The organism is Nocardiopsis sp. TSRI0078 (assembly GCF_001905145.1).
Taxonomy (GTDB): Bacteria; Actinomycetota; Actinomycetes; order Streptosporangiales; family Streptosporangiaceae; genus Nocardiopsis.
In genome coordinates, this window is the sequence record NZ_LWLB01000001.1 from 170,812 (window position 1) to 226,693 (window position 55,882).

The following is a 55,882-nucleotide window of genomic DNA, read 5'->3' on the forward strand; positions in this document are numbered from 1 at the left end:
TCAAGGTGAGCGCGGTACCCCTGACGTCCATGACGGTGGAGGCGCTGGCCGGCGCGGACATCTCCAAGAAGGACGCGCAGCGGGCGAAGAACATGTTCGCCCTGGGCCTGCTGTCGTGGATGTACAACCGGCCGACCGAGGGGACGACCTCGTTCCTGAAGTCGAAGTTCTCCGGAAAGCCCGACATCCTCGCCGCGAACCTGACCGCGTTCCAGGCCGGGTGGAACTTCGGTGAGACCACCGAGGACTTCGCGGTCTCCTACGAGATCAAGCCCGCCAGGCTCCCGGCGGGCACCTACCGCAACATCACCGGCAACCTGGCCACCGCCTACGGCCTGATCGCCGGGTCCAGGCGGTCGGGGCTGCCCCTCTTCCTGGGCTCGTACCCGATCACCCCGGCCTCGGACATCCTGCACGAGCTGTCCAGGCACAAGCAGTTCGGTGTGCGCACGTTCCAGGCCGAGGACGAGATCTCCGGTGTGGGCGCAGCCCTGGGCGCGTCCTTCGGCGGGTCCCTGGGGGTGACCACCACGTCCGGCCCGGGCATGGTGCTCAAGCAGGAGACCGTGGGGCTGGCGGTGATGACCGAGCTGCCGCTGGTGGTCATCGACGTGCAGCGCGCCGGGCCGAGCACCGGCATGCCGACCAAGACCGAGCAGACCGACCTGCTCATGGCCCTCTACGGACGCAACGGTGAGTCCCCGGTGCCGGTGGTGGCGCCCTCCTCGCCCGCCGACTGCTTCGACGCCGCGCTGGAGGCCGTCCGGATCGCGGTGCGCTACCGCACGCCGGTGGTCGTGCTCTCCGACGGGTACCTGGCCAACGGGTCGGAGCCGTGGCGGCTGCCGGAGGTGTCCGAGCTGCCGGAGATCGACCCCGGGTTCGCGACCGAACCGAACGGGGAGGAGGGGGACTTCCTTCCCTACCTGCGCGACGAGGAGACGCTCGCACGCCCGTGGGCGGTGCCGGGCACGGCCGGTCTGGAGCACCGGATCGGCGGTATCGAGAAGCACGCGCGCAGCGGTGACATCTCCTACACGCCGTCCAACCACGACCTGATGGTGCGCACGCGCCAGGCCAAGGTGGACGCCATCGCCCGGGACATCCCCGAACTGGAGGTCGACGACCCCGGCGGGGAGGCCGGCGTCCTGGTGCTGGGATGGGGCGGCACGTACGGCTCGATCACCGCGGCGGTGCGCCGCGTGCGCCGTGCGGGCGGCCGGGTGGCGCAGGCGCACCTGCGGCACCTGAACCCGTTCCCGGCCAACCTCGGCGAGGTGCTGCGCCGCTACGAGCGGGTGGTCGTCCCCGAGATCAACCTGGGCCAGCTCTCACTGCTGCTGCGCGGCAGGTTCCTGGTCGACGTCATCGGTTACAACAAGGTCCGCGGCCTGCCCTTCAAGGCCGAGGAGCTCGCGGACGTGCTGCAGGAGGTCATCGACCGTGACTGAGAACATGGCGGGGCACGGCCCCGGCGGACCGGAGGACGCCGCGGGCACCCTGGGCGGCCTCCGGCTGGTGCCCAGGAGCGACACCGCGTACAAGATGAAGGACTTCAAGTCCGACCAGGAGGTGCGCTGGTGCCCGGGCTGCGGCGACTACGCGATCCTGGCCGCCTTCCAGTCCTTCCTGCCCGAGCTGGGCGTGCCGCGCGAGAACATCGTGATGGTGTCGGGGATCGGCTGCTCCTCCCGCTTCCCCTACTACCTGAGCACGTACGGCATGCACTCGATCCACGGGCGCGCCCCGGCGATCGCGACCGGGCTGGCCACCAGCCGCCCGGACCTGTCGGTGTGGGTGGTGACCGGTGACGGCGACGGGCTGTCCATCGGCGGCAACCACCTCGTCCACGCGCTGCGGCGCAACGTCAACATCAACATCCTGCTGTTCAACAACAGGATCTACGGGCTGACCAAGGGCCAGTACTCCCCCACCTCCGAGGCGGGCAAGATCACCAAGTCCTCGCCCGTGGGCTCGCTGGACCACCCGTTCAACCCCGTGTCGCTGGCGCTGGGCGCGGAGGCCACGTTCGTGGCCCGCACGGTCGACTCCGACCGCAAGCACCTCACCTCGGTGCTGCGTGCGGCGGCCGACCACCCGGGCGCCTCGTTCGTGGAGATCTACCAGAACTGCCCGATCTTCAACGACGACGCGTTCGAACCGCTGAAGGACCCGGCGGCGCGCGACACCCGCCTGCTGCGTATGGAGCACGGTGAACCGCTGCGGCTGGGCGCCGACCAGGGCGTGGTCGCCGGGGAGTTCGGCGGCCTGGAGGTCGTGGACGTGGACTCGGTGGGCGAGGACCGGCTGATCCGGCACGACGCGCACAGGGAGGACCCGGGGTACGCGTTCGCGCTGTCGCGCCTGGACCTCCCAGCGTTCGAGCACGTGCCGATCGGGGTCTTCCGGGACGTGCGCCGCCCCACCTACGACGACCTGGTGAACGAGCAGGTCGCCGACGCCCGCGCCGAGCGCGGCGACGGCGAGCTGGCCGCCCTGCTGGGCAGCGGGGACACCTGGACCGTGGAGTAGCGACGGAGCCGGGCTCCGCGCGGGCCGAGGGGCCGCGCGCGGGGTCCGGCGGCGCTCCGCCCGCCGCCGGGGTCGTGCCCCGGTTCCCGGCCCCCGAGGGCATACGCTTCTCCCATGCGTATCGTCATCGCCGGGGGACACGGGAAGATCGCGCTGCGTCTGGCCAGGCAGCTGGCCGACCGCGGTGACGAGCCCGTCGCCCTCATCCGCAACCCCGACCACTCCCAGGACGTGGTCGCCGCCGGTGCCGAGCCGGCCGTGATCGACCTGGAGAAGGCCACCGTCACCGAACTGGCCGAGAAGGTCATGAACGCCGACGGCGTCGTGTTCGCCGCGGGCGCGGGCCCGGGCAGCGGCACGGCCCGCAAGGAGACCGTGGACCACAAGGCGGCCGTGCTGACCGCCGACGCCGCCTCCCTGGCGGGCGTGCGCCGCCTCGTCCAGGTGTCGGCCATCGGCGTGGACCAGCCGGTGCCGGAGGACACCGATCCCCGCGGAGCATGGGCGGCCTACGTGGAGGCCAAGCGCGCCGCCGACGCCGACCTGCGCGAACGCGGGCTGGAACTGGACTGGACGATCCTGCGTCCGGGGCGGCTGACCGACGAGCCGGGCACCGGGAGGGTGGCACTGGGCTCCGACGTCGAGCGCGACTCCGTGACCCGTGAGGACGTGGCCTCGGTGATCGTCGCGCTTCTGGACGAACCGGGGACGGTCGGGAAGGTTCTCAACCTGGTGAACGGAGAGACACCCGTCGTCGAGGCCGTCCGCGCCGCCGCCTCCTGACCGTCCGCCGGCCCTCGCCGCGGGCGGGCGTCCGGTGCCTGTGGCCAGATGTGTTCCCAGGGGGCATCATGGTTGCGGAGCCCGGCGGAGTCCCGCCACGGTGGACGCGGATGACCGGGTAGCAGCCCGACGGGTACGGCAAGCTCCACGCAGAGCAGATGGGTACGGTTATTCATGAGCGTCACGCAGGTCGTGAGGGACAGCACGGTCGTCGAGCATGCCAAGGTCGCCGCGCAGCAGAAGCGCCGGATGTTCATCATCCAGCTGGAGGTGAACGCCTATGACGAGCCCTCCAGCAAGCTGCGCCCCGGGCTGACCCGCATCCTGGAGGGGATCGAGGAGGCCGGCTGGCGCCTGGACCTGATCACCCCGGGCGAGGAGGGCGACAAGCCCGCCCGCCTGTTCATCTTCCGTCCGGACCCCGACGGCAGGAAGGACGGTTCGGCCGAGAGGGCCGATGCCTACCAGCAGGAGGCCTCGGGCCAGCAGCAGCCCTACCAGCACCACCCGACGGGGGCTCAGCAGCAGGACCCGTACGCGGGCTACGGGCAGCAGCCCGGCTACGGCCAGCAGTACCCGGGATACGACCAGCAGCAGTACCCCGGCTACGGCCAGCAGCCCGGCTACGGGCAGCAGCCGGGGTACGGGCAGCAGCCCGGCTACGGCCAGCAGTACCCGGGGTACGGGCAGCAGCAGGGCTGGTAGGTCCGAAGGGCGGCCCCGCCCCGGGCGGGCGGACGTCCGCCCGCCGCGGGAGCGTCGTCCGGACACGGCCCCTCCCCACCGGAGTACCGCCAGAGCACGGGCCCGCATGGTGCACCACCATGCGGGCCCTTTTCGTATGCCCGATGTCGGACACACACCGGTTCCGATGCATTCGCCAGGTACGGGTTACTACCGTTCTTTCGTTTCGACGGCGCGATGACATTGCGAAGCGACGACATGTCCGTCATGTCCCTTACGAAGCCGAGGAAAGCCCAAGGAAACTCGGGATTCTTCCCGGAAAGTACTCCAAGCACGTCGCTGATTACGCTAAGTTATTTACGGCGGCTACAGCCAGCCTGTTTTGAACTTCCGAAAGGCAAGAAGAATGTCCCGTATCGCCAAGGTTTCCGGATTCGTCCTCGCCACCGGCCTCGCCTTCGGTGCCATGACCGGCACCGCCGCCGCGGACAACAACGCCGAGATCCAGAACATCACGATCCCGATCTGCCTGGACGTCCTCAAGGCCTCCGGCGTCAGCGGCGGTGACTGCAACGTCGTGAGCTGGGACTCCACGAGCGGCATCGTCGTCGACGACTAGGGCCGGCCCCGCTCACGTATCAGCCTGTCACCACGGGACCGCAGGTCCCTCCAGCATCAACGATCACACCACGAACCGAAAAGGACCAACACCATGAAGCGCTTCGCCTCCGTCTCCGGCCTCGTCCTCGCCACCGGCCTCGCCTTCGCCGCCATGACCGGCACCGCCGCCGCGGACAACAACTCCGAGATCCAGAACGTCACCGTGCCGATCTGCGCCGAGGTGATCGCCTTCACCGGCCTGGACGGCGGCGACTGCAACGTGGTCTCCAAGGACGTCACCTCCGGCATCGTCGCCATGGACTAGTCGTCCCCCGGGCACGGACGTCGTGGGGACGCGGGGCACGGCAGCGGCCGCGCCCCGCGTCCTCGTCCGTACCGGGCCCGGCGTTCAGTACGCGCAGGGCCGGAACTCCACGCCCTCCACCGGGTCGGTGGCCAGCCGGGCGTGCGTGCCCGTGTCGAACCGCTCGTCGCCGTAGCGGAGCTTCTGCCGCTCGATCCCCTCCGGACGGAACCCCGACCGGCGCGCCACCAGGCACGAGGCCGGGTTGTTCAGGCGGTGTCCCAGCTCCAGCCGGAACAGGCCCAGGTCGGCGAAGGCGAACCCGCAGACCAGCAGTACCCCGGCCGTGGCCACACCCCTCCCCCGCGCCTCGGCCAGGGTCCAGTACGACACCCAGCCGAGGTCGAAGTGCCTGTTGGTCACGTCCACCTGGACGTGCCCCAGCACCGGCCCGTCCCCCTCCACGACCGCGAATCCGAACCCCGTGCCCTCCCGCGCCAGGAGCCGCTGCCGGACGATCCACTCACGGGCCTGGTCCGGGGTGGTCGGCACCGTCGGCGCCTGCCAGGCCAGCTCCGGTTCGGCGAACGCCTCCAGCAGCCGGTCGGCGTCCCCCGGCTCCCACTCCCGCAGTCGGTACACACCGGCCCCTCTCGCTCGTCAGCGCTCCGACCGCGCCACGGTACCCCCTCCGGGGGCCTCTCCCGAAGGGGTCCTGGCCGGTGCCGGCCCCACGACGGCGGAACACGTCGGCGAGCGTGTCACACACGGGCCGGGGTGATACGTCCTCCTGTCATGACGACCGATGTCTTCGAAGAGCACCGCTCCCTGCTGACCGGTGTCGCCTACCGCATCCTGGGCACCGCCTCCGACGCCGAGGACGTCGTCCAGGAGGCGTGGCTGCGCTGGTCCGCCGTCGATCCGGACGCCGTCGACGAACCCCGCGCCTACCTGGTCACCGTCGTGTCCCGGCTCGCCATCGACCGGCTGCGCAGCGCCCGCGTCAGGCGTGAGACCTACGTGGGCGCATGGCTGCCCGAGCCGGTCAGCGACGTCCCCGACGGCGCGGAGCGCGCCGAACTGGCGGACTCGGTCGAGTTCGCGCTCATGGTGGTCCTGGAGACGCTCAGCCCCCTGGAGCGCGCGGTGTTCGTGCTGCGCGAGGCCTTCCAGATGCCCCACGCCGAGATCGCCGGGATCATCGGCCGGGAGGAGGCCGCCGTCCGGCAGCTGGCACGGCGGGCCCGCGAGCACGTCCGGAGCCGGCGCCCCCGGTTCGAGGCCGACCGGGCCGCCCGGCGGCGGATCACCGAGCGCTTCCTCCGGGCCTGCGTGGAGGGCGACCTGGACGGGTTGACCGGCCTGCTCGCCGACGACGCCACCCTGGTCAGCGACAGCGGCGGCAGGGCCAGGGCGCCCCGGCGGGTCCTGGAGGGCTCCGCGAAGATCGGCCGGTTCCTGTCGTCCCTGGTGCTTCCGCGCAACGCCGAGCGGTTCCTGCGCTCGGTGGGCCTGGAGGGGAGCGGGCCGGAGGACCTCCGCACCACGGTCACCGAGGTCAACGGCGGTCCGGCGGCGGTCATCTCCGCCAGGGGCAGGACGACCGCGCTGGTGTCCCTGGACATCGCCGACGGCCGGGTCCAGCACGTGTACCTCCTGGTCAATCCGGAGAAGATGTCACGTCTGCGGACGCCCGAACCGTCCTAGAGGTATGGACATCACCGTTGTGGGCGGAGGCCTCGCCGGACTGACCGCGGCCATCGCCGGCGCCGGGAGGGGCGCGAACGTCACCCTGCTGGAAGCGCACCGGGCCCTGGGCGGCCGGGCGTGGTAGGCCGGACGGCGAGGTGCGCCGGTCCGGCCTCCCACGCCCGGCGGAGCGGGGCTCAGGCGGGGGCGTGCGAGACGGCCTCGACGTTGTTGCCGTCGGGGTCGCGCACGAACGCGCCGTAGTAGTGCTCGTGGTACTCGGGCCACACCCTCGGTTCGTGGAGCACTTCCGCGCCCGCCTCGGCGGCGGCCGCGAAGAAGGCGTCCACCGCCGCCCGGTCGGGTGCGGTGAAGGCGATGTGGGACTCGCGGGCCCCGCCCGGCGTGGTCGTGGGCCCGATCCAGAAGTCGGGGGCCGACGTGCCGTAGCCGATGTACTCGCCGTGGTCGAGGACGCGTCCGGCCCCCAGCGGCGCGAGGACCTTGTCGTAGAAGGCGGCGCTCGCCGCGGGGTCGCTGACCTGGATACCGAGATGGTCCAACATGCGCCGATCGTGGCACGCGCCACCGACATTTCTCGGACTGCGGAGCAGGCGAGCCCGCGGAATGCCGGACGCCCCCACGTGGCCTCTTCCGCGAAACCGTCCGGTAACCGAGCGTGCATCCGAATACTGGTCTTCATGAAGACGAGGAGGCATGATGTCCGTCATGACTACCAGGCAGCCGGACGTATCCGAACGACGCCTGACCGTGGACGATCTGGAGAACACACCGGACGACGGTCGGCGGTACGAGTGGGTCGACGGGCGGCTTGACGTGTCACCGGCTCCCAAACCTCTGCACAGTGTCGTGGATACCCGCCTGACCATGCACCTGGCTCTCAACGCACCGGACGAACTCCTCGTCCTCGCTGCTCCCGGGATCAACCTCGATGGAGACCACACCCATCACCGTATCCCTGATCTGACGATCTTCGACTGCGAGTTGCCGTCGCAGGGCTACTTCGACGTCCCCCCGCTCCTGGCAGTGGAGATCGTCTCTCCTGAGAGCGTCCTGCGGGACAACCACAGCAAGCGCCTACGAGTACGCCGCCTTCGGCATTGAGTCCTACTGGATCATCAACCCGCTCGCTGACAAGGTCGGACTCGTCGAGCTCCGCCTGGAGAACGGCTGCTACCAGGAGGTGGCCCAGGTCCACGGCGAGGACGTCTTCGAGACCGAGGCCCCCTTCCCGGTCAGGCTCGTGCCGCACTGGCTCACCGCCGACGGTGCCTGGAGAAGGCACATCGGCGGCGAGCCGGAGGACGCTCAGGCCACCCAGCGGTAGAGGTGCTCCGGACGGCCCGCCGAGCCGTAGCGCATGCGCAGCTCGGCCCGGCCGTCCGCGCACAGATGCTCCAGGTAGCGCCGCGCGGTCACCCGGGACACCCCGGCCCGCTCGGCGACCTCCGAGGCCGACACCTCCCCCTCCGCCTCACGCAGCACCCCCGCCACCAGGTCCGCGGTCGCCGAGGTCAGCCCCTTGGGCAGCGACCGGGCCGCGGGCGGGCGCAGCAGTCCGAACAACCGGTCCACCTCCTGCTGGGTGGCCTCCCCGTCGGCGTCCATCCGGCGCCGCGCCACCGCGTACCGCTCCAACTGGTCGCGCAGCGCGCTGAGCGGGAACGGTTTGAGCAGGTAGTGGACGGCGCCGCCGTGCAGGGCCGACCGCACCTGGGCGATGTCGCGCACGGCGGTGATCATCAGGAAGTCCGTCCGCTGCGGCCCGGCACTGGTCGCGGCGGCGCGCAGGGCGCGCATCACCGAGATACCGGACGCGTCGGGCAGCACGAGGTCGAGCAGCACCAGGTCGGGCTGGTGGCCCCGGATCTGGGTGAGCGCCGACGCGGCCGTGTGCGCGGTCCCCGTCACCGTGAATCCGGGCAGCGACTCCACCAGCTCCTGGTGGTTGCGGGCCACCCGCACGTCGTCGTCGACGACCAGTACGCGGATCACCGGGCCGCTCCCCCCGCCGCCGCGGGCACCCGCAGGGGCAGGCAGGCGGTGAACACCGCGCCCTCGTCGGCGTCGGGCGCCTCCATCTCCACGCTTCCCCCTCTGCCCTCGCACACCTGCTTGACCAGCGCCAGGCCCAGCCCGCGCGTCCCTCCGTCGCGGGACGCCTTGGTGGTGAACCCGAGCCGGAAGATCTCCTGCGCCACGTCGTCGGCCACCCCCGGCCCGGAGTCGGTCACCCGGATCTCCAGCAGGTCGTGCGGCGGGCCGCCGGTGTCGGCCGTGTGCAGCCGCACCATCAGCTCCACCCACCCGTGCGGGGCGCCGACCACCGCGTCGAGCGCGTTGTCGACCAGGTTGCCGAGGACGAGCAGTGCGTCGGAGCGTACCTGCCTGTCCAGGACGGGGACGCTGGTCATGGGGGACAGCCGCAGTTCCACGCCCGTCTCGGACGCCTGCGCGGACTTGGCGATGGCCAGGGCGGCCAGCGCGGAGTCCCCGACGCGTTCGGAGATGTCCGTGCTGGTGCGTGTGTGCGTCGCCGACAGGTCGGCCAGGTAGGCGCGGGCCTCGTCGTAGGCGCCGAGTTCGAGCATCCCGGCGAGGGTGTGCACCCGGTTGGCGAACTCGTGGGTCTGTGCGCGCAGTCCGCGGGTGACCGTGCGCGCGCCGTCGAGCTCTCCGGTGAGGCGGTCCAGTTCGGTGCGGTCCCGGAAGGTGACGACCGCGCCGGCGTCCTCGCCGCGCACCCGGACCGGCATCCGGTTGGCGACCAGGATGCGGTGGCCCGCCAGCAGGAGGCGGTCGTCGCCGGGGTCGGCGCCGGAGACGATGTCGCGGACGCGTTCGGACAGGCCGAGTGCGTCCAGGTGGCGGCCCTCGGAGTCCTCGGGCAGGCCGAGCATGTCCCGGGCGGGCTGGTTGGCCAGGACGAGGCGGCCCTGGCCGTCGACGGCCAGGACGCCCTCGCGGACCGCGTACAGCAGGGCTTCGCGGCTCTCCAGCAGCGCGGTGATGTCGGCGGGTTCGAGGCCGTGGGTCTTGGTGCGCACCTGGCGGGAGAGCGCCCAGGCGCCGCCCACGCCCAGGAGCAGGACCACGGCCACCATGCCCAGTATCGCGGGGACGGCGGCGCGGGCCTCGGTGGTGGCGCTGGAGGTGAGGATGCCCAGGGAGACGTAGCCGACCACCTCGCCCCGGGCGTCGCCGCCGTTGACCGATCCCCCGCCGGAGAAGACGGGGACCTTGGCGCGCACGCTGCGTCCCTGCGTCCCCTCCTGCACGCCGGTCCACTCCCGGCCCCGCGCGGCCGGTCCGGGCGGGGTGGACACGGTGCGGCCGATGAGGTCGTCGTCGGGGTGGGAGTAGCGGGTGCCCTCGGGAGAGGCGATGACCACGAACTCGGCACCGGTGGCGGCGGCGACGCGGTCGGCCAGCGGGTCGAGGACGGCCGCGGGGTCGGGTGACCGCAGGCCGCCGACGACCTCGGGCATCACCGCGACGGACCGGGCCGCGCTCAGGACCCGTTCGGCGTAGTGGCGGTCGACGGCCCGGTCCAGGTGGACCACCCACAGGGCGCCCACGGCGGCCAGGGCCAGTGCCAGCAGGAGCACGTAGCCGATGAACAGGGAGCCGGTGAGCGAGAGGCGGCCGCGCACGGGGGGCGTGGTCATGGGGTCCTCCAGTCGCCGGGGCCGGGGAGAGGCGGGACCCGGCCGGGCAAACGCCCAGGTGGGCGCTTCACGAACAATACGACCAATATGACTCCAGTGTTAACAAAACTCTGACACGGGCGTGCCCGGGGTCACACTGTGGCCTGGATCTCCCCGGTGCCGAGGCTCCGGGGGGACGCACACGTTCATGGAGGAGGAGAGGACCGATGCGCGATCGCGGCGTCCTGATCCGCCTGGCGGGAGGGCTGTGTGCCCTGCTGCTGGTGGGGACGGCACTGTTCGACGTGCGGCAGAGCGCGGCGTCCGGGACCGGGCAGCAGGAGAAGCTCCTGCTGATCGCGCCCGCGGCACCCGGCGGGGGCTGGGACGCGCTGGCCCGGGAGATGCAGAACGGGCTGCGCGAGGAGGACCTGAGGTTCAACGTCGAGGTGCGCAACGCCGAGGGCGCGGGCGGCACCATCGGCCTGGCCCAGACCGTGAACCGCGCGGGCCAGGCGAACGTGCTGACGATGACCGGCATGGGCATGGTCGGCGCGGTGGAGACCACCGGTTCCCCGTACGCGATGGCCGACGCCACCCCCGTCGCGCAGATGGCGTCGGAGTACCTGGCCGTGGCCGTGCCGGCGGACTCCCCCTACCAGTCGCTGGACGACCTGGCCGGGGACTGGCGCGAGAAGGTGGGGACGCTCCCCGTCGCGGGCGGTTCGATGGGCGGCGTGGACCAGATCTTCGCCGCGCAGGTGGCGCGGTCCATGGACATCCCTCCCGGCGAGATCAACTACCTGCCCTACTCGGGCGGCGGCGAGGTGCTGACCTCGCTGCTGTCGGGCACCTCCGACGTCGGGTTCGGGTCGCTGAGCGACTTCGGCGACCAGATCGGCGAGGGGGCGCCGCTGCGCGCGCTGGCGGTCTCCTCCCCCGAGCGGCTGGAGGGCGTGGACATCCCCACCATCGTCGAGCAGGGCTACGACGTGGAGATGTCGAACTGGCGCGGGGTGATCGCCCCGCCCGGGCTGACCGAGGAGGAGGTCGACCGGCTGGAGTCGCTCGTGGACGAGCTGGTCGCCACCGACTCCTGGGCCGACACCCTGGAGCGCAACCGGTGGACCGACACCCACCAGGGGCGCGAGGAGTTCGAGGAGTTCCTCGACGCGGAGATCGCCCTGACCCAGGAGACCATCGAGGAGTTGGGACTGTGACCACCAGGAACGAGGAAACCGTCTCCGCCCCCGGGGACGCGGCCGGGGCCGCCGGGACTCCGTGGAGCGCCCGGACGCCGCGGGTTCCCGGGACGACGAGTCCGGAGACGAGCAATCCGGAGGCGACGGATCCGGAGGCCGCGCCCTGGGGCGGACCGGCCCGGTGGGGCGTGCCCGCGCTGCTCGCGGTGGTCGGTGTGATCGCCCTGTGGGGCGCGTTCACCATCGAGGCGCCTCCCAACGCCACCAGGCCCGGGCCCGGCGCCTTCCCCGGCGCGGTGGGCGTCCTGCTGCTGGCGGTCTCCGCGTGCATGGTGGTGGCGGGCCTGCGCGGCCCGCGCGAGGGCGCCGCCGCGAACACCCTGGCCTGGTTCGAGGGCCGGCCGGTCCTGGTCGTCCTGGCTGGCCTGGTGGTGCACGTCGCGCTGCTGGAGGTCCTGGGCTGGCTGCTCGCGGGGGCGCTGCTGTTCTGGGCGGTGACCCACGCGTTCGGTTCCCGCGCCCACCTGCGTGACGCGGTGGTGGCGCTGTCGATGTCGGCGGCCGTGCAGGTCGGGTTCTCGCTCGGCCTCGGGCTGAACCTGCCCGGCGGCCTCCTGGAGTTGATGCTCTGATGGACGCTCTGTTCCTGCTCATGGACGGGTTGGCCGCCGCGCTGACCCCGCAGAACCTCGTGTGGGCCTTCCTCGGCGTGCTGCTCGGCACCGCCGTGGGCGTCCTTCCCGGCATGGGCTCGGCGATGGCGGTGGCCCTGCTGCTACCGGTGACGTTCCGCCTGGACCCGACGGCCGCGCTGATCCTGTTCGCGGGCGTGTACTACGGCGGGATGTTCGGCGGGGCGACCACGTCGATCCTGCTGAACACACCGGGGCAGGCCTCGTCGATCGCCACCACCTACGAGGGCCACAAGATGGCGCTGGCGGGCCGTGCCGCGCAGGCACTGGGCGCCGCGGTCATCGGCTCGTTCCTGGCCAGCCTGATCGGCACGCTGGTCGTGGCGCTGTTCGCACCGGTCATGGTGGAGTTCGCCCTGAACTTCGGTCCGGGCGAGTACTTCGCGCTCACCGTGTTCTCGTTCGTGGCGGTCGCCGCGGTCGTGTCCGGAGCGGTGCTGCGCGGTCTGGCCTCGCTGCTCGTCGGTCTGGCGATCGGCCTGATCGGCATCGACGCGCAGAGCGGTACCGCCCGGTTCGACTTCGGGTCGGCGACCATGCTGGACGGCATCGACATCGTCATCGTGACCGTCGGCCTGCTCGCGCTGGGCGAGGTGCTGTACGTCGCGGCGCGCGGCGCTTCCGCGCCGGACTTCGCGACGATCCAGACCGGGCGCCCGTGGCTGAGCCTGGGGGACTGGGGCCGGTCGTGGAGGCCGTGGCTGCGCGGCACCGCGCTGGGCAGCGCCTTCGGGCCGATCCCGGGCAGTGGCGCGGAGGTCCCGACCTTCCTGTCGCTGGGTCTGGAGCGCAGGCTGTCCGCGCGCCGGGCGAAGCGCCGGGGCGTGCGCGACGAGTTCGGCGAGGGCGCCATCGAGGGCGTGGCCGGCCCGGAGGCGGCGAACAACTCCAGCGCCGCGGGCACGATGGTGCCGCTGCTGGGGCTGGGCCTGCCGACGTCGGCGACGGCCGCGATCATGCTGGCCGCCTTCCAGCAGTACGGGCTCCAGCCGGGTCCGGTGCTGTTCGAGCGCGACGCCGACCTGGTGTGGACGCTGCTGGCGAGCCTGCTGATCGGCAGCGTCATGCTGCTGGTGATCAACCTGCCGTTCGCGCCCCTGTGGGCGAGGCTGCTGAAGCTGCCCAAGCCGTACCTGTACGCGGGCATCACGCTGTTCTCCGTGCTGGCGGTGTACGCGATCAACACCTCGGTGGTGCACCTGGTGATGCTGCTGGCCGTGGCGCTGCTGGGGCTGGCCATGCGCGCGTTCGGCGTCCCGGTGGCGCCGGCGCTGATCGGCGTGGTGCTCGGCCCGATCGCCGAGACCGAGTTCCGCCGTGCGCTGGCGGCGTCCTCGGGCGACCCGTCGATCCTGGTGGGCAGCGGCATCTCGATCGGCCTGTACGCGCTGGTGCTGGTGGCCGCCGCGGTCCCGGTGGTCGCCGCCCTGCGGCGGCGCCGGGCGGCGCGGGCCCCCGCTCCCGCCGAGCGTGAGACCGCCGACCTGGGTTGACCTCGTCGTCCGCCCTCCTCGCGGCCCCCGGCTCCGTCCGCCAGGGGCCGCACCCGTGCCCGGGAAGTACCGCAGGAGCGAACCAGCCGGGCCCCGGGGGGATCTGTCACCCGTACGGGGGCGTTCCGGCGGGACCGTCCCCTCGCGCCCGGGCCGTGGCCCCGCCGCGGGCGGAACGTGACGGGCGGCACCGAACGGCGGTCGTATGGGTTTTCTGCGGAACTGGCCATTCCTCCTACGGGCGCTGGGCCCCGCGGGCCCCGTCCTGATCGTCTCCCTGACCATGGTCCGGCTCCTGGAGCGGATCGTGCCCGCCGTGACCGCGCTGGCCCTGGCCGCGCTGGTCGGGGTGCTCGCCCCGCCCGCGGCCCCGGGCACGTTCGCGTCCGCGCTGCCGCCGATCCTGGTGCTCGGGCTGGTCGTGCTCGGCGGGCACGCCGGCGAGGCGGCGGCCGCACCGCTGGAGTACCTGGCACGGTCGCGGATCGACGGTGCGCACCGGGAGCGGATCGGCCGGGCCGCGTCCGGGAGCCGCGGGATCGCCGCGCTGGAGGACACCGCCGTCCAGGTGCTGCTGCGGCAGGTGCGCGCCGATCCCGAGCACGGCGTGGAGTCCACGCCCGGCGGCGGGGCGGTCGCCGCGCTGCGGTGGACGTGCGGACTGGCCGGAGCGGTGCTCACCTGCGCGGTCCTGGCCCGGTTCGCGTGGTGGCTGGTCCCGGTGGTGCTGGTGCCCGCCGCCGCGAACCGGTACCTGCGCCACCGGTGGTCGCTCACCGGCGCGGACCGGTGGCGGCTGGCGATCCGGGGCGAGCTGCACGCGGACGTGTGGCGTAGGGCGTCGGTCTCGCCGGGCGAGAGCAAGGACGTGCGGGTCTTCGGGCTCGGGGACTGGATGGTGGACCGGATGCAGGGCCACCTGGTGGAGGCCAACAAGCCGCTGTGGTCGCACATCGACCGCACTCTGCGGCTTCAGTGGTTGCCGTTGGCGCTGGTGCTCGCGGGGCTGGTACCCGCCTACCTGCTGGTGACCCACGGAGCGGTGTCGGGGACGACGACGGTGACGGTGCAGACCGCCGTGCTCGCCGCCGGGTGGTCTCTGTACCAGGCGCTGGGAAGCTCGGCCGACCTGTTCCACATGGCGGGGGCGGCGCGGATCCTGTCGTCCACCGCCGAGCTGCGCCGGCGCCTGGCCGCCGGCGGGACGGTGCCCGAATCGGTGCGGCCGGAGCCGTTCGCCGGCCGGGTGTCGATGGTCCGCTTCGAGGGGGTCTCCTTCACCTACCCCGGTACGGACTCCCCCGTGCTGGACGGGATCGACCTGGAGATCCGCACCGACGAGCTCCTGGCGGTGGTGGGGCTCAACGGCGCGGGCAAGTCCACGCTCATCAAGCTGCTGTGCGGGCTCTACCGGCCCACGGCGGGCCGCGTCACCGCGGACGGGGTGGACGTCACCGCCATGCCCGCCGAGCGGTGGCGGTCCCGTCTGGCCGTCATGTTCCAGGACTTCAACCGCTACGAGCTCTCGGCCGCGGAGAACGTCCTCCTCGGGCGGGCCGGTCCGCACGACCCCGAGGCGCTGGAGGCGGCGGCCGAGGAGTCCGGGTTCGCCGAGGTGCTGGAGCGGCTGCCCCGGGGGTGGGACACGCCTCTCTCCCGCGGCCGGACCGGGGGCGTGGACCTGTCCGGCGGACAGTGGCAGCAGCTCGTCCTGGCGAGGGCGCTCTACGCGGTGCGCGGCGGGGGCGTTCCGGCGAGCCTGCTGGTCGCCGACGAGCCCACCGCGCACCTGGACGTGCGTACCGAGTTCGCGCTCTTCGAGCGGTTGGCGCGGCGGCGCCGGGAGACGGGGATCGTGTTGGTCTCGCACCGGTTGTCCACGGTCCGGCGGGCCGACCGGATCGTCCTGCTGGACGGTGGCCGCGTCACCGAGACCGGCACGCACGAGGAGCTGGTCGCGCTGGGCGGGCGGTACGCCGGGATGTTCGCCGTCCAGGCGGAGCGCTTCCGGACCGGACCGGCCGGCGCGCGGGGAGGGGAGGGATCCGCGTGAGTCCTCGTCACGGCTTATACCGCGCGGAGCACGTCCGCCCCGACGGACCCCGCCGTCACACCGCGTCCGAGAACCACGGCCCCGACGAAGGAGGTCCGGCGTGAACCGCCACCTGTCGCTGTGGTGTGAGGTGCTCCGCCTGTCCTGGCGGACCGCCCCGGGCCTGACCGCGGGTGCGTACGCCGCCGTGGCGGTGTCGGTGGCCGCGGTGGCGGCCGTGGGCCTGTCCCTCCGGGCCGCCGTGGACGCGACCGCCCAGGGGGTGGCGGGGACCGCGCTGCTCGGAGCGGCCGGGGTCGCGGGAGCGTACGCGCTGATCCTGGTCCTGCATGACCTGACCGCGGAACTGGTGGGCACGGTCTCGGACCGCACCGGGCGCATGGCGGTCCACCCGAGGGTGCACCGGGACATCAACGCGGTCCGGGGCCTGGAGCACCTGGAGCGCGGCGACTTCCTGGACCGGGTGAGCCTCGTGCGCCGCTCCACCGGGCTGATCGCCCGCAGCGGGTGGAACGCGGTCCTGGCGGTGGCCCACGTTCTGAAACTGCTGGTGACGGTGGCGCTGCTGAGTGGTGTGGACCCGGTGCTGCTGGTGCTGATCCCGCTCGCGGCGGTACCCGTCTGGTGCGACCACCGGGGACAGCGCCTGGTGGAGCGCGCCGAGGTGGAGGGGGCCGAGGCCTACCGGGTGCAGCAGCACCTGTTCGACACCCTGGTGAGCGCCGCCGGGGGCAGGGAGGTACGGGTGACGGGCGCCGCCGACCGGCTCCTCCGGCTCCGGGCCGGGGCGTGGCGGGAGGCCGAGCGGGTCCGCTTCCGGGCCAGGGCGTTCGCCGCGCTGTGGACCCTGGCCGGGTGGACGGTGTTCGTCGCCGGGTTCACCGGCGGCATCGCGCTGGTGGTCCGTCTGGCCACCGAAGACACAGGCGGTGTCGGTGACCTGGTGTTGACGGTGATGCTGGCGATGAGTCTGCGGCAGACGATGCAGAGCACGGTGGCCACGGCCGCCGAGGCGACCGGGATGCGGCGCGTCATCGAGCCCTACCTGTGGCTGCGCGACCACGTGCGCGCGGAACGGGGGCGCGGTGCGGCGGACGGCCCCGCGCCCGACGCCCTGTCCCGGGGGATCGCCCTGGACGGCGTCTCCTTCACCTACCCGGGCACCGGGCGCCCCGCCCTGGACGAGGTGTCCGTGCTGCTGCCCGCCGGATCGGTGGTGGCGGTGGTCGGCGAGTACGGGTCGGGCAAGACGACCCTGGTCAAGCTGCTGTTGTCCTTCTATGAGCCGGACTCCGGGCGTGTCCTGGTGGACGGCCGTGACCTCGGGCGTGTCAGCACCGAGGGGTGGCGGGCCAGGGCCAGCGCGGTCTTCCAGGACTTCGGCCGGTTCCACACGGTCTTCCGGGAGACCGTGGGGATCGGCGACCTGCCCCGGATCAGGGACCGGGAGGCGTTGCGGGGGGCCGTGCGCGCGGCCGACGCCGGCGCCCTGCTCGACCGGCTGCCCGACGGGTGGGAGACCCAGCTGGGCCGGGAGCTGGGCGGCACCGACCTGTCCGAGGGGCAGTGGCAGCGGACCGCTCTGGCCCGTGCGTCGATGCGCGGGGACCCGCTCCTGTTCGTGCTGGACGAGCCGACGGCCTCACTGGACGCGCCCAGCGAGGAGGCGATCTTCCGCAGGTACATGGAACGGGCCAGGGCGCACGCGGCCGGGACCGGGGCCGTGACGGTGATCGTGTCGCACCGGTTCTCCACCGTCGCGGGGGCCGACCTGGTCCTGGTGATGGACCGGGGCCGGATCGTGGAGTCCGGCACCCACGGGGAGCTGCTGGCCCTGGGCGGCCGTTACGCCGAGCTGTACGGAATCCAGGCCCGCGCGTACGCCCCCGCCTCCGCTCCCCGGGAGTGAGGCGCCGCCCCCGGAATACCTGTTCGCGGAACACACCAAAATCTGTAGTGGCCAATGTAGACATGCGCGTGCGGCACTGCTAGATTTCCTGTCGTAGTCACAGAGATCCAGGAGTTGGACCACCGGATACGCCGGTGGGGAGCAGTACCGCGGGAACGGTTCTCCGCCCGTACGGGGAGGGCCGCGCAGCAACAGCAGGTGCAGTGGCAAGCAGGTCGGCTCGACCGGCGCACACGTGCTTCAAGGTGCCGGGGGCCGGTAGGACCGCAGTACGGCGGTACCGGTGTCCCGCCCGCACGGGGGACGCCGCAGCAGTGAGAAGTGCACGGAGATGAGATCGAGAGGAGCAGATGCCATCAGGATCGCCCGGGTGTGGGGATAGACCGCTCGGGTACCGCAGGCCCCGGTTCGGAAGAAGGTGGTCCACGGTCACACAACCGCGATCCCCGCGTTCCCGTCCCAGCTCGACCTCGGGAAGCGGAAGACCGGCAGCGGCCGGTAGATGGTGTTGAAACTCTCGGGCCCCAGCGCCGTTCGGCGCTGGGGCCCTCGGCGTGCGACCAGGAGAGAAAGAGAAACGCTTGTCCCGTCCCGAAGCCGAAGACCGGTTCGACGATGACGACTACCCCGCCTACACCATGGGCCGCGCCGCGGAGATGATCGGCACCACGCCGGCGTTCCTGCGCGCCCTCGGCGACGCCCGGCTGATCGAGCCCCGGCGCTCGGCAGGCGGCCACCGGCGCTACTCCCGCTACCAGCTGAGGATCGCCGCCCGCGCCCGCGAGCTCGTGGACGAGGGCACCCCGATCGAGGCCGCCTGCAGGATCATCATCCTGGAGGACCAGCTGGAGGAGGCGCTGAGGATCAACGAGGAGCTCCGCGCCTCCGACTCCGGCTCCACCTCACGGACCGACGGACGGTCGTCGCCGTGAGGCCTTCCGGTGGCTCGGAGCACAGCGTGCGGGTGCCAGGCGAGCGGAAGTTCGCCCACTGAGCAATCCGAGCAACACGCCCAGTGGGCGATCACCCAGTCGATGGCCCGACCATCACTCAGCCATCATTCGAACGTGCGCGGGCGCACTCGCACGTGTGCTGCCGTACCACTCGACCAGGCGTCCCCGGCCCCGGCCCGCCGCGGTCACTCCGTGGAGGCCACACCGATCGGGCAGCTGGCGCCGGTACCGCCGATCCCGCAGTAGCCACCCGGGTTCTTGGCGTCCGACAGGTACTGCTGATGGTAGTCCTCGGCGAAGTAGAACTCCTTGAGCGGCGCGATCTCGGTGGTGATCGGCCCGTAGCCCGCCCCGGTCAGTACCGGCTGGAAGGCGTCGCGGCTGGCCTCGGCCGCGGCCCGCTGGGCGTCGTCGTGGTACAGGACCGCCGACCTGTACTGGGTGCCGATGTCGTTGCCCTGGCCCATCCCCTGGGTGGGGTCGTGGCCCTCCCAGAAGACCTTGAGGATCTCCGTGTACGAGATGCGCTCGGGGTCGAACACCACGCGCACCGCCTCGGTGTGGCCGGTCAGGCCCGAGCACACCTCCTCGTAGGTGGGGTTGGGCGTGTAGCCGCCCGCGTAGCCCACCGCGGTCGTGATGATGCCCCGTTCCGCCCCCAGGCGCCAGAACATGCGCTCGGCGCCCCAGAAGCAGCCCATCGCCACGTCGGCGATCTGGCTGCCCTCCGGGTAGGGCGGCGTGAGCCTGGTGCCGAGGACGGTGTGCCTGCCCGGCTCCGGCAGCGGGGTGTCGCGGCCGGGAAGGGCGCGGGCTGGGTCGACCATGGTCGTCTTTGTCCCGAACATGTGTCCAGGGTATCCACGGGAGGAACGCTGCGCACGGGTTCCGCCGGACTGTGTGGACGGCCGGACCCGGGCGGAAAGGGGGAGACACGCCGGACAATTCGTCCTACCATTGCGGGCGTGCCCGAATCCAACCGTGGCGTCGCCCTCGGGGCCCTCGCCTTCCTCCTGTGGGGCATCGCGGCCCTGTACTGGCCCCTCCTGTCCGCCGCCGAGCCCAGCGAGATCCTCGCCCACCGCATGGTGTGGTCCCTGCTCGCGATGTGCGTCTTCCTCTTCCTGGCCCGCCGGGGCTGGTCCTGGCTCCCGGCGGTGGTGCGCAGCCCCAGGCGGCTGCTGCCGGTCGCCGCGGCGGCGGTCCTGATCTCCCTCAACTGGTGGGGGTTCATCTTCTCGGTCTCCATCGAGCAGACCCTCCAGGCCTCGCTCGCGTACTTCATCAACCCTCTGATGTCGGTGTGCCTCGGGGTGGTGTTCTTCTCCGAGCGCCTGCGGGCGGCACAGTGGGTGGCGGTCGGACTGGGCACCCTGGCCGTCCTCGTGATGGCCGTCGGCTACGGCGTGACCCCCTGGCTGTCCCTGCTCATGGCCTCCTCCTTCGCCGCCTACGGCGCGGTGAAGAAGTACGTGGACCTGGACGGCATGCAGAGCCTGACCGTCGAGACCCTGGTGATGTTCCTGCCCGCGCTGGGCTTCGTGGTCTATCTGGAGGCCGCGGGGTCGAGCAGCGCGTTCTCGGTCTCGCCCGCCCACACCGCCCTCCTGGTCGGCGGCGGCTTCGTGACCGCCCTTCCGCTGCTGCTGTTCGGCATGGCCACCCGCAAGGTCCCCCTGAGCGTCATCGGCATGCTCCAGTACATCGCCCCGAGCATCATGTTCTTCGTCGGCTGGCTCGTCCAGGACGAGGAGATGCCGCTCGCCCGCTGGCTGGGGTTCTCGCTGGTGTGGCTGGCCCTGTGCGTGTTCGCCTTCGACCAGGTGCGCGGCGCCCGGTCCCGCCGCGCGTCCCGGGCCCGACCCCGGGACGACGGACCGCTCGAGGCGGCCGAGATGACCGGGACGGCCGAGTCGGCCGGGGCGGGCGAGTCGGCCGGGGCGGGCGACGGCGGATCCGAGGCGAGGACGCCTCCCCGGCGGCCCCTCTCCGAGGGTCCGGCACGACCGGACCCCGCGGACTGACCCCGGCTTCCCGGTCGCGATTCCGGCTTCCCGGTTTCGGAAAAACCAAACTACCCTCTGTGACTCTATGCTAACGTCAGGTCGCGGGCCGGGGGTCACTCCCGGCCCCGACCAGGCCGCACGTCCCGGAGGGCCCCTCCATGCCTCGCACCAGCCGAACGGCAGGCGCCACGCGCGCCGCCGCGGCCGTGTGCCCGCAGGCGCCCTCCCTGCTCCTCCTGCCGCTGGTGGTCGGTGCCGTCCTCGTCGGCCTGTGGCTGCTCGGCGCCGCCCCCGCCTCCGCTGAGGAGGATCCGGCCGACGACGGTCCGGGAAGCAGCAGTGTCCTCCCCGGCGACCCGACCGGTACCGGTTCACCGGTCCACGGCTCCCTCGGGGGCGGCCCGCCGGAAGGCGGCGTCCCGGACGGCGCGTCCCCGCAGGACGGCGCCCCGGCCGGCAGGACCCCGGTCGGGGGATCCCTCGGCCTGCGGGGCCCTGACGGCGGCTCCCTCGGCCTGCGGGACTCCGCCGCCCTGGAGGGCGTGCTCCCCGGCGAGGTCGCCGAACCGGTCGCCTCCACCCTGGGGAGCGTCCACCACCGCCTGGAGGCGGGCGCCGAGCGCACCGCCGCCGGGACCGCCGCCGTCCTGCCCGAGACCGCCTGGAGGGTGGGCGAGGTCGGCGAGGGGGCCCGCCGGGTGATCCGTGAGCTCGACCGGACGGGCGGCACCGTCGAGAGCGCCCTCGCCCCGGTGGCACGGACCACCGCCGAGCCCTCCGCCGCCCCGGCCCGGAACGGCGGCTCCGACACCGGTCGGCGCCCGGACGGGCACGAGCGGTCGGGGGACGCCGCCACGGAGCACGGCACCGACCGGGACCACTCCCCCAGTGCCGTCTTCGGCACCTTCCCCGCGGCCGCCCCCTCCACCCCCTCGGACGATTCCGCGGAGGCAGGCTCCGGCGCCCCGGCACCCGCGCCCCCCGCCGGCCAGCTGACCACCGGCTCTAACGCGCCCGGAGCGGGCCCCGCCCCCGCATCCGGCGTCGCGGGCTACCTCACCGCCGCGCCCGTCACCGCGCCCGCCTCCGGGGCGGTGCCGCTCGCCGCCCACGCCCTGCACCCCGTGCCGGGCGGCCCGAGCGACGACCCCACCGTCTCCCCCGACTAGGGCGGGTCCTCACCGCGCGGCCCCTGTCCGCGCACGGACCCGTTCCCAGCCACGGCCTCCTCCGCGCCGCGTCCTTCTGGGAGTTGACGTGAGTCCCGTGCCCTTCGCCGTTCACGGAACTCACGTCAGCCGGTGGTCCGCCCCGGCCCAGGCCGACCGCGCCCCACGCGCACGGCCGCCCCGTATCCGCTGATCCAGATCCGGACCGCACCTTTCGGAAGGAAACCCATGACCCAGTCCACGCGCATCCACGCACGAACCGTCCTCCTCACCGCGGGAACGGCGGGCTTCGTCGCCCTCGGTTCCGGGGTGGCGGGCGCCGAGGCGCTCACCTCCCCCGTCCACGAGATCGCGCCCGTCGTCGAGCGGGCGCTCGTGGAGGGCGTCGCCCCCACCGTGAACAGCCTGGCCCCCGAGGGCGTCGGGCCTGTCGCGGACAGCGCGCTGTCGGAACTGCAGGAGACCGCGCACAACCCCGACAAGCCCGCGCCCGACCTGTCCGCGCCGCTGCCCGAGGGCGAGGCCCTGCGCACCCCGGTCGGCGACCTGCCCAACCCGACCTCCGAGCTCGCCGACACCGTCTCCGGGGCCCAGGACGCCACCGGCCTGGACGGCGACCCCCACGACACCGTCGGCCACGACCTCGGCAGGGCCCTCGAACACCGCGGTCAGCGGGCGGGTGCCGCCGTGGAGGACACGGCCACCCGGGCCGGTTCGCGCGTCGAGGAGACCGCCGTGGAGGTGCTGCCCCACACCGTGGAGTCCGTCTACGGGCTGCGTGAGCAGGTGGACCTGCCCAGGGTCGGCCAGGTCGTCCAGCTGCCGGACACCTCCGGCCTGCCCTCGCTGGCCGGCGTCCTCGGCTCGGCCGACTCCGCCACCGTGCGGCAGAGCGCGGCCGCGCCCGCCGTCCCCAACATGTGGGACCTCGCCTACGCCTTCGGCCTGGAGGCGCCGGGCGGCGTCCAGGACGTCATGGCGGCCGCCCCGGTGACCGACGACGACTACGTGGGCCTCGGTGAGGAGGGGGTGCTCGGCATGGTCGGGCAGCGCAACCTCGACGAGCGGATCACCGCCGTCCCGCAGTCCTCTCCGAGCACGCCCGGCCTCGGGGACCTGACCGGAGCCGCCCTGTCCGGCGACGCCCCGACCGCCGAGCTGGAGCCCCTCAACGTGGAGGGCCCCCTGGCCGACTCCGGGTTGCCCCGCCTCTCCGGCACCGGCCTGCCCGTCGTCGACGACACGGTCGACGCCACCCTGCCGCAGCTCGCCGACACCGGTCTGCCCCAGGTCGCCGAGGGCGTCGACACCCGGACCGCCGAGGACCTGGTCAACGAGCTCGGCCGGGGCACGGACCTGCTGAACGAGCTGGACACCAGCGACCTGGTGTCCATCGAGGGGGGCACCGTCCCGCAGGAGACCCCCGGGGGCATGACCCAGCACCCGACCTTCATGGACCTGCCCGGGTCCGAGGCCCTGCCCGTCGTGAGCTAGCGCACGGCGAGAAGCACCACGGGTGTGACGTGAGGGGGTTCCCTCCCCGTCGATCCCGCTCTCGGCCCCACCGCGGGACACCGGGAGCAGGATCGTCCCAGGCGGGCGTCCACGGAGGGTGAGAACCCGCGACATGGCGACGGCGCCGTCCCGATGGGGCGGCGCCGTTCTCGTGTCCCTGTCGCGGACCGTGCCCGCGAACGGTGGTCCGGTCAGCCGGAGCGCTCGACCACGTAGTCGCACAGCGACTCGAAGGCCTCGCGCGCGGGGCTCTGGGGCAGGGTCGCCAACTCGGCGCGCGCCTTGTCGGCCCAGCCCCGCAGGGTGGCCTCGGCCTCGGCCATCGCCGGGTGCACCCGCAGCAGCGCCAGGGCCTCCTCGGCCTCGCCGTCGTCCAGCGGGCGGCCCAGCAGCGACTTGAGCCGCTCGTCGGCCGCGTCCCTCGAACGCAGCGCGTAGAACATCGGCAGGGTGAGTACACCCTCGCGCAGGTCGGTGCCCGGGGTCTTGCCCGAGTCCATGCTCTCGCTCGCCACGTCCAGGATGTCGTCGGCCAGCTGGAAGGCCATGCCCAGGGCGTCGCACGCCCGCGTGACCGTCCCGACCGTCTCCGGGTCGACCTTGCCGAACATCCCGCCGAACTCCGCCGACGACGCGATCAGCGACGCCGTCTTGTCGCTGATCACCCGCAGGTAGTGGTCCAGCGGGTCGGCGCCCTCCGGCGGACCCGAGGTCTCCAGGATCTGCCCCTGCACCAGGCGTCCGAACGTGACCGCCTGCAGCCGGACCGCCTCGGTGCCCAGGTCGGCGAGCATCTCCGAGGCCCGGGCGAAGACGTAGTCGCCGGTCAGGATGGCGATGCTGTTGCCCCAGCGCTGGTTGGCGCTCGGCTCGCCCCGCCGCAGCTCGGCCTCGTCCATGACGTCGTCGTGGTAGAGCGTGGCCACGTGCGTGAGCTCCACCACGGCCGCGGCCGGGATGAGGTCGGGCACGGTCGGGTCGCCGAAGTGGGCGGCCAGCAGCACCAGGGTCGCCCGGAAGCGCTTGCCCCCGGCCTCCAGCAGGTGGGAGGCGGCCTCGGTCAGCAGGGGGTCGCTCGACGCGACCGACTCCCTCAGCAGGTCCTCGACCTTCTCCAGGTTGTCCTGGACCTCACTGGCGAGGGCCGCATCGACTCTCGGCAGAGCGAGAAACCCGCTCGGGACAGCACCGCTCACCGTAAAGCTCCACCTGTTGAACGGGCACGGCGGTGACCCCCGGTGAGGGGGCCACCGCGTGCTCGGCACATGAACATGATCCGACTTGCCACGGTATCCGACCCGGAATGAACAGCCAAAGCCACACCCGGATACGGGACCGTCCGGTGTCGAAGCGCAGGTCAGGCCGGATAATCGGTCATTCCGTACCCGTCTGCGTGGACGCCTGGTCCACCATCACCGCGACCGGCTCGGGACCGGTCTCCGAGGACGGCAGCAGGTTGTCCAGCACGGGCCCCGGGTACAGGCCGAGCAGCAGCGTCGCCGCCACCCCGACCACGATGACCCCGCCTGTGGCCGCACCCGCGCGCACCACCGTGGGGCCCTCGCCTTCCGAATCCCGGAAGAACATCACCACGATGATCCGCACGTAGAAGAACGCGGTCACCGCGCTGCTCAGGACTCCCACCACCACCAGGGGGGTGGCACCGGCCGCCACGGCCGCCTCGAACACCGCGAACTTGCCGATGAACCCGCTGGTCAGCGGGATACCGGCGAAGGCCAGCAGGAACAGGGCCAGTGCACCGGCCAGCGCCGGGGAGCGGCGGCCCAGCCCCGCCCACCGGTCCAGGTCGCCGAGCTCCTGCCCGCCGTCCCTGGTCCGCACCAGCGTCACCACGGCGAACGCGCCCAGCGTGGTGAACCCGTACGCCGCCAGGTAGAACATGGCGCCCGCGAGCCCGTCGGTGCTGCCCGCCACGACCGCGGTCAGGACGAACCCGGCGTGCACCACCGACGAGTAGGCCAGCAGCCGCTTGACGTCGCGCTGGGTGACCGCGATGACCGCGGCGACGACCATCGTCAGGACGGCCACCACCCACAGCATCGGCTGCCAGCTCTCCGCCGAGCCGCCGAAGGGCACGAAGAACACCCGCAGCAGCGCGCCGAACGCGGCGACCAGCGTGCAGGAGGCCATCAGCGCCGTGATCGGGGTCGGCGCGCCTTGGTACACGTCCGGCTTCCAGTTGTGGAAGGGCACGGCGCCGACCTTGAACAGCAGGCCGATCGCCACCAGCCCGATGCCCATCAGGAGCAGCGGTTCGCCGTTGCCCCCCTCGAAGATCCGCGCGCCGCCCGCATCGACGGCCGCGCGGATCTCGCCGAAGTTCACCGATCCGGCGTAGCCGTAGACCATGGCGGCGCCGAACAGGAAGAACGCCGAGGAGAACGCGCCCAGCAGGAAGTACTTGACCGCGGCCTCCTGCGAGAACAGGCGGCGGCGCCGGGCCAGCCCGCACAGCAGGTACAGCGGGAGGCTCATCACCTCCAGCGCGATGAACATCGTCAGGAAGTCGTTCGAGGCCGGGAACATCAGCATCCCCAGCACCGCGAACAGCACCAGCGGATACACCTCGGTGTGCTGGGAGCCCGCCAGGATGTGCGCGCGCTCCTCCTCGCTCCCGGGCACAGTCGCCGCCTGCGCGGCGAAGGCGTCGCGCCCGTCCCGGCGCTCGGAGATCAGCAGCAGACTCACCAGCGCCAGCACGGTGATGGTGCCCTGGAAGAAGATCACCGTCCGGTCCACCGCCAGCACACCGGCGGCGACCGTCACACCCGCCTCGTCGGCGGGCAGCGAGCCCACCTGGAGCACCAGCAGCACGAACGCCGCCAGCAGCGCGAGCACCGCGAGTCCGATCTGGAGCCCGCGGCGCCGCCCCTTGGGCACGAACGCCTCGAACAGCACACCCAGCACACCGGCGGCGAACACCGTGATCAGCGGCGCGAGCAGCCACCAGTCGAGGTCCGGCGGCGTCTCGGTGATGACGGGAAGGTCCATGTGGGGGATCACTCCGCGTCTCCTTCCTCTTCCTGGGCGCCCGCGGCGCCCTCACTGCCGCCGGCCGCGGCCGTGTCCGCCGCCCCGGAGCCGATACCGACGGTGCGCTCGACCGCGGGGTTGATCACGTCCAGCGCCGGCTGCGGATACACGCCGAGCACGAGGATGAGCGCGAGCAGCGGGGCGACGGCCCACGTCTCCCGCGCGGACAGGTCGCGCAGACCGGTCAGCCCCTCCTTGGTCGGGCCGTTCATGGTGCGCTGGTACATCCACAGGATGTAGAGCGCGGCCAGCACCACGCCCACCGCGGCGATCACCGCCGGGACCGGGTGGAACGCGTACGCCCCGACGAACACCAGGAACTCGCTGACGAACGGCGCCAGGCCCGGCAGCGCCAGGCCGGCCAGGCCCGTCACGAGGAACACCCCGGCGAGCTTGGGCGCGACCTTCTGCACACCGCCGTAGTCGCTGATGAGCGAGGAGCCGCGGCGGGCGACGAGGAAGCCCACGACCAGGAACAGCGCCCCGGTCGCGAACCCGTGGTTGACCATGTACAGGGCGGCTCCGGCCTGTCCCTGCGCGGTCAGGGCGAAGATGCCCAGGGTGATGAAGCCGAAGTGGGACACCGAGGTGTAGGCCACCAGGCGCATCATGTCGTTCTGCCCGATGGCGAGGATCGCACCGTAGATGATGCTCACCAGGCTCAGTGCCACCACCGGCCACACGAACCACGACACCGCCGCCGGGAACAACTCCAGGCAGTAGCGCAGCATGCCGTAGGTGCCGACCTTGTCGAGCACGCCCACGAGCAGCACGGCGGTGCCCGGACGCGAGGCGCCCGCCGCCGAGGGCAGCCAGGTGTGCACGGGCCACATCGGCGCCTTGATCGCGAAGGCGATGAAGAAGCCGAGGAACAGCCAGCGCGCCGTGGCCGGGTCCACCGCGGCGAGGGCGCTGCCCTCTCCGACCAGGTCGGTCCACAGGAAGCTGCCGCCGATGACGTACACGCCGATCACCGAGACCAGCATGACCAGGCCGCCGGCGAGGCTGTACAGCAGGAACTTGACCGCGGCCCGGGTCCGGTCGTCCCCGCGCCCGTAGCGCCCGATCATGAAGTAGACCGGGATGAGCATGGCCTCGAAGAACACGTAGAACAGGAAGACGTCGGTGGCGGCGAAGACGCCGATCATCATCGCTTCCAGCACCAGGATGAGCGCGAAGTACCCGCGCCCGCCGTCGGGGCGGTCCTCGTGCTCGTTCCATGCGGCCAGGACGACCAGCGGCACCAGGACGGCCGACATCAGGATCAGCACCAGGGCGATGCCGTCCACGCCCACGGCGTAGTTGACGCCGAAGCGCTCGATCCAGGGATGGACCTCCTCGAACTGCAGGCCTGCGGCCTGGGAGGTGTCGAACCGCAGCGCCATGGCCGCGACCACGAGCAGGGTGGCGAGCGAGAAGCCCAGTGTGAGCCGTTTGGCGGTCTCGGCCGACCCGCCGGCGCCCGTGGCCGTGGCGGCGGGCCGCACGGCCGTGGCGGTGGCGCCGCCCGTCGAGGCCGACGCCTCGGCGGCTTGGGCGGCCCCGGCCGGGGAGGCCTTCGCCGCCGTGCGCGGCAGTGCCCAGACCAGGGCCGCGCCGACCGCGGGGAGCGCGATCGCGATGGTGAGCCAGGGGATCATTGTCACAACCTCACAGCCAGCGTCGCGGCGACGACGACGGCGCCGAAGAGCATGGTGAGCGCGTACGTGCGGGCGAACCCGGTCTGGGCGCGGCCCAGTCCGCTGGAGGAGTCGCGCACGCCCGCGCCGAGTCCGTTGACCGCCCCGTCGATGACCTTGTCCTCGATGACGAGCAGCGCACCGGTGAGCGCCTGGCCGGGCCGCATGAGCAGGCCCTCGTTGATCTCGTTGCCGTACAGCTCGCGGCTGGCGGCGACGGTGACCAGGTTGCCCTTGGGGGCGGTCTCGGCCACCGGCTTGCGCAGGTACACCGCCCAGGCCGCCGCCACACCGACCACCAGCACGCCCAGGGCGGCCAGGCCGTAGGGCGAGGTGAACGCGTGCGCCACGTCGAAGTGGTGCGGGTGGGCGCCGGTGGCCGGGGCGAGGAAGCCCGCGAACCTGTCGCCGAGCGTCAGGAAGGCGCCGAGCGCGACCGAACCGACCGCCAGCACCACCATGGGGGCGGTCATGCTGACCGGCGACTCGTGCGGGTGCACGCCCTCCTCCCACCGCTTCTTGCCCAGGAAGGTCATGAAGACCATCCGCGACATGTAGAAGGCGGTGAGCCCCGCGCCGGCGATGACGGCCGTCCCGAGCACCATGCCCTGGGTGCCGCCCGTCCCGAAGGCCGCGGAGATGATGCTCTCCTTGGTCCACCAGCCCGACAGCAGCGGGAAGCCGATGATGGCCAGGTAGCCCAGGCCGAAGGTGGCGAAGGTGACCGGCATGATCCGGGCGAGCCCGCCGTACCTGCGCATGTTCACGCCGTCGTTCATGGCGTGCATGACCGATCCGGCGCCGAGGAACAGCCCGGCCTTGAAGAAGCCGTGGGTGACCAGGTGGGCGATGGCGGCCACGTAGCCGACCGGGCCCAGCCCGGCGGCCAGCACCATCATGCCGATCTGGCTCATCGTGGACCCGGCCAGGGACTTCTTGATGTCGTCCTTGGCCGAGGCGATGATCCCGCCGGCCAGCATGGTGGCGGCACCCACGACGGTGACCGCGGTCTGGGCGACCGGGGCGCCCTCGAAGACGGGCCCGGCGCGCACGATGAGGTACACGCCGGCGGTGACCATGGTGGCCGCGTGGATGAGCGCGGACACCGGGGTCGGGCCCTCCATGGCGTCGAGCAGCCACGCCTGCAGCGGCAGCTGCGCGGACTTGCCGCAGGCGCCGAGGAGGAGCAGCAGCCCGATCGCCAGCAGCACGCCGTCGCTCGCGCCCGGGACGGCGGCGAACACGTCGCTGAAGCTGACCGCGCCCAGCGCCGAGAACATGATCATGATCGCGATGAGCAGGCCCATGTCGCCGACACGGTTGATGAGGAACGCCTTCTTGGCCGCCACGGCCGCGGAGGGCTTGTACTGCCAGAACCCGATGAGCAGGTAGGACGCCAGGCCCACACCCTCCCAGCCGAGGAAGAGCAGGACGAAGTTGTCCGCGAGCACCAGCACGAGCATGGCCGCCACGAACAGGTTCAGGTAGGCGAAGAAGCGCCGCCTGCCCGGGTCCTCGGCCATGTAGCCGACGGAGTAGACGTGGATCAGCGAGCCCACGAAGGTGATCAGCAGGACGAAGCTGATCGAGAGCGGGTCCACCAGCAGGTCCACGCCGGCCTCGAAGCCGCCGACGGAGAACCACTGGTAGACGGGGACGGAGACGCTGCGCGCGTCGGGGGCCCTGCCGAGCAGGTCGAACAGGACGAGGAGGGCCCAGACGAAGGAGGCGACCGGCAGGGCCGTGGCCGGCCAGTGCCCCCACTTGTCGGTGCGCCTGCCGCCGAGCAGCAGGATCGCCGCGCCCGCGAGCGGCAGGGCGATGAGCAGCCATGCGCCCGACAGCACCGCGCTGTCGGCCGCGGTCGCCACCGCGGGTTCGGCGGCGAGGTACGCGTGAGATGTCACAGCCACGTCGCCTTCTAGTGCTTGAGCAGGTTCGCGTCATCGAGCGACGCGGACCTGCGGGTTCGGAAGATCTGCATGATGATCGCGAGGCCCACGACCACCTCGGCGGCGGCGACGACCATCACGAAGAAGGCGATGACCTGTCCCTCGATGTCCCCGTGCATCCGGGCGAACGAGACGAACGCCAGGTTGCAGGCGTTGAGCATGAGCTCCACGCACATGAAGACGATGATCGCGTTGCGCCGGATGAGTACGCCGACGGCGCCGATGGTGAACAGCAGCGCCGCGAGGACGATGTAGTTCATCGGGTCCACGAGGACTCCACCTCCTGCCCGTTGCCGTTGCTGTCGGAGCCGTCCGTGTCGTCGGTGCCGCCCGGACCGCCCGTGTCACCGGGACCGCCCGTGTCACCGCCGTCCGCGCCCGGCGTGCCGTCGGCACCGCCCGGGCTCCCGGACTCCCCGGGGTCCTGCGCGGCGGGCCGGGCCCGGTCGTCCGTCACCGGTCCGACCGTCTTGGCCTCGGCGGAGTCCGAGGCCCCGCCGAACAGCGGTGCCTGGGCGGTCCGCACGTCGGAGGGCACCCGCGACTGGTACTCGGGGTCGCGCGCGGTGAGCACCGGGTTGAGGGACAGCTGGGCGACCGTGCCGTCCGGCAGCAGCGCGGGCATGTCGATCGCGTTGTGCCGGGCGTAGGTGCCGGGTCCGGGCAGCGGGGTCGGGTGGTCGCCGCGGATGCGGTCCTCGGCGATCTCCCGCTGCGTGCGGCGCTTCTTGGTGCGGGCGGTGTGCGCCAGCACCATGGCGCCCAGGACGGCGGTGATGAGCAGCGCGCCGGTGGCCTCGAAGGCGACCACGTAGCGCAGGATCAGCTCGCCCGCGATCCACGGGATGGTGCCGCCCGCCGCCGCGGCGCCCTCGGTCAGCCCGACCGGGTCGCCCACGGTGATGCGGGTGATCCCGGTGGCCAGGGCGCCGGCGAAGCACAGGGCCACGACGGCCGTCATGATCCGCTGTCCGCTGATCGTCTCCACCAGGGAGTCGGCCGAGCTGACGCCGATGAGCATCAGCACGAACAGGAACAGCATGAGGACGGCGCCGGTGTAGACCACGATCTGCACGACCATGAGGAACGGCGCCGCGTTGATGCCGTAGAAGATGGCCAGGCCGACCATGGTCAGCGCCATGGACATGGCCGAGTGCACGGCCTTGCGTGAGAAGACCACGCCCAGGGCGCCGAGGAGGACCACCGAGCCCAGGATCCAGAACGTGGCCGCCTCACCGCCGCCGATCGGCGCGGCCAGGTGCAGGGGCCCGTCGAGCGCTGCGTCCTCGGAAACGTTGGTGAGCGGGTTCAACGGACCGCCTCCGTGGTCTCCTGCGCCTGCTGGCCGTCCTGCGATCCGTGCTGGCCGCGCCCGGTGGCGTAGTAGTCCTGTTCGGTCTCGCCCAGGCGCATCGGGTGCGGCGGCGGCTCCATCCCCTCCTTGAGCGGGGCGAGCAGCTGCTCCTTGGTCCAGATCAGGCTCTGCCTGCTGTCGTCGGCCAGCTCGTACTCGTTGGTCATCGTGAGGGCGCGCGTGGGGCAGGCCTCCACGCACAGCCCGCACAGGATGCAGCGCAGGTAGTTGATCTGGTACACCCGGCCGTAGCGCTCGCCGGGCGAGTACCTGTCGTCGTCGGTGTTGTCACCGGCCTCCACGTAGATGGCGTCGGCCGGACAGGCCCAGGCGCACAACTCGCACCCGATGCACTTCTCCAGGCCGTCGGCCCACCTGTTCAGCTGGTGCCGTCCGTGGAAGCGCGGCGCCGTGGGGCGCTTGACCTCCGGGTACTCGACGGTCGGCACCTTCGTGAACATCGTGTGGAAGGTGACACCGAAACCCTTGACGGGGTTGAGCCACTCAAGCACCGGTAACCTCCTCACCCTTCTTGTTGCGGTCGGCAGCGGCGGCCGGGGCCGTCCGCGGCGGTTCGGCGAGCACGCTGCTGCCGTAGTGCGGGGCGGTGCGCGGTGGCACCGGGAACCCGCCGAAGGCGGGCTCCTCGTGCGCGCGGCGGGCGTTCTCGGCGCGCTGGAGGGCCTCTTCCGCGCGCTCGCGGCGCGCGTGGCGCAGCCAGGCGGCGAAGGCGGCCACCGTGGCGGCGGTGAACGCGGCGACCACGAGGCCGACGACCACCGGCGGGGCGTCCTCCAGGACGAGCATCCGCACGACGGCGACGGCGGTGATCCACACCAGCTGGATCGGGATGAGCACCTTCCAGCCGAGCTTCATCAGCTGGTCGTAGCGCACCCGGGGCAGGCTGCCGCGCGCCCAGATGAACAGGAACATCACGCAGACGAACTTGAGCAGCCACCACAGGGCGGGCCACCAGCCCTCGTTGGCCCCGGGGAGGAACGCGGTGATCCCGGGCGGGGCGAGCCAGCCGCCGAGGAAGAGCGTGACGGACACGGCGGCGACCGTGCACATGTTCACGTACTCGGCGAGGAAGAACATCGTGAACTTCATGGACCCGTACTCGGTCATGAAGCCGCCGACGATCTCGCCCTCGCCCTCGGCCAGGTCGAAGGGCAGCCGGTTGGTCTCGCCGACCATCGTCACCAGGTAGACGAGGAAGGACGGCAGGAGCAGCACGGCGAACCACAGTCCGCGCTGGGACTCGACGATCCCCGACGTGGTGAGGGTGCCCGACATGATGAAGACCGCGACGAAGGACAGGCCCATCGCGATCTCGTAGCTGATCACCTGCGCGGAGGCGCGCAGGCCGCCGAGCAGGGCGTAGGGCGACTGGGAGGCCCAGCCGCCGAGGACGAACCCGTACACCCCCAGGGCCGCGGTGGCCAGGACCACCAGGGCCGCGATGGGCAGGTCGGTGAGCTGGAGCGGGGTGAGGACCCCGAACATGCTCACCTCGGGCCCGATCGGGATGACCGAGAACGCGATGAAGGCGGGCACGGCCGCGATCATCGGCGCGGCGATGTAGACGAACCGGTCCACCCCGCGCGGGATCAGGTCCTCCTTGAGGGAGAGCTTGATGCCGTCGAACAGGGACTGGAGCAGACCGAAGGGGCCCATCCGGTTCGGCCCGTGGCGCTGCTGCATGCGGCCCATGACCTTGCGGTCGGCCATGATCATCATCAGCACGCAGAGCATGAGGAAGACGAAGATCCCCAGCGCCTTGATGGTGGTGATCCACCAGGGGTCGCCGCCGAAGGCGCTCAGTGTCTCCTCGGAGGCCAGGTGGGCCACGCGCGGATCGAGAGCGGCGGGGGTCACTGCTGCCTCCCGGAGGTGGTGGTGGACGCGGCCAGCAGGACGGTCTGGCCCGCGCCGCCGCCCAGGTCGCGGGGTACATCGCAGCCGTCGGCGTTGGCCGGGAGCCAGACGACCCTGTCGGCGATGTCGGTGACGACCACGGGCACGGACACCGACCCGCGTGCGCCGGTGACGTGGAGCGTGCCGCCGTCGGGGACGCCGACCTCCTCGGCCGTGGCCTTGGACAGGTAGGCGCGGGCCGGGCGGGCGGTTCCGGCGAGGTAGGGCTCACCGTCCTCCATGCGGCCGGTGCCGAGCAGCTGGCGCCAGGTGGAGAGGATGGCCTGGCCGGGTTCGGGCCCGGCGACCTCCGCGGGGCGCACCCGGGGCGCGGCGGCGCGCTGGCCGGTCCACAGGCCCAGCTCCATCAGCTCGCCGTAGGCGGACGCGGCGTCCGGCAGGCCCAGGTGCACGTCCATCTGGTCGGCGATCGCGGAGAGCACCCGCAGGTCGGACAGGGCGCCGGGCACCTTGAGCGCGTCGCCGAAGGGCCGGTGGCGGCCCTCCCAGTTGACGAAGGTGCCGGACTTCTCCGCCACGGAGGCCACCGGCAGCACCACGTCGGCGCGGTCGGTGACGTCGCTGGCGCGCAGTTCGAGGCTGACGATGAACGGCACCCGCGCCAGGGCCTCGCGCGCGGCGTCGGGGTCGGGCAGGTCGTCCAACTCGACCCCGGCGACGATCAGGGCGTCGAGATGCCCGGACGCGGCGGCCTCGATGATGGCGGCGGTGTCGCGTCCGGGGGCCTCGGGCAGGGAGCCCACGTTCCAGGCGCGGGCGACCTCCGCGCGGGCGGAGGGGTCGGTGACCGGTCGGCCCCCGGGCAGCAGGCCCGGCAGCGCCCCGGCGTCGACGGCCCCGCGCTCGCCGGCGCGGCGCGGCACCCACGCCAGGCGGGCGCCGGTCCGCGCGGCCAGGGCCGCGGCGGCGGTCAGGGCGCCGGGCGCGGCGGCCAGGCGCTCGCCCACCATGATGACCGAGCCCTCCTCGTTCAGGGCCGACACGACCTCGGGGTTGTCCGTGTCCAGGGCGTTGAGGACGCGGCCCTCGTCGCCGGGGACCGCCTTGACCAGGGTGCCCTTGGTCTTGGTCAGGCCCAGGCTGGCGTGCGAGGCGACCGAGTAGACCTTGAGCCTGCGCTTGCGCACGCCCTTGCGCAGCCGCAGGAAGACCAGGGGCGACTCGTCCTCGGGCTCGAAGCCGGCCAGGAGCACCGAGGGCGCCTTCTCCAGCGCGGTGAAGTCCACGTCGACCGGGGTCCCGGCGACGTGGGCGGCCAGGAAGGCGGCCTCCTCCTCGGAGTGCGCGCGGGCCCGGGCGTCCACGTCGTTGGTGTTCAGGGCCACGCGGGCGAACTTGGCGTAGGCGTAGGCGTCCTCGTAGGTCAGCCGCCCGCCGGCCAGGACGCCGACCCGGCCGCGCGCGGCGGACAGGCCCCGGGCGGCCATGCCGACGGCCTCGGGCCAGGAGGCGAACTCCAGGGCCCGGGACTCCTCGTCGCGCACCAGCGGACGGGACAGGCGGTCGGACTGGGTGGCGTAGCTGAACGCCCACCGCCCCTTGTCGCAGTTCCACTCCTCGTTGACCTGGGGGTCGTCCCCGGCCAGGCGGCGCATGACCTTGCCGCGCCGGTGGTCGGTGCGCTGGGCGCACCCGTCGGCGCAGTGCTCGCACACGCTGGGCGTGGACACCAGGTCGAAGGGGCGCGACCGGAACCGGTAGGCGGAGCCGGTGAGCGCGCCGACCGGGCAGATCTGCACGGTGTTGCCGGAGAAGTAGGACTGGAAGGGCTCGCCCTCGGCGATGCCGACCTGCTCCTGGGCGCCGCGCTCCATGAGCTCGATGAGCGGGTCGCCCGCGATCTGGGCCGCGAAGCGGGTGCAGCGGGCGCACTGGATGCAGCGCTCCCGGTCCAGCAGCACCTGCGAGGACAGCGCGATCGGCTTGGGGAAGGTCCGCTTGACGTCGACGAAGCGGGTCTCGCCCCGCCCGGTGGACATGGCCTGGTTCTGCAGGGGGCACTCGCCGCCCTTGTCGCAGACCGGGCAGTCCAGCGGGTGGTTGATGAGCAGGAACTCCATGATCCCGCGCTGGGCCTTCTCCGCCACCGGTGAGGTCAGGTGGGTGTTGACCACCATCCCCTCCATCACGGTGATGGTGCAGGAGGCCTGCGGCTTGGGCATGCCGCGCCCGTTGCCCATGTCGGGGATCTCCACCAGGCACTGGCGGCAGGCCCCGACCGGGTCCAGGAGCGGATGGTCGCAGAACCTGGGGATCTGGATGCCGAGGAGTTCGGCGGCCCTGATCAGCAGGGTCCCCTTGGGCACCTGGATTCGGAAACCGTCGATGGTGACGGTGACGAGGTCCTCCGGCGGCGGCGCCGGCGCCGATCCGCCGGAGGAGTTGGAGGTGACTGTCACTGGTGTCCTCCCGTCGAGGTCGGCTGGTCGCCCCACAGGGTGGCCTTGGTGTGGTCGAAGGGACATCCGCCCCTCTCGACGTGGTCGATGTACTCCTGGCGGAAGTACTTGATCGAGGACATGACCGGGCTGGTCGCGCCGTCGCCGAGGGCGCAGAAGGAGCGGCCGAGCAGGTTGTCGCAGATGTCCAGGAGCTTGTCGAGGTCGGCCTCGGTGCCCTGGCCCCTCTCCAGCCGGTCCAGGACCTGGACCATCCAGAAGTTGCCCTCGCGGCAGGGCGTGCACTTGCCGCAGGACTCGTGGGCGTAGAAGGCGATCCAGCGGCCGACGGCGCGCACCACGCAGGTGGTCTCGTCGAAGATCTGGAGGGCGCGCGTGCCGAGCATGGACCCGGCCGCGCCCACCGACTCGAAGTCGAGCGGGGTGTCCAGGTGCTCGTCGGTGAAGATCGGCGTGGAGGAGCCGCCGGGGGTCCAGAACTTGAGCTGGTGCCCGGGGCGGACCCCGCCCGCCATGTCGAGCAGTTCGCGCAGGGTGATGCCGAGCGGCGCCTCGTACTGCCCCGGGTTGGCGACGTGTCCAGACAGGGAGAAGAAGCCGAACCCGGCGGACTTCTCGGTGCCCATGGACGTGAACCACTCGGTGCCGTTGGCGACGATGCTCGGCACGCTGGCGATGGACTCGACGTTGTTCACCACGGTGGGCGAGGCGTAGAGCCCGGCCACGGCGGGGAAGGGCGGCTTGAGCCGGGGCTGGCCCCGGTAGCCCTCCAGGGAGTCCAGCAGGGCGGTCTCCTCGCCGCAGATGTAGGCGCCCGCCCCGGCGTGGACGACGACGTCGAGGTCGAAGCCGCTGCCGAGGACGTCCTTGCCCAGCAGTCCGGCCTCGTAGGCCTCGGCGACGGCCCGGCGCAGGCGGCGGATGACGTGGACGACCTCGCCGCGCACGTAGATGAAGGCCTGGCTGGACCTGATCGCGTACGCCGCGATCGCCACGCCCTCCACCAGCACGTGCGGGTTGGCGAGCATGAGCGGGATGTCCTTGCAGGTACCCGGCTCGGACTCGTCGGCGTTGACGACGAGGTAGCGCGGGTTGGGGTTGTCCGCGGGAAGGAAGCCCCACTTCATCCCCGTGGGGAACCCGGCGCCGCCCCGGCCGCGCAGGCCGGACTTCTTGACCAGGTCCACGATGGCGTCGGGCTCCATGCCCAGGGCCGTGCGCAGGGCGCCGTAGCCGCCGGTGGCCTGGTAGCCCTCCAGGGTGAAGGAGTCCGGACGGTCCCAGTTCTTCGAGAGGATCGGGGTCAGGGTGGTCACTTGGCGTCCTCCTCACCCTGGTCGGAAGGCCGGGCGGGCAGGTCGTTCGGGTCCGGAGCCGACCATCCGCGCTCCCGGGCCAGCCTGAGCCCGGCCAGGGAGGGCGCGGCGGCCTGGACGCCCTCGCCCGCGCGGCCGTCGTCGAACCCGGCCAGCACCCGTGAGGCCTGCTTCCAGGTGCACAGGCCCTCGGGACCGCGCGTGGGCGCGACGTCGTTGCCCAGGCGCAGGTCGTCCACCAGCTTCTTGGCGGTCTCGGGGGTCTGGTTGTCGAAGAACTCCCAGTTGACCATCACGACCGGCGCGAAGTCGCAGGCCGCGTTGCACTCGACGTGCTCCAGCGTGACCTTGCCGTCCCCGGTGGTCTCGCTGTTGTCCACCCCCAGGTGGTCCTTGAGGGTCTGGAAGATCTCGTCCCCGCCCATCACCGCGCACAGGGTGTTGGTGCACACGCCCACCTGGTAGTCGCCGCCGGGGCGGCGGCGGTACATGGTGTAGAACGTGGCGACCGCGTTGACCTCGGCGAGGGTGATGTCGAGCTGGTCGGCGCAAAAGCGCATGCCGGCCTTGCTGACGTGCCCCTCCTCGGCCTGCACCAGGTGCAGCAGCGGCAGCAGCGCGGACCGCTGCCGGGGGTAGCGGCTGATGATCTCCTTCGCGTCCTGTTCCAACCGGGCCGTGACCTCGGCCGGGAACGCCTCGCGCGGCTCGGCCGCCTCGGTGGTCTCGGTGTTCTCGTGCTCGCTCACCGGTCCACGCCTCCCATCACCGGGTCGATACTGGCCACGGCCGCGATGACGTCCGCCACCGTGCCGCCCTCGCACATGGCGGCGACGGCCTGCAGGTGGGTGAACGAGGGGTCGCGGAAGTGCACGCGGTGCGGACGGGTTCCCCCGTCGCTGACCGCGTAGCAGCCGAGCTCGCCCTTGGCGCTCTCCACGGCCGCGTAGGCCTGGCCGGCGGGCACCCGGAAGCCCTCGGTGACCAGCTTGAAGTGGTGGATGAGCGCCTCCATGGAACCGCTCATGATGTGCGCGATGTGGTCGGGCGAGTTGCCCAGGCCGTCGGGGCCCAGCGCCAGCTTGGCGGGCCAGCCGATCTTGGCGTCCTTGATCATCACCGGGCCGGGCTGGAGCTTGTCCAGGCACTGCTCGATGATCTTGAGGCTCTCCTCCATCTCGGCCATGCGCACCCGGTAGCGGGCGTAGACGTCGCCGCCGTCGGAGACGGGGACGTCGAACTCGTAGTCCTCGTATCCGCAGTAGGGCTTGGCCTTGCGCAGGTCCCAGGCCAGGCCGGAGGCGCGCAGCAGCGGCCCCGTGACGCCGAGCGCCATGCAGCCGGGCAGGTTGAGGTGGGCCACGTCCCTGGTGCGGGCGAGGTAGACGGGGTTCTCGTCCAGGAGCTTGCGCATCGTGCGGATGCGCCCCGGCATCTCCTTGAGCAGCTCGCGGACCTTGCCGACCGCGCCGGGCGGCAGGTCCTGGGCCACGCCGCCGGGGCGGACGTAGGCGTGGTTCATCCTCAGGCCGGTGACCAGCTCGAAGATGTCCAGGATCATCTCGCGCTCACGGAAGCCGTTGGTCATGACCGTGGTCGCGCCCAGCTCCATGCCGAAGGTGGCCATCGCCACGAAGTGCGAGGCCATCCGGTTGAGCTCCATCATCATCACGCGGATGACGTTGGCCCGCTCGGGGACGCGGTCGGTGATGCCGAGCAGCTTCTCGACCGCGAGGCAGTACGCCGTCTCGTTGAACAGCGGCGTCAGGTAGTCCATGCGGGTGACGAACGTGGTGCCCTGCGTCCAGGTCCGGTACTCCAGGTTCTTCTCGATACCGGTGTGCAGGTAGCCGATACCGACGCGCGCCTCGGTGCAGGTCTCGCCGTCCAGGGTGAGGATCAGCCGGAGCACGCCGTGCGTGGACGGGTGCTGGGGCCCCATGTTGACGACGAGACGTTCGGCGCTGGTGGCCTGCGCCTTCTCGATGACGTCGTCCCAGTCCCCGCCGGAGGCGTCGATGTAGTCCTCGGTGACGGTCATGCCGGGCCTCCCTTCGTGACGGAGTGCGTTGGGACGGGGGTCCTGTGGCTCACTTGTAGGACCTCCGCTCGTCCGGCGGGGGCACGGTGGCGCCCCGGTACTCGACCGGGATGCCGCCCAGCGGGTAGTCCTTGCGCTGGGGGTGGCCGTGCCAGTCGTCGGGCATCTGGATCCGGGTCAGCGCGGGATGGCCGTCGAAGACGATCCCGAAGAAGTCCCAGGCCTCGCGCTCGTGCCAGTCGTTGGTCGGGTAGACCGACACGATCGAGGGCACGTGCGGGTCGGCGTCGGGGCAGGTGGTGGCGACGCGGATCTCGCTGTTGTGGGTGAGGGAGCGGAAGTGGTAGACCGCGTGCAGCTCCCGGCCGGCGTCGTCGGGGAAGTGCACGCCCGCCACGCCGGTGCACAGCTCGTAGCGCAGCGACGGGTCGTCGCGCAGTACGCGCGCCACCTCCGGGAGCGCCTCGCGGCGCACGTGGAAGGTGAGCTCGCCATAGGCGACCTCGACCCGCTCGACCGCTCCGGCGCTCTCGCCCAGGGCGGCCTCCAGGTCGTCGGCCACCCGGTCGAAGTCCGCGGTGCGCGGATCGTCGGGGTCGGTGAAGGGGCGCTGGTCGGCCACGGGAGCGCTCCCCCTGACCTGCAGACCGCCGAATCCGGAGGTGTCCCCGGTCGTGGTGGCGCCGAACATCCCGGTGCGCCGGACCGGAGCGGCCAGCCGCTCGCGTCCCTGCTTCTCGGGGAGGTTGGCGGCTTCCTCGTCGCGTTCGCGTTCGTTGTCGGTGCTCATGTCAGTCCTTGCTCACCAGCGGCAGCGAACGGCGGAGCATGCGCTCCTCGTTCTCGGTGATCTCCTGCTCCCGGTGGACGCCGAGCTTGGTGTTCTGCACCTTGTCGTGCAGCTTGAGCACGGCGTCCAGGAGCATCTCCGGCCGCGGCGGGCAGCCGGGCAGGTACATGTCGACCGGAACGATGTGGTCCACGCCCTGGACGATCGCGTAGTTGTTGAACATGCCGCCGCTGGAGGCGCACACGCCCATGGCGATGACCCACTTGGGCTCGGGCATCTGGTCGTAGATCTGGCGCAGGACGGGGGCCATCTTCTGGCTGACGCGTCCGGCGACGATCATCAGGTCGGCCTGGCGCGGGGTGGCGCCGAACTTCTCCATGCCGAAGCGGGCCAGGTCGTAGTGCGGGCCGCCGACGGACATCATCTCGATGGCGCAGCAGGCCAGACCGAACGTGGCGGGCCACATGGAGCTCTTGCGGGCCAGGCCCACGACCTGCTCGACGGTCGTGAGCAGGATGCCGTTGGGCAGTTTCTCTTCGAGTCCCATCAGCTGCGGACCTCCTCCGGGCTGGGCTGCGGGGTCGGGGCGGACGTCGGCGCGGGTCCCGGGCTCCGTTCCCTGGCTGCGGCCCCGCCGCGGGGGGTCGCCGTTCGGGAGCCGGCGGGGTTCCGGCGGCGGTCGGACGTGCCGCCGGCGGGGAACGGGCCGGGCACGGGAGGCGCCGGGGGCTCCCGCCTGCCGGGCGCCCGAACACGGGGTGAAGCGGAGCGGAGCCCCGGAAAGGCGCTGCCTAGTCCCATTCGAGGCCTCCGCGGCGCCACTCGTAGGCGTAGGCGATGGAGACGTTCACCAGGAAGAGGACGATCGCGACCAGACCGAACCAGCCCAGGGCGTCGAAGTGCACGGCCCAGGGGATGAGGAAGATGATCTCGATGTCGAAGACGATGAACATCATGGCCGTCATGTAGTACTTGACGGTGAAGCGCCCGCCGCCCGCGGGCTGGGGCGTGGGCTCGATGCCGCACTCGTAGGCCTGCATCTTGGCGCGGTTGTAGCGCTTGGGTCCCAGGAGCGCCCCGGCGACCATCGACACCACGACGAACGCGGCGCCGATCCCGCCGAGCACGAGTATCGGTGCGTACAGCTCCACGGTCACCCTCCTCCTGGCTGGTCGGCACGCCCGCGCGGCGTGCCCGGAGCGCTTGTGATTGCTTTCACTTGTGCGGGCTCATCTCTGGCTCGTCCCGTGTGTCCTGTTGTTGCTCCGGGCGCGGCCGCCCGGCTGTGTACTCTCGGGCCCCGGCCCGCCCGTGTCCGGCGGGCCGGAGAGCGGGAGGGCCCTCGCGGCCTCCCGGCGCCTTCGGCGGTCCCGTGGGCGCGCTTTGAGACCCTGTCTTCTCCCGGGGCCCCGCCGCTGCCCCTGCCGGAGCCTCACCGCCCCTCGCGGGGCCGCCCCGCCCCGTGTGCCTAGGCCGCGGGGGCGATGCGGGACAGGCCGTTGATGACCCGGTCCATGGCGTCTCCCTGCGTGGGCTCGGTGAGGTTGGCCAGCATCTTCAGCGCGAACTTCATGAGGGTGCGCTGGCGCAGGCCGTACCTGGTCGCGTACTTCATGAACTCGGGCTGGCCGATGACCTTCACGAAGTAGCGGCCGAGCGTGTAGTAGCCGCCGTAGGCGTCGGCGAGCACGTCGGGGTAGCGCAGCAGGGCCCGCTCGCGGGTCTGCTGGGTGGGCCTGCCGTGCGCCTGCACGATCACGTCGGCGGCGATGCCGCCGGCCTCCATGGCGTAGGCGATGCCCTCGCCGTTGAAGGGGTTGACCATGCCGCCCGCGTCGCCGACGAGCATGAGGCCGCGGGAGTAGTGCGGCACCCGGTTGAAGCCCATGGGCAGGGCGGCGCCGCGGATGGCGCCCCGCTGGTTCTCCTCGGTGAAGCCCCACTCCTTCGGCATGGACTCCGTCCAGCGGCGCAGGAGCTTGCGGTAGTCCACGTCCTGGAAGGAGGCGGTGGAGTTGAGGATGCCGAGCCCGACGTTGCTGGTGCCGTCGCCGACGCCGAAGACCCAGCCGTAGCCGGGCAGGAGGACGTCCTTGTCACCGCTGCGGTCCCACAGCTCCAGCCAGGACTCCAGGTAGTCGTCCTCGTGGCGGGGGCTCTCGAAGTAGGTGCGCACGGCCACGCCCATGGGGCGGTCGTCGCGCTTGCGGACGCCCATGGCCACGGACAGCCGGGAGGAGTTGCCGTCGGCGGCCACGACCAGCGGCGCCCGGAAGGCGACGGGCTCGCGGTCGGCGTTCTTCGCGTGGACCCCGGCGATGCGGTTGCTGCGCTCGTCCATGAGGGGGCCGGTCACGGTGGTGCGCTCCAGGAGCTTGGCCCCGGCGGAGACCGCCCGGTCGACCAGGATCTGGTCGAAGTCGTAGCGGGTGCGCACGAGGCCGAACCCCGGGTAGGCGGCCAGGTCGGGCCAGGGGAGTTCGAGGCGGGCGCCGGCGCCGACGATGCGCAGACCGTGGTTCCTGATCCACCCCTCGTCCTCGAAGGTGATCCCCATGGCTGTGAGCTGTTTCACCGCCCGAGGCGTCAGTCCGTCCCCGCAGACCTTCTCCCGGGGGAAGGAGGTCTTCTCCAGGAGCAGGACGTCCAGTCCGGCCTGGGCGAGGTAGTAGGCGGTGGTGGAGCCGGACGGACCGGCGCCGACGACGATGACGTCGGCGCCGTACTCGATCCGTTTCCGGTCTCTGGGAGAGGAGGTGGCTGTCTCGCTCACGGATGGGTCCTCGACTGCTCGCGCGGGTGCACCGTGGCGGGCCTGCTTGCGGGTCGGGCCCGCGCACGGGGGGAGTTATGGGCGCCCGGGGGCGCCCGTTATGTCCGACATAGAGTGATGTGTCCAAAACCTCGTGGACTTGTGAAGCACTTCACAAGCCTCTTTTCCGAAGTCTAGACCCTCGCGGACCCCGAGGCGAGTCCCAGGGGGGTATACAGACGGCCTCCCTCCAAACGGGACATAGCTCCACAGACAGCTCTACAAACCCCTGAAAACCGCTACTTCCGGCCAAACGCACAGCTCAGCTCCGTTTTCGGTGCCTCAGGCTCCCCACAGGCAACACAAAAGAACCCGGGGAGGCGGATCGCTCCCCGGGTGACAGGTTTCTTATGGGACGTGTGGTAGGCGCGTACGGTGTGGGCGGTGCCGGCTCCTACTTCTCCCGGAAGCCGCGGTGCAGCGCGACGATCCCCGCCGACAGGTTGCGCCAGGCCACCCGCGACCAGCCCGCGTCCTGCAGGTGCCGCGCCAGCTCGGGCTGCGTGGGCCAGGCCATGATCGACTCCGACAGGTAGTCGTAGGACTCGGCCCGGCCGGAGACGGCGCCCGCGATCCTGGGCAGGGCGCCCATGAGGTACGTGGCGTAGAGCCTGTCCACGAACTCGACCGGGATGTGGCTGAACTCGCAGATGACCAGCCGGCCGCCGACCTTGGTGACCCGCCGCAGCTCGCGCAGCGCCTGGTCGACGTCGCTGACGTTGCGCAGGCCGAAGGAGATCGTGACCGCGTCGAAGGTCTCGTCGGCGAAGGGCAGGTGCAGGGCGTCGCCCGCCACGAAGGTCACGCCGCCCCGGGAGGCGCCGCCGCGCCGCCGCACGCCGGTGCGCAGCATGCCGAGGGAGAAGTCGCAGGCCACCACGCGGGCGCCCTTCTTCACGAAGGACTCCGAGGAGGTTCCGGTTCCCGCCGCCAGGTCCAGGACGAGTTCGCCGCTGTAGGCGTCGACCGCGTTGACCGCGGCCTTCCGCCACAGGCGGTCCTGGCCCAGGGAGATGACGTCGTTGACGAGGTCGTAGTTCTCTGCGATGCCGTCGAACATCGCCGCGACGTCCTGGGGCTTCTTGTCGAGCTTGGCGCGGGTCATGGCACAAGACTAAGGGTGCGCCCCGCTCCCCCGTACCCGGTGTGCCCGTGCGCGCCGACCGCCTCCCGGACATCCCTCTGGGCAAAGGCGGCCGGGCACGCCGAGATGGTGGATCGGCGGGACGGTTCCCGAACCGGGACGGGGAATCGGACGTCCCATGTTCAAGAAGCGCGGTTCCGGCTGAGGGGGTACATGAAGTTCGACGTGGTGGAGCCGAGCGACGAGCAGGCCGTCCTCAGCGAGGAGGAGGCGGCCGCGGCGGAGGAGCCTCCCCGCGGCGTGCACCCAAGCTCGCTCACGCCTCCCGGCGGATGCGCACCAGGCTCCGGGACGGCCTGGCCACCCTGCACGCGTCCCTGGGCAGGCTGGACGGGCACATCCAGATCGCGCAGCGCCGCGACCCCGGCGACGGCGCCCCCGTCAGCATCGCCCTGGGCGAGTTGGCCCGGCACGACTTCGACCTCATGGGCGACATGGCCTCGCTGACCGTGAGCGCCGTCAGCGGGGCCAGCGAGGCGACCACGCAGTACGTCAACGGCAACCTGGACATGGCCGCCGAGGCCCGGGAGGACGCGGGCGTGGTCCCCGGACCCGAACCTCCGGCGTACGGTCCCAACGTGCCCGTGCAGGACCGCGTTGGAGGACTTCGCCGACGCGGTCCGGGAGATCAGGGGCAAGTGGACCACGCTCAGGAGCGACTCCTACCCACCAGCGGCGGACAGGTTCCGTTAGCTGGATCCTCCCGCCTTCAGGCGGGAGAGGATGTCAAGGGCGACAGGCAAGGGACCGGTGAATCCACCGCCAACGGCTACGACCACCGCGTTTTCGACCTGTCGGAGAAGGCTTCATGACCACCCACGTGTCCCGGCATGAGATCGACCACGGAGTGGACCAGGATTTCATCGCGTACCAGACCACGCGTCGCGCGAAGCTGATCCGAAGGCTCGAACGGGACTGCTCCAACATCGACCTGGATCTCTTCCCCGTCTACAACCTCGCGGAGACGATACTCCTGCTGGACCCCGAGGCCGCGACGGTAAAGACGTGGGAGTCGTGGGCGATCGCCATGCAGGTGCATGGCGCGGTCTTCGCCGTCTCCGAGGCCGAGAGGGGCTCCCGGGTCGAGTACATGATCGACCACGAGGTCCGCGGGCTCACCGCCCCCGGCATGCTCTACTGCGCCGACCCCTCCACCTGGGAGAGGGCGTTCCACCTGGCGGTGGTGTGCCGGGACAACGCGCGCGCCGAGGCGCTGTGCCGGGTCCCGGTGGAGCGCCTGCGCGAGGCGGCCCGGGGCGCGAAGGTGGAGTACAACGGCTACGTCTACCACTGGGTCGCCGCCCTCCAGGCCTTCGTCAACGGCACCGACGACCTGGCCTCCGAACTGCGCCGGGCCATGGAACTGTCCGATCCCCGCGGGGACGCCTTCGGTGGAGAGGCCCTGGACCTGCTGGTCTTCCCGAAGATGGAGGTCTTCCGCCAGCTCCTGTTGGGGGACTCGGCCAAGTTCAACGAGGCCCTCGTCCACGCCCTGGAGAGCCACAGGCGCTACCACACCAGCCAGGAGGACGAGAACAGGGTGAGCGGAATCGTTCCGCCGGCTCTGCTCGCCCTCGCCTGCCTGGCCCACGACAAGGCCGAGCGCACCCCGGGCTTCTCCCTGGACGTGGAGTCGGAGTACCTGCCCAAGCACCTCGTGCAGAGGTCCTGGTACGGCGAGTTCCCCGTCTGAGGCACACGGAGCCTTCCCAGCTCTGTCGTACGGCAGCGGTCGAGGCTCCACCGACCGCTGCCGTCGCCTTCTCGGGCCGAACACGGATCCGTGGCCCGCACGCGCGTGGCCGGGCCGCGTGTAGGAGGGCGGCCCTTCTGACGGCCCCCGCTGCCCACCTCACGCACGGACGCCAGGACGACCACGAAGGCGGAACCGCGGTGCTCAGCCCTCACGTGTTCGCCGGGAAGGGCCGCCTGGGCCCGGCCGGGCGGTGGAGCGGTCCTTCCCCTCACAGGCCTCACCACGATCACCCGAGAAGGCCGAGAAGAACGAGAAAAAGGCGGGACACCGGGAATGGACGCAGGCCACCTGACGGTGGGGCAGTGGTGGATCGTGGCGATCGCCGTCTCCGCGCTGTTCCCCGCGGCCTTCTACTTCCGTCTCCGAAGCGGGAAGGGGCGTTGTACTCACTGATCGCGCCCGCGCGCGGCCTCGTACGGGCCCAGAGCGCGGGGGCGGTCCCAACCCGCCGCCACGACCCTCACGCCTGTGCGCGCGGCAGATCCAGCTCGAACCACACCGTCGTACGGTCCCCGTCGTGGAAGGTGCCCCACCGACTGGCCTCGGCGTCCACCAGGCGCAGCCCCAGCCCGCCCTCCCGCCCCGGGTCGAGCGGACGCAGGTGCGGCGAGGAACCGCTCCGGTCGCGCGGCCCCTGGTCCACGACCTTGACCTGGATCCGGCCGCGCAGCCGGTTCACGGCGACGACGACCTCACCGCCCTCGTCCCCGCTGCGCGTGTGTGTGACGGCGTTGTTGAACAGCTCGCTGGCCAGGGTCAGGGCCGTGTCCGCGACGGAGTGCGGCACCACGGCGGTCAGGTGGGCGCGCAGCGTGCGGGCCTGCTCCGGCCGCCCCGGCACCCTCATCGCGTGGTTGGGGTGCTGCGATGGTGCCCGGCCCAGCGTGATCGGCGCCCGTACCTCGGAATCGGTGACCCGCTGGGGCAGAGACTCGACTATGTCGGCCATGTGGCTTTTGTTTAGATTTATGTGAATCACTGACCCACCCCGAATTCATTCCCCCGTGGCCACGCCCCCGGTGGCCCGTACACCACCTTGGACAGCGGCAGTTCGGGCGCGCCAGGGATATCACCAAAGGGTCACACTTCGTCGTTCCACGCACTATCGAGTCGTGCCCTGGTCTTGCATTGGTGATGGTGGCGATAACCCGGAAATGGGGGTCGTATTGAGTCGCAGTGCCAACCCCAGGTGGAGACGTCTGGGAAAGAAGGTCAGTACCTGCCGCAGGAAGGCCGGGATGACGCAGGGCCAGGTGGCGCAGGCTTTGCGGGTGGTGCAGTCGACCGTGTCGGCGTGGGAGCGCGGGACCCGCGGGCTGCCTTCCGACCGGGCCGCGGAACTGGACGAGCTGTTCGGCGCGTCCGGTGCGATAAAGCAGGCGTGGAACACCGCGAACGCGCCCGACGCACTACCGCCCTGGTACACCGAGGTCGGTCAGCTGGAGCGCGAGGCGGTCGAACTCCGCGAGTACCAGCCGGTGATCTTCCCCGGCCTGGTGCAGTGCGAGGCGTACACCAGGGGCCTTCTCGCCGACACCGTTCCCTGGTTCTCCGCGAAGGAGCTCGGCCAGATGGCCTCCCTGCGGATGGGGCGCCAGGAGGTCCTGAAGGGGGCGAACCCACCGCTGGTGTCGGTCGTGGTGGAGGAGTCGGTACTCCGACGCACCGTACAGGGCGGAAAACCGGTTCTTCGTGAACAGATCGGCCGGGTTCTCGCGTTGATCGACAAAGGGATGATCCGTTTCCAGGTGATTCCGTCGGACACCGAGTGCCATCCCGGGGGATCGGGCCCGTTTCGACTCTACACATTCCCTGACAAACCCACGGTTGCCTCCGCAGAACACATGGAGGGTGAGCAGCTCATGGATGACATGATGCGGGTGCAACACTGCGCGACTCTCTTCGGCGTTCTCCAGTCGGAGGCGATGTCGCCCCGTGCGAGTCGGGAACTGATCAGGAAGGTCAAGGAAGAACTCGATGACGAAGCGTGAGCCCCACTGGCACAAGAGCAGCTACAGCGGCGGATCGGGCAGCTGTGTGGAGGTGGCAGAAGGGGAGGCGGTCCTGGTGCGCGACACGCAGAACCGCGGACTCGGACACATCGACTACACGCCGGGAGCCTGGACCTCGTTCCTGCACTGCGTCAATCTCCCCACCCCCTGAACCGGGACGAAACAACGGCCGCCCGGCATTCCGGGCGGCCGTTTTCGCGCCACGTCCCACATTACTTCCCAGTACAGTTTCACCCCGCCTCCTCCATCCCTTACTCTCTGTTTCGAAAACACAGCTCAAGCAAAGACCCCGCGACGGAAGGAACCGCCCGGGGTCGTGGCCAGCAACAACCACCCTTTGACAAGAAGGATTGCCAGCATGCGCCAGTTTAGCGCTGACCTTCTCAGCCGCGCCCTCGGGCCGCTGAGGACCCTCCTCGCCTCCCCGCGCGGGCGCCGCTCCCCCGTCGCCGGACGCCGTCGCCGCTCCACCCGGGTCCGCCCCTACGTGCCCGCACCCGTTCCGGTTCCCGCGCCCCGGGAGCGGGCTCCCCGCCTCGCGCCGCCCGGCGAGACCGTCCCGCCCGAGTCCGTCGCCCTGGTCCGGCCGGTCCGACCGCCAGGTGCTCCGCACTCTGTCGGTGCCTGAGGCCCGGCCCGGCCACCCTGGGCGCGGGCCTGACCGGCTCCGGCTGGCGGGGACACCCGCGTCCGCCCCGGGCCTCTCATCGGGTCATCGGGGACCACGCCCCACATCCGAGGAGCCGCACCTGATCCCCCCGCTCCAGGGAAGGCGGTCCTCGAAGTCACATGCCGCGACGGCGGGCGCCCCCGCACGCCAGAGGGAATGGAGCAGGTCGGTCACCAGGACGATCATCCCGGGCAGGAACGAGTCGTCCTCCGCCTCGATCTCGATGAGCACCGGCCAGAACAGGAAGTCCTCGTCGAAGGTTCCCTCCCCTGAGGAGTCCGGGTTCCGGCGCACTTCGACGTCGATGCCACGGACGTCCGCCTCGTCCTCCTGGAAGGAGACACCCGGTTCCAGGGGCAGCAGGCCCCGGGCGGAGCGCACACCCACCCCGGCGACGAAGACCTTGCAGTACGGGGAATCCGCCGGCGTACGGAGAGGCCCCCTCGGAACACCCTGGCCCAATCGGTCCTCCCATGCGGTTCGCCCCGCCACATGCACGGTGATCTCGTGCTTGGTGCGTCCGCCAGCAGGTGCTGGCCTTGGATGGGCCGGAAACGCTGCTGGTGCGAGGCAAGGGGCCTGGCCTGCGGTGATCTTGTGTTTATGGCGGGGTTGGGCGCCCAACCCCGCCATAAACACAAGATCACCGAGGTCGTGGCCTCCCGTATCACACTGGGAGCGTATGCGGTCAGCGTACTAAGCGGGGACTCGCCGTACCAGGAGTGCTGGAGGATGTGCTTGGGCAGGTAGTCCGAGCCGAGGTCGGGCCTGGAGTCGGAGGCGACTTGGCTGAGGACGTAGGCCAGGCAGGCGACTCCGAGGAGGAACAGCGGAACCGCGCCCATGAGGCCCTCGCCGTTGCCTCCGTATCATCCGACTCAATTGCTCACTCTGTAAATTTCTCCCATTGAACGCCGCTGTCATCTCATCCAGGAAATCCAGGACATCTGGATCAAGCCTGCGCATACTCTCCCTCCTTTTCCAGCTCCCTCATGCGCCGGACACTCCGGAGGCTCTACATTCCTGCCAACCCGAGGGACGTGATCCCCTTGTTCAGCCGGCAACAGTCTGCGCAAGAAGGACAGCCCCATCCTCCTGTTTTTTTCAAAGCAAACCAGTTGTCCACCTGGCCCGGGGACCGTTCCGCGATCCCGTCGACTCCCCACCACCTTCCGGGCCTTTCGGGTCTTTCGGGCCTTCCGGAGGGAGAAACCCGGTCGGCCACGACAGGGCCCGCTACTCACCGTGATTATGAAGCGACTCTTTGCAAGAATACGGTCACGCCCCGAACAGGTCCGTTCTCCGGCCCGTCCGCACGACCGCACGACCAGGGAGAGTCCTCCGTGAAAGCCAGCCGTCCGATCCTCGCCCTGACCATGGGCACCATGCTCCTGTTCCCCGTCGGCCCCGCGGCAGCGGCGCCGACGGCGCCTCCCGCGGACCACTTCCGCGTGGTCGGCGAGCAACCCGTCCGGTGGACGCCGCACGTCCTGGACGGGGCGGTCAAGGACATCCTGCGGATCGGCGACACCGTCGTCGTCGCCGGGGACTTCTCCCAGGTCACCGAGGCCGGAGGCGGCCGTACCCACGACCTCCACAACCTGTTCGCGTTCGAGCACGGCACCGGGCGGATCGTCTCCGGGTTCTCCCCGCGCGTGGACGGCACCGTCACCTCGCTGGCCCCCGGCCCCGGCGGGACGGTGCTCGTCGGCGGCGAGTTCCGCTCCGTCGACGGCCGGGCCTCACGAGGGCTGGCGCGCCTGTCGCTCCGCGACGGCCGGGCGACGCCCTGGTTCCGCGCCTCCCTCGACGGGGGCACCGCCTTCCGCATCGCCAGTGACGGCGAGCACCTGTACGTGGGCGGCAACTTCTCCGGCGTCAACGGCGTGGAGCGCGCCGCGCTGGCCCGCCTCGACGCGCGGACCGGTTCCGTGGACGAGGGGTTCGCGCCGCGCGTGTCCGACCAGCGCCGGGACTCCCTCAAGGTCCAGGAGCTGGCGCTGAGCCCGGACGGGCGGCGGCTGCTCGTCAACGGCACGTTCACGAAGGTGGACGGCCACGACCGCCACCAGATCGCCATGATCGACACCGGCAGCGGCTCGGTCACCCCGTGGTCCACGTCGGCCTACGAGGCGGACTGCGACTACTCCCTGATGCAGACCTACCTGCGGCAGATGGACTTCTCCCCCGACGGCTCCTACTTCGCGGTGGTGACCGCGGGCGGCCCGAAGGTCAAGCCGGGCCTGTGCAAGTCCGTGGCGCGCTTCGAGAACACCGACACCCCCGGCTCCGAGCCCACCTGGAGCAACAAGACCGGCGGCGACTCGCTGTACTCGGTGGAGATCACCTCGTCGGCGGTGTACGTGGGCGGGCACCAGCGCTGGATGGACAACCCCGAGGGCGCGCTCAACCCCGGCCCCGGATCGGTGGCGCGCGAGGGCATCGCCGCGGTGGACCCGGGGACCGGGAAGGCGCTGCCCTGGAACCCCGGCCGCGCGCGCGGGCACGGCGCGGAGGCCCTGCACGCCACCTCCGACGGGCTGTACGTGGGCAGCGACACCGAGCGCCTGGCCGACGAGTACCACGCCCGCCTGGGGATGTTCCCGCTCTCCTGAGACCAGGGCGGGTCAGGCCGCGGGGGTGCGCGGGCGCCGCCCCCCGCGGCCGCGGTGCGCGGACTTGTCCGTGCCGCTGAGCAGCTGCTGGACACGCTGGGGGGAGAGGTCGACGACGTCCGCCATGGCCCGCTGGGTGATGCCCGCCTTCTGCAGGGTTTCCAGCACCCGGGTCCGGTTGCGGTCGCGCTCGTCCTGGGACCGCCGGAACTCCTCCTCCGCCACGAGGTACTGGAGGACCTCCTCGGTCACGTCCTCACCGCCGAACTCGTAACGCCAGGTGATCGTGAAGTCCTCGGGGTCGCTGTCCGTCAGGTCGGCGATGAACTCCGGCACCTCGTCCTTGATCTCGGAGAAGCGCAGATAATCGGCCACTCCCGCGACGTTCTTCGGCAGACCGTCGATGCTGACAGCCCACAGGTCCTCGTCCCGGATGACGGTCACGGTGTAGTTGGTCACGACTTCTCCATCCACTTCTCTCCGAACAGACGCTCCAGGCCGGCTTCGATACCTTGCAGCACGGTCCAGCTCAGCTTCCTGGGATGATCCGTGAGGCCGAAGTAACCGGCCGTTTCCCCGTCGGCGCCGACCACGACGTAGTGCTGGTGTGAACCCTTCCCCCGCCCCTGGAGCTCCTCCACACGCAAGCCGTTCTTCCGCGCCATCCGGCGCACCAGGGCGAGTAGGACCCGCGCCTTCATCCGCTTGTTGGCCATGAGTCAAAAGCTAGCCCTCTGGCCGTACAAGCATCTAGCGGACTAGATATTCGAGCTACAACCTTATTGGTTATGTCTTGCCGGAACCGCCCAAGACTTCTTGGCCAACAACCCTTGGCCAAGAAGTCTTGGGTGTCTATGGTGACGCCATGGACGACGAAACCCCCCGCGGCACCGGAGCTCCCGACCCCTTCGCGAAGGCCGCCACCCTCGACGCGCGCTCCCTCCGGGGACTGGCCCACCCCCTGCGCGTGCGCATCCTCAACCTCCTCCAGGATCGGGGCCCCGCCACCGGCAAGACCGTGTCGGAGTGGGTGGACACCTCCTCCGCCTCGGCCAGCTACCACCTGCGCCAGCTCGCGGTCCACGGGTTCATCGAGGAGGACCCGGCGCTGGGCACCTCCCGGGAGCGCTGGTGGCGCGCCCGGCACGAGGGGTTCCGGTTCCCCGAGCACCTGGACGCCGACGAGCCCGAACTGAGCACCGCCGTGCGCATGGCGGTGGCCGCCGGCTGGAGCGAGAGGCTGGCCGCGGCCGTCAACATGTGGGCTGCCCAGCCCGAGGGCTGGCGCGAGGCCCAGGTCATGTCGGGGCGGCGCACCGAGCTCACGCTGGAGGAACTCGCCGCCTTCCGCGAGGAGGCACGCGCGCTCTTCGACCGCTACGCGCGCGGGAGCGGCGCCCCCGGGAGCCGCCCGGTGCACATCCAGTTCGCCGCCTTCCCCGACCCGGAGGACCGCGGCACCGGCGAGGAGACCGACGGGGAAGCGGAGACATGAGGGGCGTCGCGGGTCTGGTCACGGCCGAGGCGCTCTGCTACACCGCCACCCGGGTGGCGATGATCGCCGTCCCCTGGTTCGTGCTGGAGAGCACCGGCAGCCCGGTGTCCATGGGCCTGGTGGCCTTCTTCGAGATCGGTTCCTACACCCTGGCCCGGCTGTTCGGTGGCCCCCTGATCGATCGGATCGGCCAGCGCTCGGTGAGCGTTCGCGCCGACCTCGTCGCCGCCGGCGCGGTGGCCTGTGTACCGCTGCTGTACTCCGCCGGGCTGCTGCCCTTCCCCGTGCTCCTGGTACTGGTGACCGCGATCGGCCTGGCCACGGGGCCCGCGGAGGCCGCCAAGGTGTCGATGGCGCCGGCCGTCGCCGAGCGCACCGGTGTCCGCGTCGAGCGGGTCACCGGGCTCACCGGCACCGTGGACCGGCTCTCCATGACCGTGGGCCCGGCCCTGGCGGGCGGGTTCGTGTCCCTGGCCGGTCCCCTTCCGGCCCTGTACGCGAACGCCGTCCTGCTGGTCGCGGCGGCGGTGACGCTGGCCGCCTCCCAGCCCCGGGACCGCCCCGAGCCGGAGGCGGACCCCGAGGCCGGCTCGGGCTACCTGGCCCGGCTGCACACCGGGTGGAGGGCGGTCTGGACCGACGCCACCCTGCGCGCCCTGGTGGTGATGCTCGCGGTCACCAACATGATCGACATGTCCGTGACGTCGGTGCTGCTGCCGGTGTGGGTGCACGACAACGGCATGGGTCCGGCGGTCGTCGGCCTCATGGGCGGCGTGGCGGGCGCGGCGTCCGTGGCCGGCTCGCTCGTGGCCACGGTGGTCGGGCACCTGCTGCCCCGGCGGGCGGTGTTCTTCGCGGGCCTGGTGGTCGCGGGGCCGCCCCGCCTGCTGGTGCTGGCGCTGGACGTGCCGCTGTGGACGGTCCTGGTCGTGTGGGGCCTGTGCGGCCTCGGCGGCGGCGTGCTCAACCCGATCCTGGGAGCGGTCCTCTTCGAGCGCCTGCCCCGCCGCGTCGTGGGGCGGGGGACCGCGATGATCGGCGCGCTGGCCCGTCTGGCGGCCCCGGTCGGCGCTCCCCTGGCGGGCGCGGCACTGGGCCTGACGGGAGCGGCGCCCGTCCTGGTGGCGTGCGCGGCCCTCTACCTGGTCGCGGTCCTGGCGCCGCTGGCGGGCCGCGCGGCCGACGGGCTCGACGCGCCCGGCCCCGACCCCGGCCGGGCGGGGACCCCCGGGTGAGGCGGGCCGGGGGCGTGTCCGGTCAGGGCTTCCGGGCCGCCTCCGACGCACCGGTGTCCTTCTCCTCCGCGTCGGAGGCCGCGCCGCCGTCCGCACGCACGTCACCGTCCGCCCCGGCGGAGGGGGCCTCGCCGGGCTCCTGGAGGGCGTCCTCCCGGGCGGCGGCGGCCGACAGGCGGGCGCGCCGGCTCTCGATCCGCTCCACCGCGCTGGCGGAGACCTGGTCCCGGAGCCTGGACAGCAGAACGTAGGAGGCCAGTCCGCTGATCAGCCAGGCGAGGACGAGCGCGACCAGCGAGCGGGCGCCGAAAAGGTAGACCACTCCGAAGGCCACCGCGAACAGTCCCAGACGGGCAGCGGTATAGGTCAACAAGCTACGCATCCAAAAGCCTCACAACAGATGATTACCTGGACTAGATTGGTCGCTACGCCCATCGGTACACGGGACGACCGGCCGCGCCCGCGGTCCGCGCCGTCCACGGCCCTGGCCGGGGCCTGGCGGGTGGCACTCCACGTGCTCGTATCTCCAGGTTAAGGGCGTGCCCGGCACGACGGGCATCGGGGCGGCGTGTCGCCATCCGCACAGGTGGTCGGAACGCAGGCGGACTCGATTCGCACAGTCATGGGATGTTTCCAATCCCGACAGCAGGGCCCGAACATTACGTTCCGGTCACATATCCCGTACTCCTCCCCCCAACACCGCAATTTCTCCGAAAACTAGGGAGGAAACGGACCAACTCATGCACACTAGGGGATCAAACGCCCGCCGCCCCCAGAGTCCGAGGCGGGCACGATTGGGGGAACGTGAAGGTGGAACGAGCAAGCGAACGCCTGTTGACCCCCGGGGAAGTGGCCTCACTCTTCCGGGTTGATCCCAAGACCGTGACGCGCTGGGCCGCCTCCGGGCGGATCAGCAGCATCCGTACTCCGGGCGGGCACCGCCGCTTCCGCGAGTCCGAGGTGCGCGCCCTACTCCTCGGCGAGCCGAGCGAGAGTACCCCCTGAACAACGGGTACCACCTGGGAGGAGACCCGGGCTGGCACTCCCGGGGCGGGGCGGCACCCTGGCCGCTCCGACCGCGTCCCGTACACGGGCCGCGGGCAGCCCCGCCAGGTGTGCCGACCGTGAGGAGTGGACAGCAAGAGTTAGGCTGGAACCATGGTGTGGCTTGGTGGCCTGATCACGGTCGGATCGATCGTTCTCTGGGTGTACGCGTTCTTCGACGCGCTCACCACCCCTTCCCAAGAGGTGCGTAATCTGCCGAAGATCCTCTGGATCGTCGTCATCGTGCTGTTCATGCCCGTCGGCTCGATCCTGTGGCTCTTCCTCGGCCGTCCTTCCGGGACGGCCGCCGCCGAGGGGCTCGCGTCCGCACCGGCCCGGAACGCCTCCTCGGCCGACGACCTCGACCCGTCCGACTTCGCCAAGCCCTCGGAGAGCCCGCATCCGCTCGGACCGGATGACGACCCCGAGTTCCTGAGGCGCCTCGACCGGCGCATCGATCCGGACGAGTGACCGCGCCCGGCACGCTGACGGCATGACGGTGGGGCCGCGCCCGGGCTCGGGCGCGGCCCCACCGCCTTCCTTGCCCGCCGGTCCGCCTCAGAGGCGTCCGGCCCCCACCTTGCGCGGCAGTCCGCGGATCGCGTGCACCGGCTCCACCCGTGTGGAGAACTCCGGCGTCCAGGTCTGCTCGGTACCCAGCGCCCGGTCCGGCTCGGCCTCGTTGTGGGCCTCGACCAGATCCACTCCGGTGAGGCGTCCACGGCCGTCCCGCATCAGCGCGTTGCCGTGCTCCACGATGTCGGTGCCGCCCCAGTTGCCGATGATCTCCTCCGCGCCGATGCCGTCACGCATGTCGAACAGGTTGTTCTCCGCGTACAGCTGCGACTCGAAGCCCACCCCCAGGCTGTACTGGTACATGTCGGTGGCCACCGTGTAGTAGTTGTTGTAGACGTGCACCTGCCCGTAGCGCACCCGGGGGGCGCGCTGGCCCAGCCCGTCGAAGTGGTTGTGGTGCCAGGTGACCCGCAGGTGTCCGCGGTCGGTGGTCCGGCCGTCGCTGTTGCCCACCAGGATGGCCTTGTCGCGGCCGTCGAAGTGGTTGTACGACACCGTCACCAGGTCGCTCTCCCGCACGATGTCGAGCAGGCCGTCGTGCACCTCGTACTTGCGCCCGAAGTACTCCGGCAGTTCCGAGCCCGGGTTGTCGCCGTCGTCGAACGTGTTGTGGTCGATCCACACGTTCGTGGAGCCCGAGACCTCCAGGTGGTCGTACTCGGAGTTCCAGTTGCCCCCGCCGCCGTCACCCGGGTCCCAGCCGGGGAAGCAGTCGTGCGTGTCGGAGAGGGTCAGGTTCCTCAGGATG

54 protein-coding genes and 2 pseudogenes (2 of these 56 running past the window's edge) are annotated in these 55,882 nt (G+C 71.5%); 28 read left to right on the forward strand and 28 right to left on the reverse strand.

The window, feature by feature from the left end; translation table 11 throughout:
* The 6 genes from A6A08_RS00795 to A6A08_RS00820 all read left to right on the forward strand — a co-directional run.
* Window positions 1-1,451, forward strand: the 3' portion of a protein-coding gene (locus tag A6A08_RS00795; RefSeq protein ID WP_073700552.1) for a 2-oxoacid:acceptor oxidoreductase subunit alpha. Its footprint begins 400 nt before the window's first position; the window shows 1,451 of its 1,851 coding nt (coding positions 401-1,851); its start codon lies off the left edge, out of view; its stop codon occupies window positions 1,449-1,451.
* A 4-nt stretch (window positions 1,452-1,455) separates the two neighbouring features.
* Window positions 1,456-2,532 (forward strand): 2-oxoacid:ferredoxin oxidoreductase subunit beta, encoded by a 1,077-nt coding sequence (locus A6A08_RS00800; protein ID WP_073701033.1) that lies wholly within the window; start codon window positions 1,456-1,458, stop codon window positions 2,530-2,532.
* Window positions 2,533-2,646: 114 nt separating this feature from the next.
* Window positions 2,647-3,315: an SDR family oxidoreductase gene (locus tag A6A08_RS00805; RefSeq protein ID WP_073700553.1), complete on the forward strand. Its 669-nt coding sequence runs from the start codon at window positions 2,647-2,649 to the stop codon at window positions 3,313-3,315.
* 174 nt (window positions 3,316-3,489) lie between these two features.
* A complete protein-coding gene (locus A6A08_RS00810; RefSeq protein ID WP_073700554.1) occupies window positions 3,490-4,020 on the forward strand; it encodes a hypothetical protein in 531 nt (176 codons plus the stop codon).
* 385 nt (window positions 4,021-4,405) lie between these two features.
* Window positions 4,406-4,618, forward strand: a complete 213-nt coding sequence (locus A6A08_RS00815; protein WP_073700555.1) for a hypothetical protein — start codon at window positions 4,406-4,408, stop codon at window positions 4,616-4,618.
* 93 nt (window positions 4,619-4,711) lie between these two features.
* The gene (locus tag A6A08_RS00820; protein WP_073700556.1) at window positions 4,712-4,924 is read left to right on the forward strand and encodes a hypothetical protein; all 213 of its coding nucleotides are present in this window, start codon (window positions 4,712-4,714) and stop codon (window positions 4,922-4,924) included.
* An 84-nt stretch (window positions 4,925-5,008) separates the two neighbouring features.
* Here A6A08_RS00820 and A6A08_RS00825 read toward each other — a convergent pair whose 3' ends face one another.
* Window positions 5,009-5,545: a GNAT family N-acetyltransferase gene (locus A6A08_RS00825; protein ID WP_073700557.1), complete on the reverse strand. Its 537-nt coding sequence runs from the start codon at window positions 5,543-5,545 to the stop codon at window positions 5,009-5,011.
* Between the two features lie 153 nt (window positions 5,546-5,698).
* Here A6A08_RS00825 and sigJ point away from each other — a divergent pair, with 153 nt between their 5' ends.
* Both sigJ and A6A08_RS00835 read left to right on the forward strand, forming a co-directional pair.
* Window positions 5,699-6,610, forward strand: coding sequence for an RNA polymerase sigma factor SigJ (gene sigJ, locus A6A08_RS00830; protein ID WP_073700558.1), 912 nt, complete (start codon window positions 5,699-5,701; stop codon window positions 6,608-6,610).
* A gap of 4 nt (window positions 6,611-6,614) precedes the next feature.
* A pseudogene (locus A6A08_RS00835) lies at window positions 6,615-6,731 on the forward strand (FAD-dependent oxidoreductase); the annotation flags it as partial.
* A gap of 58 nt (window positions 6,732-6,789) precedes the next feature.
* On the opposite strand, the gene A6A08_RS00840 reads toward A6A08_RS00835, so the two are convergent.
* Complete coding sequence (locus A6A08_RS00840; RefSeq protein WP_073700559.1) at window positions 6,790-7,158, reverse strand: VOC family protein; 369 nt, start codon at window positions 7,156-7,158, stop codon at window positions 6,790-6,792.
* A gap of 163 nt (window positions 7,159-7,321) precedes the next feature.
* Between A6A08_RS00840 and A6A08_RS00845 the strand changes: the two are divergent.
* A pseudogene (locus A6A08_RS00845) lies at window positions 7,322-7,940 on the forward strand (Uma2 family endonuclease).
* On the opposite strand, the gene A6A08_RS00850 reads toward A6A08_RS00845, so the two are convergent.
* Together A6A08_RS00850 and A6A08_RS00855 are read right to left on the reverse strand one after the other, a co-directional pair.
* The gene (locus tag A6A08_RS00850) at window positions 7,922-8,608 is read right to left on the reverse strand and encodes a response regulator (RefSeq protein ID WP_073700560.1); all 687 of its coding nucleotides are present in this window, start codon (window positions 8,606-8,608) and stop codon (window positions 7,922-7,924) included. The pseudogene A6A08_RS00845 and the gene A6A08_RS00850 overlap by 19 nt on opposite strands.
* Window positions 8,605-10,281 carry a sensor histidine kinase gene (locus A6A08_RS00855; RefSeq protein ID WP_073700561.1) on the reverse strand — a complete coding sequence of 559 codons (1,677 nt, stop codon included), beginning with the start codon at window positions 10,279-10,281 and terminating at the stop codon, window positions 8,605-8,607. Before A6A08_RS00855 ends, A6A08_RS00850 begins: the two co-directional genes overlap by 4 nt.
* Before the next feature lie 206 nt (window positions 10,282-10,487).
* Between A6A08_RS00855 and A6A08_RS00860 the strand changes: the two genes are divergently transcribed.
* The 6 genes from A6A08_RS00860 to A6A08_RS00885 all read left to right on the forward strand — a co-directional run bounded on the left by A6A08_RS00860 (window position 10,488) and on the right by A6A08_RS00885 (window position 18,541).
* The gene (locus tag A6A08_RS00860) at window positions 10,488-11,480 is read left to right on the forward strand and encodes a tripartite tricarboxylate transporter substrate binding protein (RefSeq protein ID WP_073700562.1); all 993 of its coding nucleotides are present in this window, start codon (window positions 10,488-10,490) and stop codon (window positions 11,478-11,480) included.
* Window positions 11,477-12,094 carry a tripartite tricarboxylate transporter TctB family protein gene (locus A6A08_RS00865; RefSeq protein ID WP_073700563.1) on the forward strand — a complete coding sequence of 206 codons (618 nt, stop codon included), beginning with the start codon at window positions 11,477-11,479 and terminating at the stop codon, window positions 12,092-12,094. Before A6A08_RS00860 ends, A6A08_RS00865 begins: the two co-directional genes overlap by 4 nt.
* A complete protein-coding gene (locus tag A6A08_RS00870; protein WP_073700564.1) occupies window positions 12,094-13,647 on the forward strand; it encodes a tripartite tricarboxylate transporter permease in 1,554 nt (517 codons plus the stop codon). The genes A6A08_RS00865 and A6A08_RS00870 overlap by 1 nt, the downstream gene beginning before the upstream one ends.
* Before the next feature lie 205 nt (window positions 13,648-13,852).
* Entirely contained in the window at window positions 13,853-15,700 is a 1,848-nt protein-coding gene (locus A6A08_RS00875; RefSeq protein ID WP_073700565.1) for an ABC transporter ATP-binding protein, read from the forward strand.
* Window positions 15,701-15,800: 100 nt separating this feature from the next.
* A complete protein-coding gene (locus A6A08_RS00880; protein WP_073700566.1) occupies window positions 15,801-17,609 on the forward strand; it encodes an ABC transporter ATP-binding protein in 1,809 nt (602 codons plus the stop codon).
* Window positions 17,610-18,190: 581 nt separating this feature from the next.
* On the forward strand, window positions 18,191-18,541 hold the full coding sequence (locus tag A6A08_RS00885; RefSeq protein ID WP_073700567.1) for a MerR family transcriptional regulator: 351 nt from the start codon (window positions 18,191-18,193) through the stop codon (window positions 18,539-18,541).
* A 206-nt stretch (window positions 18,542-18,747) separates the two neighbouring features.
* Here the strand turns inward: A6A08_RS00885 and msrA are convergent, their stop codons facing one another.
* Entirely contained in the window at window positions 18,748-19,410 is a 663-nt protein-coding gene (msrA, locus tag A6A08_RS00890; RefSeq protein ID WP_073700568.1) for a peptide-methionine (S)-S-oxide reductase MsrA, read from the reverse strand.
* 117 nt (window positions 19,411-19,527) lie between these two features.
* Here msrA and rarD point away from each other — a divergent pair, with 117 nt between their 5' ends.
* The 3 genes from rarD (at window position 19,528) to A6A08_RS00905 (ending at window position 23,231) form a co-directional block, all read left to right on the forward strand.
* The gene (gene rarD, locus A6A08_RS00895; protein WP_083608704.1) at window positions 19,528-20,586 is read left to right on the forward strand and encodes an EamA family transporter RarD; all 1,059 of its coding nucleotides are present in this window, start codon (window positions 19,528-19,530) and stop codon (window positions 20,584-20,586) included.
* 140 nt (window positions 20,587-20,726) lie between these two features.
* Window positions 20,727-21,737 carry a hypothetical protein gene (locus tag A6A08_RS00900; RefSeq protein ID WP_073700569.1) on the forward strand — a complete coding sequence of 337 codons (1,011 nt, stop codon included), beginning with the start codon at window positions 20,727-20,729 and terminating at the stop codon, window positions 21,735-21,737.
* A gap of 228 nt (window positions 21,738-21,965) precedes the next feature.
* Complete coding sequence (locus A6A08_RS00905; RefSeq protein WP_073700570.1) at window positions 21,966-23,231, forward strand: hypothetical protein; 1,266 nt, start codon at window positions 21,966-21,968, stop codon at window positions 23,229-23,231.
* A 212-nt stretch (window positions 23,232-23,443) separates the two neighbouring features.
* Here A6A08_RS00905 and A6A08_RS00910 read toward each other — a convergent pair whose 3' ends face one another.
* The 17 genes from A6A08_RS00910 to A6A08_RS00990 form a co-directional block, all read right to left on the reverse strand.
* Window positions 23,444-24,448 (reverse strand): polyprenyl synthetase family protein, encoded by a 1,005-nt coding sequence (locus A6A08_RS00910; RefSeq protein ID WP_073700571.1) that lies wholly within the window; start codon window positions 24,446-24,448, stop codon window positions 23,444-23,446.
* A gap of 178 nt (window positions 24,449-24,626) precedes the next feature.
* Window positions 24,627-26,264, reverse strand: a complete 1,638-nt coding sequence (gene nuoN / locus A6A08_RS00915) for an NADH-quinone oxidoreductase subunit NuoN (RefSeq protein ID WP_073701034.1) — start codon at window positions 26,262-26,264, stop codon at window positions 24,627-24,629.
* 8 nt (window positions 26,265-26,272) lie between these two features.
* Window positions 26,273-27,946 (reverse strand): NADH-quinone oxidoreductase subunit M, encoded by a 1,674-nt coding sequence (locus tag A6A08_RS00920; protein WP_073700572.1) that lies wholly within the window; start codon window positions 27,944-27,946, stop codon window positions 26,273-26,275.
* 2 nt (window positions 27,947-27,948) lie between these two features.
* A complete protein-coding gene (nuoL, locus tag A6A08_RS00925) occupies window positions 27,949-29,892 on the reverse strand; it encodes an NADH-quinone oxidoreductase subunit L (RefSeq protein ID WP_073700573.1) in 1,944 nt (647 codons plus the stop codon).
* A 14-nt stretch (window positions 29,893-29,906) separates the two neighbouring features.
* Window positions 29,907-30,206, reverse strand: coding sequence for an NADH-quinone oxidoreductase subunit NuoK (gene nuoK / locus A6A08_RS00930; RefSeq protein ID WP_073700574.1), 300 nt, complete (start codon window positions 30,204-30,206; stop codon window positions 29,907-29,909).
* Complete coding sequence (locus A6A08_RS00935; protein ID WP_073700575.1) at window positions 30,194-31,249, reverse strand: NADH-quinone oxidoreductase subunit J; 1,056 nt, start codon at window positions 31,247-31,249, stop codon at window positions 30,194-30,196. Before A6A08_RS00935 ends, nuoK begins: the two co-directional genes overlap by 13 nt.
* Window positions 31,246-31,803, reverse strand: coding sequence for an NADH-quinone oxidoreductase subunit NuoI (nuoI, locus tag A6A08_RS00940; protein ID WP_073700576.1), 558 nt, complete (start codon window positions 31,801-31,803; stop codon window positions 31,246-31,248). The genes A6A08_RS00935 and nuoI overlap by 4 nt, the downstream gene beginning before the upstream one ends.
* On the reverse strand, window positions 31,796-33,169 hold the full coding sequence (gene nuoH, locus A6A08_RS00945) for an NADH-quinone oxidoreductase subunit NuoH (protein WP_073700577.1): 1,374 nt from the start codon (window positions 33,167-33,169) through the stop codon (window positions 31,796-31,798). Before nuoH ends, nuoI begins: the two co-directional genes overlap by 8 nt.
* Window positions 33,166-35,628, reverse strand: coding sequence for an NADH-quinone oxidoreductase subunit G (locus A6A08_RS00950; protein ID WP_073700578.1), 2,463 nt, complete (start codon window positions 35,626-35,628; stop codon window positions 33,166-33,168). The genes nuoH and A6A08_RS00950 overlap by 4 nt, the downstream gene beginning before the upstream one ends.
* The gene (nuoF, locus tag A6A08_RS00955) at window positions 35,625-36,944 is read right to left on the reverse strand and encodes an NADH-quinone oxidoreductase subunit NuoF (protein WP_073700579.1); all 1,320 of its coding nucleotides are present in this window, start codon (window positions 36,942-36,944) and stop codon (window positions 35,625-35,627) included. The genes A6A08_RS00950 and nuoF overlap by 4 nt, the downstream gene beginning before the upstream one ends.
* A complete protein-coding gene (gene nuoE, locus A6A08_RS00960) occupies window positions 36,941-37,693 on the reverse strand; it encodes an NADH-quinone oxidoreductase subunit NuoE (protein ID WP_073700580.1) in 753 nt (250 codons plus the stop codon). Before nuoE ends, nuoF begins: the two co-directional genes overlap by 4 nt.
* A complete protein-coding gene (locus A6A08_RS00965; protein ID WP_073700581.1) occupies window positions 37,690-38,985 on the reverse strand; it encodes an NADH-quinone oxidoreductase subunit D in 1,296 nt (431 codons plus the stop codon). The genes nuoE and A6A08_RS00965 overlap by 4 nt, the downstream gene beginning before the upstream one ends.
* A gap of 49 nt (window positions 38,986-39,034) precedes the next feature.
* A complete protein-coding gene (locus tag A6A08_RS00970) occupies window positions 39,035-39,775 on the reverse strand; it encodes an NADH-quinone oxidoreductase subunit C (protein ID WP_073700582.1) in 741 nt (246 codons plus the stop codon).
* 1 nt (window position 39,776) lies between these two features.
* The gene (locus A6A08_RS00975) at window positions 39,777-40,322 is read right to left on the reverse strand and encodes an NADH-quinone oxidoreductase subunit B family protein (RefSeq protein ID WP_073700583.1); all 546 of its coding nucleotides are present in this window, start codon (window positions 40,320-40,322) and stop codon (window positions 39,777-39,779) included.
* Between the two features lie 244 nt (window positions 40,323-40,566).
* On the reverse strand, window positions 40,567-40,926 hold the full coding sequence (locus A6A08_RS00980; protein WP_073701035.1) for an NADH-quinone oxidoreductase subunit A: 360 nt from the start codon (window positions 40,924-40,926) through the stop codon (window positions 40,567-40,569).
* A gap of 317 nt (window positions 40,927-41,243) precedes the next feature.
* Window positions 41,244-42,548 (reverse strand): geranylgeranyl reductase family protein, encoded by a 1,305-nt coding sequence (locus A6A08_RS00985; protein WP_073700584.1) that lies wholly within the window; start codon window positions 42,546-42,548, stop codon window positions 41,244-41,246.
* A gap of 433 nt (window positions 42,549-42,981) precedes the next feature.
* A complete protein-coding gene (locus A6A08_RS00990; protein ID WP_073700585.1) occupies window positions 42,982-43,692 on the reverse strand; it encodes a demethylmenaquinone methyltransferase in 711 nt (236 codons plus the stop codon).
* A 311-nt stretch (window positions 43,693-44,003) separates the two neighbouring features.
* Here A6A08_RS00990 and A6A08_RS29195 point away from each other — a divergent pair, with 311 nt between their 5' ends.
* Together A6A08_RS29195 and A6A08_RS01000 are read left to right on the forward strand one after the other, a co-directional pair.
* Window positions 44,004-44,543, forward strand: a complete 540-nt coding sequence (locus A6A08_RS29195; RefSeq protein WP_338013107.1) for a DUF6507 family protein — start codon at window positions 44,004-44,006, stop codon at window positions 44,541-44,543.
* The gene (locus A6A08_RS01000) at window positions 44,540-45,424 is read left to right on the forward strand and encodes an immunity 49 family protein (protein ID WP_073700586.1); all 885 of its coding nucleotides are present in this window, start codon (window positions 44,540-44,542) and stop codon (window positions 45,422-45,424) included. The genes A6A08_RS29195 and A6A08_RS01000 overlap by 4 nt, the downstream gene beginning before the upstream one ends.
* Window positions 45,425-45,947: 523 nt before the next feature.
* On the opposite strand, the gene A6A08_RS01005 is transcribed toward A6A08_RS01000, so the two are convergent.
* Window positions 45,948-46,436: an ATP-binding protein gene (locus tag A6A08_RS01005; RefSeq protein ID WP_073700587.1), complete on the reverse strand. Its 489-nt coding sequence runs from the start codon at window positions 46,434-46,436 to the stop codon at window positions 45,948-45,950.
* Window positions 46,437-46,641: 205 nt separating this feature from the next.
* On the opposite strand from A6A08_RS01005, the gene A6A08_RS01010 reads away from it, so the two are divergent.
* From A6A08_RS01010 to A6A08_RS26850, 3 genes are all read left to right on the forward strand, one after another.
* Entirely contained in the window at window positions 46,642-47,478 is an 837-nt protein-coding gene (locus tag A6A08_RS01010) for a helix-turn-helix transcriptional regulator (protein ID WP_073700588.1), read from the forward strand.
* Window positions 47,465-47,650 (forward strand): DUF397 domain-containing protein, encoded by a 186-nt coding sequence (locus A6A08_RS01015; RefSeq protein WP_073700589.1) that lies wholly within the window; start codon window positions 47,465-47,467, stop codon window positions 47,648-47,650. Before A6A08_RS01010 ends, A6A08_RS01015 begins: the two co-directional genes overlap by 14 nt.
* A 207-nt stretch (window positions 47,651-47,857) precedes the next feature.
* Complete coding sequence (locus A6A08_RS26850) at window positions 47,858-48,127, forward strand: hypothetical protein (RefSeq protein WP_338013108.1); 270 nt, start codon at window positions 47,858-47,860, stop codon at window positions 48,125-48,127.
* 84 nt (window positions 48,128-48,211) lie between these two features.
* Here the strand turns inward: A6A08_RS26850 and A6A08_RS01020 are convergent, their stop codons facing one another.
* Complete coding sequence (locus A6A08_RS01020) at window positions 48,212-48,550, reverse strand: hypothetical protein (RefSeq protein ID WP_143181626.1); 339 nt, start codon at window positions 48,548-48,550, stop codon at window positions 48,212-48,214.
* A gap of 962 nt (window positions 48,551-49,512) precedes the next feature.
* Here A6A08_RS01020 and A6A08_RS01025 point away from each other — a divergent pair.
* Entirely contained in the window at window positions 49,513-50,784 is a 1,272-nt protein-coding gene (locus A6A08_RS01025; RefSeq protein WP_073700591.1) for a delta-60 repeat domain-containing protein, read from the forward strand.
* A gap of 12 nt (window positions 50,785-50,796) precedes the next feature.
* Here the strand turns inward: A6A08_RS01025 and A6A08_RS01030 are convergent, their stop codons facing one another.
* Window positions 50,797-51,243 carry a winged helix-turn-helix transcriptional regulator gene (locus A6A08_RS01030; RefSeq protein WP_073700592.1) on the reverse strand — a complete coding sequence of 149 codons (447 nt, stop codon included), beginning with the start codon at window positions 51,241-51,243 and terminating at the stop codon, window positions 50,797-50,799.
* On the reverse strand, window positions 51,240-51,500 hold the full coding sequence (locus A6A08_RS01035; RefSeq protein WP_073700593.1) for a hypothetical protein: 261 nt from the start codon (window positions 51,498-51,500) through the stop codon (window positions 51,240-51,242). The genes A6A08_RS01030 and A6A08_RS01035 overlap by 4 nt, the downstream gene beginning before the upstream one ends.
* 149 nt (window positions 51,501-51,649) lie before the next feature.
* On the opposite strand from A6A08_RS01035, the gene A6A08_RS01040 reads away from it, so the two are divergent.
* Both A6A08_RS01040 and A6A08_RS01045 read left to right on the forward strand, forming a co-directional pair.
* The gene (locus A6A08_RS01040) at window positions 51,650-52,279 is read left to right on the forward strand and encodes a helix-turn-helix domain-containing protein (protein ID WP_199866802.1); all 630 of its coding nucleotides are present in this window, start codon (window positions 51,650-51,652) and stop codon (window positions 52,277-52,279) included.
* Window positions 52,276-53,514 carry an MFS transporter gene (locus A6A08_RS01045; RefSeq protein WP_073700595.1) on the forward strand — a complete coding sequence of 413 codons (1,239 nt, stop codon included), beginning with the start codon at window positions 52,276-52,278 and terminating at the stop codon, window positions 53,512-53,514. The genes A6A08_RS01040 and A6A08_RS01045 overlap by 4 nt, the downstream gene beginning before the upstream one ends.
* Window positions 53,515-53,536: 22 nt before the next feature.
* Here the strand turns inward: A6A08_RS01045 and A6A08_RS01050 are convergent, their stop codons facing one another.
* Complete coding sequence (locus tag A6A08_RS01050; RefSeq protein ID WP_073700596.1) at window positions 53,537-53,896, reverse strand: DUF4229 domain-containing protein; 360 nt, start codon at window positions 53,894-53,896, stop codon at window positions 53,537-53,539.
* 422 nt (window positions 53,897-54,318) lie between these two features.
* Here A6A08_RS01050 and A6A08_RS01055 point away from each other — a divergent pair, with 422 nt between their 5' ends.
* Window positions 54,319-54,519, forward strand: a complete 201-nt coding sequence (locus A6A08_RS01055) for a BldC family transcriptional regulator (protein ID WP_017535950.1) — start codon at window positions 54,319-54,321, stop codon at window positions 54,517-54,519.
* A gap of 153 nt (window positions 54,520-54,672) precedes the next feature.
* Window positions 54,673-55,029 carry a PLD nuclease N-terminal domain-containing protein gene (locus A6A08_RS01060; RefSeq protein ID WP_073700597.1) on the forward strand — a complete coding sequence of 119 codons (357 nt, stop codon included), beginning with the start codon at window positions 54,673-54,675 and terminating at the stop codon, window positions 55,027-55,029.
* A gap of 87 nt (window positions 55,030-55,116) precedes the next feature.
* On the opposite strand, the gene A6A08_RS01065 is transcribed toward A6A08_RS01060, so the two are convergent.
* Window positions 55,117-55,882, reverse strand: the 3' portion of a protein-coding gene (locus A6A08_RS01065; protein WP_073700598.1) for a polysaccharide lyase family 1 protein. It continues 518 nt past the right edge of the window; only the last 766 of its 1,284 coding nucleotides appear in the window; the start codon falls outside the window, past its right edge — the gene reads right to left on this strand; the stop codon is at window positions 55,117-55,119.

Coding starts and splice junctions, on each gene's coding strand:
- A6A08_RS01015 (WP_073700589.1), top strand. CDS start 47,465: ATGACGAAGCGTGAGCCCCACTGGCACAAGAGCAGCTACAGCGGCGGA.
- A6A08_RS01060 (WP_073700597.1), top strand. CDS start 54,673: ATGGTGTGGCTTGGTGGCCTGATCACGGTCGGATCGATCGTTCTCTGG.
- A6A08_RS00855 (WP_073700561.1), bottom strand. CDS start 10,281: ATGACCACGCCCCCCGTGCGCGGCCGCCTCTCGCTCACCGGCTCCCTG.
- A6A08_RS00920 (WP_073700572.1), bottom strand. CDS start 27,946: ATGATCCCCTGGCTCACCATCGCGATCGCGCTCCCCGCGGTCGGCGCG.
- A6A08_RS00820 (WP_073700556.1), top strand. CDS start 4,712: ATGAAGCGCTTCGCCTCCGTCTCCGGCCTCGTCCTCGCCACCGGCCTC.
- A6A08_RS00815 (WP_073700555.1), top strand. CDS start 4,406: ATGTCCCGTATCGCCAAGGTTTCCGGATTCGTCCTCGCCACCGGCCTC.
- A6A08_RS29195 (WP_338013107.1), top strand. CDS start 44,004: ATGCGCACCAGGCTCCGGGACGGCCTGGCCACCCTGCACGCGTCCCTG.
- A6A08_RS00965 (WP_073700581.1), bottom strand. CDS start 38,985: ATGACCGTCACCGAGGACTACATCGACGCCTCCGGCGGGGACTGGGAC.
- A6A08_RS00870 (WP_073700564.1), top strand. CDS start 12,094: ATGGACGCTCTGTTCCTGCTCATGGACGGGTTGGCCGCCGCGCTGACC.
- A6A08_RS26850 (WP_338013108.1), top strand. CDS start 47,858: ATGCGCCAGTTTAGCGCTGACCTTCTCAGCCGCGCCCTCGGGCCGCTG.
- A6A08_RS00810 (WP_073700554.1), top strand. CDS start 3,490: ATGAGCGTCACGCAGGTCGTGAGGGACAGCACGGTCGTCGAGCATGCC.
- msrA (WP_073700568.1), bottom strand. CDS start 19,410: ATGTTCGGGACAAAGACGACCATGGTCGACCCAGCCCGCGCCCTTCCC.
- A6A08_RS00900 (WP_073700569.1), top strand. CDS start 20,727: ATGCCTCGCACCAGCCGAACGGCAGGCGCCACGCGCGCCGCCGCGGCC.
- A6A08_RS01045 (WP_073700595.1), top strand. CDS start 52,276: ATGAGGGGCGTCGCGGGTCTGGTCACGGCCGAGGCGCTCTGCTACACC.
- A6A08_RS00970 (WP_073700582.1), bottom strand. CDS start 39,775: ATGAGCACCGACAACGAACGCGAACGCGACGAGGAAGCCGCCAACCTC.
- A6A08_RS00990 (WP_073700585.1), bottom strand. CDS start 43,692: ATGACCCGCGCCAAGCTCGACAAGAAGCCCCAGGACGTCGCGGCGATG.
- A6A08_RS00875 (WP_073700565.1), top strand. CDS start 13,853: ATGGGTTTTCTGCGGAACTGGCCATTCCTCCTACGGGCGCTGGGCCCC.
- A6A08_RS01040 (WP_199866802.1), top strand. CDS start 51,650: ATGGACGACGAAACCCCCCGCGGCACCGGAGCTCCCGACCCCTTCGCG.
- A6A08_RS01010 (WP_073700588.1), top strand. CDS start 46,642: ATGGGGGTCGTATTGAGTCGCAGTGCCAACCCCAGGTGGAGACGTCTG.
- A6A08_RS00840 (WP_073700559.1), bottom strand. CDS start 7,158: ATGTTGGACCATCTCGGTATCCAGGTCAGCGACCCCGCGGCGAGCGCC.
- A6A08_RS00805 (WP_073700553.1), top strand. CDS start 2,647: ATGCGTATCGTCATCGCCGGGGGACACGGGAAGATCGCGCTGCGTCTG.
- A6A08_RS01000 (WP_073700586.1), top strand. CDS start 44,540: ATGACCACCCACGTGTCCCGGCATGAGATCGACCACGGAGTGGACCAG.
- A6A08_RS01050 (WP_073700596.1), bottom strand. CDS start 53,896: ATGCGTAGCTTGTTGACCTATACCGCTGCCCGTCTGGGACTGTTCGCG.
- A6A08_RS00860 (WP_073700562.1), top strand. CDS start 10,488: ATGCGCGATCGCGGCGTCCTGATCCGCCTGGCGGGAGGGCTGTGTGCC.
- A6A08_RS01035 (WP_073700593.1), bottom strand. CDS start 51,500: ATGGCCAACAAGCGGATGAAGGCGCGGGTCCTACTCGCCCTGGTGCGC.
- A6A08_RS00905 (WP_073700570.1), top strand. CDS start 21,966: ATGACCCAGTCCACGCGCATCCACGCACGAACCGTCCTCCTCACCGCG.
- A6A08_RS00800 (WP_073701033.1), top strand. CDS start 1,456: ATGGCGGGGCACGGCCCCGGCGGACCGGAGGACGCCGCGGGCACCCTG.
- A6A08_RS00975 (WP_073700583.1), bottom strand. CDS start 40,322: ATGGGACTCGAAGAGAAACTGCCCAACGGCATCCTGCTCACGACCGTC.
- A6A08_RS01005 (WP_073700587.1), bottom strand. CDS start 46,436: ATGGCCGACATAGTCGAGTCTCTGCCCCAGCGGGTCACCGATTCCGAG.
- nuoN (WP_073701034.1), bottom strand. CDS start 26,264: ATGGACCTTCCCGTCATCACCGAGACGCCGCCGGACCTCGACTGGTGG.
- sigJ (WP_073700558.1), top strand. CDS start 5,699: ATGACGACCGATGTCTTCGAAGAGCACCGCTCCCTGCTGACCGGTGTC.